The 57,671-nt window shown below is 71.7% G+C and carries 42 protein-coding genes and 3 rRNA genes (2 of these 45 cut by a window edge); 10 read left to right on the top strand and 35 right to left on the bottom strand.

Translation table 11 applies throughout. The features are described from left to right. Positions 1 to 277, bottom strand: partial view of an RNA polymerase recycling motor ATPase HelR gene (gene helR / locus BX285_RS11570; RefSeq protein ID WP_121175065.1) — the 5' end (the start) only. 1,883 nt of this gene lie to the left of the window's left edge; 277 of the gene's 2,160 nt are visible here — the first part of the coding sequence; it begins with the start codon at positions 275 to 277; the stop codon falls past the left edge of the window. Between the two features lie 413 nt (positions 278 to 690). Between helR and BX285_RS11565 the strand changes: the two genes are divergently transcribed. Beyond that, positions 691 to 927, top strand: a complete 237-nt coding sequence (locus BX285_RS11565; RefSeq protein ID WP_121175064.1) for a hypothetical protein — start codon at positions 691 to 693, stop codon at positions 925 to 927. Here the strand turns inward: BX285_RS11565 and BX285_RS39195 are convergent. The 6 genes from BX285_RS39195 to BX285_RS11535 all read right to left on the bottom strand — a co-directional run bounded on the left by BX285_RS39195 (position 873) and on the right by BX285_RS11535 (position 6,492). Next, on the bottom strand, positions 873 to 1,646 hold the full coding sequence (locus BX285_RS39195) for a DUF6099 family protein (RefSeq protein WP_121175063.1): 774 nt from the start codon (positions 1,644 to 1,646) through the stop codon (positions 873 to 875). The two genes, BX285_RS11565 and BX285_RS39195, sit on opposite strands and share 55 nt — an antisense overlap. A gap of 155 nt (positions 1,647 to 1,801) precedes the next feature. After that, on the bottom strand, positions 1,802 to 2,188 hold the full coding sequence (locus tag BX285_RS11555; protein ID WP_183107054.1) for a nucleotide pyrophosphohydrolase: 387 nt from the start codon (positions 2,186 to 2,188) through the stop codon (positions 1,802 to 1,804). Further along, positions 2,185 to 3,627, bottom strand: a complete 1,443-nt coding sequence (locus BX285_RS11550; RefSeq protein WP_121175062.1) for an AAA family ATPase — start codon at positions 3,625 to 3,627, stop codon at positions 2,185 to 2,187. Before BX285_RS11550 ends, BX285_RS11555 begins: the two co-directional genes overlap by 4 nt. 171 nt (positions 3,628 to 3,798) lie before the next feature. After that, entirely contained in the window at positions 3,799 to 4,662 is an 864-nt protein-coding gene (locus BX285_RS11545) for a putative RNA methyltransferase (RefSeq protein ID WP_097237885.1), read from the bottom strand. Positions 4,663 to 4,714: 52 nt separating this feature from the next. Beyond that, the gene (locus tag BX285_RS11540) at positions 4,715 to 5,587 is read right to left on the bottom strand and encodes a RimK family alpha-L-glutamate ligase (RefSeq protein WP_121175061.1); all 873 of its coding nucleotides are present in this window, start codon (positions 5,585 to 5,587) and stop codon (positions 4,715 to 4,717) included. Then, entirely contained in the window at positions 5,584 to 6,492 is a 909-nt protein-coding gene (locus BX285_RS11535; protein WP_097237883.1) for a RimK family alpha-L-glutamate ligase, read from the bottom strand. Before BX285_RS11535 ends, BX285_RS11540 begins: the two co-directional genes overlap by 4 nt. A 207-nt stretch (positions 6,493 to 6,699) precedes the next feature. Between BX285_RS11535 and BX285_RS11530 the strand changes: the two genes are divergently transcribed. Beyond that, a complete protein-coding gene (locus BX285_RS11530) occupies positions 6,700 to 7,566 on the top strand; it encodes a GNAT family N-acetyltransferase (protein WP_121175060.1) in 867 nt (288 codons plus the stop codon). An 82-nt stretch (positions 7,567 to 7,648) separates the two neighbouring features. Here the strand turns inward: BX285_RS11530 and BX285_RS11525 are convergent, their stop codons facing one another. Together BX285_RS11525 and BX285_RS11520 are read right to left on the bottom strand one after the other, a co-directional pair. Next, complete coding sequence (locus tag BX285_RS11525; protein WP_121175059.1) at positions 7,649 to 8,077, bottom strand: fic family toxin-antitoxin system, toxin component; 429 nt, start codon at positions 8,075 to 8,077, stop codon at positions 7,649 to 7,651. Next, on the bottom strand, positions 8,074 to 8,310 hold the full coding sequence (locus BX285_RS11520; protein ID WP_097237880.1) for a toxin-antitoxin system HicB family antitoxin: 237 nt from the start codon (positions 8,308 to 8,310) through the stop codon (positions 8,074 to 8,076). The genes BX285_RS11525 and BX285_RS11520 overlap by 4 nt, the downstream gene beginning before the upstream one ends. Positions 8,311 to 8,604: 294 nt before the next feature. Between BX285_RS11520 and BX285_RS11515 the strand changes: the two genes are divergently transcribed. Further along, positions 8,605 to 8,799 (top strand): hypothetical protein, encoded by a 195-nt coding sequence (locus BX285_RS11515; protein ID WP_143685798.1) that lies wholly within the window; start codon positions 8,605 to 8,607, stop codon positions 8,797 to 8,799. A 109-nt stretch (positions 8,800 to 8,908) separates the two neighbouring features. Here the strand turns inward: BX285_RS11515 and BX285_RS11510 are convergent, their stop codons facing one another. Both BX285_RS11510 and BX285_RS11505 read right to left on the bottom strand, forming a co-directional pair. Beyond that, on the bottom strand, positions 8,909 to 10,204 hold the full coding sequence (locus BX285_RS11510) for a class I SAM-dependent RNA methyltransferase (RefSeq protein WP_097240256.1): 1,296 nt from the start codon (positions 10,202 to 10,204) through the stop codon (positions 8,909 to 8,911). 440 nt (positions 10,205 to 10,644) lie between these two features. Continuing rightward, positions 10,645 to 12,720, bottom strand: coding sequence for an APC family permease (locus tag BX285_RS11505; RefSeq protein WP_121175058.1), 2,076 nt, complete (start codon positions 12,718 to 12,720; stop codon positions 10,645 to 10,647). Between the two features lie 247 nt (positions 12,721 to 12,967). Between BX285_RS11505 and BX285_RS11500 the strand changes: the two genes are divergently transcribed. Further along, the gene (locus BX285_RS11500) at positions 12,968 to 13,636 is read left to right on the top strand and encodes a TrkA family potassium uptake protein (protein WP_097237877.1); all 669 of its coding nucleotides are present in this window, start codon (positions 12,968 to 12,970) and stop codon (positions 13,634 to 13,636) included. Further along, positions 13,636 to 14,307: a TrkA family potassium uptake protein gene (locus BX285_RS11495; RefSeq protein WP_030060763.1), complete on the top strand. Its 672-nt coding sequence runs from the start codon at positions 13,636 to 13,638 to the stop codon at positions 14,305 to 14,307. Before BX285_RS11500 ends, BX285_RS11495 begins: the two co-directional genes overlap by 1 nt. Positions 14,308 to 14,465: 158 nt before the next feature. Here the strand turns inward: BX285_RS11495 and BX285_RS11490 are convergent, their stop codons facing one another. The 16 genes from BX285_RS11490 to eccD all read right to left on the bottom strand — a co-directional run bounded on the left by BX285_RS11490 (position 14,466) and on the right by eccD (position 36,012). Further along, positions 14,466 to 15,203 (bottom strand): DUF3159 domain-containing protein, encoded by a 738-nt coding sequence (locus BX285_RS11490; protein ID WP_121175057.1) that lies wholly within the window; start codon positions 15,201 to 15,203, stop codon positions 14,466 to 14,468. Beyond that, positions 15,200 to 15,607, bottom strand: a complete 408-nt coding sequence (locus tag BX285_RS11485; protein WP_097237875.1) for an OB-fold nucleic acid binding domain-containing protein — start codon at positions 15,605 to 15,607, stop codon at positions 15,200 to 15,202. Before BX285_RS11485 ends, BX285_RS11490 begins: the two co-directional genes overlap by 4 nt. 65 nt (positions 15,608 to 15,672) lie before the next feature. Next, a complete protein-coding gene (locus BX285_RS11480; protein WP_049657530.1) occupies positions 15,673 to 16,353 on the bottom strand; it encodes a response regulator in 681 nt (226 codons plus the stop codon). Between the two features lie 117 nt (positions 16,354 to 16,470). Then, positions 16,471 to 19,053 (bottom strand): sensor histidine kinase KdpD, encoded by a 2,583-nt coding sequence (locus BX285_RS11475; protein WP_097240255.1) that lies wholly within the window; start codon positions 19,051 to 19,053, stop codon positions 16,471 to 16,473. Positions 19,054 to 19,334: 281 nt separating this feature from the next. Then, a 5S ribosomal RNA gene (gene rrf / locus BX285_RS11470) occupies positions 19,335 to 19,451 on the bottom strand. Between the two features lie 72 nt (positions 19,452 to 19,523). Continuing rightward, positions 19,524 to 22,644 (bottom strand): 23S ribosomal RNA (locus tag BX285_RS11465). A gap of 275 nt (positions 22,645 to 22,919) precedes the next feature. Then, positions 22,920 to 24,443, bottom strand: a 16S ribosomal RNA gene (locus BX285_RS11460). Together the 16S, 23S and 5S rRNA genes form the textbook arrangement of a ribosomal RNA operon. A gap of 499 nt (positions 24,444 to 24,942) precedes the next feature. After that, positions 24,943 to 26,628 (bottom strand): ribonuclease J, encoded by a 1,686-nt coding sequence (locus BX285_RS11455; protein ID WP_097237874.1) that lies wholly within the window; start codon positions 26,626 to 26,628, stop codon positions 24,943 to 24,945. 170 nt (positions 26,629 to 26,798) lie between these two features. Then, the gene (gene dapA, locus BX285_RS11450) at positions 26,799 to 27,698 is read right to left on the bottom strand and encodes a 4-hydroxy-tetrahydrodipicolinate synthase (RefSeq protein WP_097237873.1); all 900 of its coding nucleotides are present in this window, start codon (positions 27,696 to 27,698) and stop codon (positions 26,799 to 26,801) included. A gap of 227 nt (positions 27,699 to 27,925) precedes the next feature. Continuing rightward, complete coding sequence (gene thyX / locus BX285_RS11445) at positions 27,926 to 28,657, bottom strand: FAD-dependent thymidylate synthase (RefSeq protein ID WP_121175056.1); 732 nt, start codon at positions 28,655 to 28,657, stop codon at positions 27,926 to 27,928. Continuing rightward, on the bottom strand, positions 28,654 to 29,112 hold the full coding sequence (locus BX285_RS11440; RefSeq protein ID WP_121175055.1) for a tetratricopeptide repeat protein: 459 nt from the start codon (positions 29,110 to 29,112) through the stop codon (positions 28,654 to 28,656). The genes thyX and BX285_RS11440 overlap by 4 nt, the downstream gene beginning before the upstream one ends. 7 nt (positions 29,113 to 29,119) lie before the next feature. Next, the gene (gene dapB, locus BX285_RS11435) at positions 29,120 to 29,887 is read right to left on the bottom strand and encodes a 4-hydroxy-tetrahydrodipicolinate reductase (RefSeq protein WP_097237870.1); all 768 of its coding nucleotides are present in this window, start codon (positions 29,885 to 29,887) and stop codon (positions 29,120 to 29,122) included. 28 nt (positions 29,888 to 29,915) lie between these two features. Beyond that, entirely contained in the window at positions 29,916 to 31,247 is a 1,332-nt protein-coding gene (locus tag BX285_RS11430) for a pitrilysin family protein (RefSeq protein ID WP_097237869.1), read from the bottom strand. 141 nt (positions 31,248 to 31,388) lie between these two features. Next, positions 31,389 to 33,596, bottom strand: coding sequence for a polyribonucleotide nucleotidyltransferase (locus BX285_RS11425; protein ID WP_097237868.1), 2,208 nt, complete (start codon positions 33,594 to 33,596; stop codon positions 31,389 to 31,391). 456 nt (positions 33,597 to 34,052) lie between these two features. Then, complete coding sequence (rpsO, locus tag BX285_RS11420; protein WP_030062424.1) at positions 34,053 to 34,343, bottom strand: 30S ribosomal protein S15; 291 nt, start codon at positions 34,341 to 34,343, stop codon at positions 34,053 to 34,055. A gap of 208 nt (positions 34,344 to 34,551) precedes the next feature. Continuing rightward, on the bottom strand, positions 34,552 to 36,012 hold the full coding sequence (eccD, locus tag BX285_RS11415) for a type VII secretion integral membrane protein EccD (RefSeq protein ID WP_121175054.1): 1,461 nt from the start codon (positions 36,010 to 36,012) through the stop codon (positions 34,552 to 34,554). Between the two features lie 312 nt (positions 36,013 to 36,324). Between eccD and eccCa the strand changes: the two genes are divergently transcribed. Then, positions 36,325 to 40,266, top strand: coding sequence for a type VII secretion protein EccCa (gene eccCa, locus BX285_RS11410; protein WP_097237866.1), 3,942 nt, complete (start codon positions 36,325 to 36,327; stop codon positions 40,264 to 40,266). A gap of 481 nt (positions 40,267 to 40,747) precedes the next feature. Continuing rightward, entirely contained in the window at positions 40,748 to 42,151 is a 1,404-nt protein-coding gene (locus BX285_RS11405) for an APC family permease (protein ID WP_121175053.1), read from the top strand. 82 nt (positions 42,152 to 42,233) lie between these two features. On the opposite strand, the gene BX285_RS11400 is transcribed toward BX285_RS11405, so the two are convergent. The 6 genes from BX285_RS11400 to BX285_RS11375 form a co-directional block, all read right to left on the bottom strand. After that, entirely contained in the window at positions 42,234 to 43,487 is a 1,254-nt protein-coding gene (locus BX285_RS11400) for a hypothetical protein (protein WP_147465142.1), read from the bottom strand. A 65-nt stretch (positions 43,488 to 43,552) separates the two neighbouring features. After that, positions 43,553 to 44,101: a SigE family RNA polymerase sigma factor gene (locus tag BX285_RS11395; RefSeq protein WP_121175051.1), complete on the bottom strand. Its 549-nt coding sequence runs from the start codon at positions 44,099 to 44,101 to the stop codon at positions 43,553 to 43,555. 100 nt (positions 44,102 to 44,201) lie between these two features. Further along, complete coding sequence (gene mycP, locus BX285_RS11390; RefSeq protein ID WP_257032791.1) at positions 44,202 to 45,434, bottom strand: type VII secretion-associated serine protease mycosin; 1,233 nt, start codon at positions 45,432 to 45,434, stop codon at positions 44,202 to 44,204. A 139-nt stretch (positions 45,435 to 45,573) separates the two neighbouring features. Next, positions 45,574 to 45,867: a WXG100 family type VII secretion target gene (locus BX285_RS11385; RefSeq protein ID WP_097237862.1), complete on the bottom strand. Its 294-nt coding sequence runs from the start codon at positions 45,865 to 45,867 to the stop codon at positions 45,574 to 45,576. Positions 45,868 to 46,026: 159 nt separating this feature from the next. Further along, positions 46,027 to 46,308 (bottom strand): WXG100 family type VII secretion target, encoded by a 282-nt coding sequence (locus tag BX285_RS11380; RefSeq protein ID WP_257032790.1) that lies wholly within the window; start codon positions 46,306 to 46,308, stop codon positions 46,027 to 46,029. A 271-nt stretch (positions 46,309 to 46,579) separates the two neighbouring features. Further along, on the bottom strand, positions 46,580 to 48,310 hold the full coding sequence (locus tag BX285_RS11375) for a type VII secretion protein EccB (RefSeq protein WP_121175050.1): 1,731 nt from the start codon (positions 48,308 to 48,310) through the stop codon (positions 46,580 to 46,582). Between the two features lie 187 nt (positions 48,311 to 48,497). Between BX285_RS11375 and eccE the strand changes: the two genes are divergently transcribed. The 3 genes from eccE (at position 48,498) to BX285_RS11360 (ending at position 53,019) form a co-directional block, all read left to right on the top strand. Next, the gene (gene eccE, locus BX285_RS11370) at positions 48,498 to 49,898 is read left to right on the top strand and encodes a type VII secretion protein EccE (RefSeq protein WP_183107053.1); all 1,401 of its coding nucleotides are present in this window, start codon (positions 48,498 to 48,500) and stop codon (positions 49,896 to 49,898) included. Beyond that, positions 49,898 to 50,665 (top strand): hypothetical protein, encoded by a 768-nt coding sequence (locus BX285_RS11365; protein ID WP_097237859.1) that lies wholly within the window; start codon positions 49,898 to 49,900, stop codon positions 50,663 to 50,665. Before eccE ends, BX285_RS11365 begins: the two co-directional genes overlap by 1 nt. A gap of 131 nt (positions 50,666 to 50,796) precedes the next feature. Further along, complete coding sequence (locus tag BX285_RS11360) at positions 50,797 to 53,019, top strand: MinD/ParA family protein (RefSeq protein WP_121175049.1); 2,223 nt, start codon at positions 50,797 to 50,799, stop codon at positions 53,017 to 53,019. 89 nt (positions 53,020 to 53,108) lie between these two features. Here the strand turns inward: BX285_RS11360 and BX285_RS11355 are convergent, their stop codons facing one another. Together BX285_RS11355 and BX285_RS37240 are read right to left on the bottom strand one after the other, a co-directional pair. Further along, positions 53,109 to 54,053, bottom strand: a complete 945-nt coding sequence (locus tag BX285_RS11355; RefSeq protein WP_097237857.1) for a bifunctional riboflavin kinase/FAD synthetase — start codon at positions 54,051 to 54,053, stop codon at positions 53,109 to 53,111. A 65-nt stretch (positions 54,054 to 54,118) separates the two neighbouring features. After that, positions 54,119 to 57,671, bottom strand: partial view of a serine protease gene (locus tag BX285_RS37240; protein ID WP_183107052.1) — the 3' portion only. The gene runs 143 nt beyond the window's last position; 3,553 of the gene's 3,696 nt are visible here — the last part of the coding sequence; its start codon lies beyond the right edge, outside the window — the gene reads right to left on this strand; the stop codon is at positions 54,119 to 54,121.

Here is a 57,671-nt window from a genome sequence, read left to right as displayed (position 1 = left end):
CGACGTGCCCGAGGCACAGGTCCAGACCGAAGCGACGCAGGGCGCGCAGGCGACCGGTCAGCTTGTGGACCTCGATGTCCCGGTCCATCGCCTCCCGGCCGGCACCGCCCGGTGCCCGGCGCAGGGCGTCGAGGCGGTCGGACAGCTCGGCGATCGTCTGCGCCAGGCTCGCCTCGACGGCCGCGAAGTGCCGCTCGTCGCGGCCGATCAGTGTCGGGTCGGCCTTGGCGGAGAGGCGGTCGGGAAGGTCGAACGCGCTGGTGGTGAGGGGGTTCATGGCATCAGCTCCGATCTGAGGCCTGTGATTGTGCGCCAGCGCAGGGGCCTTGCCGCAAGACCCCCCGTGCGCTATACGTTGAGAGTGGCAAGGGGTGGGTTCTCCCTCTTCCGCTTCCTCCTTCCGCCTTCGGCTTCCTCCTTCGGCTTCCTCCTTCGGCTTCTTCTATTCGCGCTCCTTTCGCGCCTAGCCCAGGCCGTGCCGCGGCGGCAACCCCGGCTCACCCGTGAGGCTTACGGCGCACCGGAGACGGACCGCATCGAGTGGTGCCCGGTGACGGCCGCCGGAGCGGTTCGTTGGGTGCTGCGGCGGGCTCTGGTGCCCCGGCCGGGCCGGACAGGTGCCGCCCCGCCGCGCGGCCGGGCCACCGTCGGCCGCTTCACACCGCACCACCGAGTCGAAGAGGTCCCGTCATGTCCGAACCATCTGCCACGCCGCAGCTCCCGAGCAGCCCGACGGGCTCGGCCGTCGGCACCTCGGCCGGACCCGTCACTCCCAAGAGCCTGCTGGAGCAGATGCAGGAGCTGCTCGCCTCGGTCACCGCGGACCTCGCCGAGCTGCGGTCCTCCGGCGCCCGGGACACCGGACCCGCCGCCTACCCGACCGCCACGGACACCTCCGAGGCCCCGGCCGCGCCGGGCACCAGGTAGCCAGGTGCCCGCTGCCGAACCGTCGGCCCGCCCCCGCCGGGCGGGCCGCCGTCGTCCGGCGGGCGATCCTCACCCGACAGTCCGGCTTCTCCCGTCGGACCGCCGTTGAGCGAACCACCGATCGCCTGACCGCCGTTCACCGGAGCCTCGTTCGCCGCCCCACCATCCGCCGCCCCACCATCCGGCGGTCCGAGCCGGACGACGAGTAACGGCGCACCGCAGCCCGCCCGTTCGGGCTCCGCCCCGCCCAGCGCCGCCGGTTCCGCGCCTTCGAGCCGACCCGCCGCCTCCCGCAGTCGCCCCGTCAGATCCTTGCACTCCGACACCGCGTCGACACCGTCGATGCACGTCCAGTAGAGGCTCTCGGTGTCCGCCCCGCAGGCCAGCACCACCAGCGTCTCGCCGACGTCCTGCAGCAGCCCGTCCAGCGCCCCCAGGGCCGGTTCCGCCTCCCCGAGGTCGGTGAGCCGCGCGGCCCGGCCGCCGCTCACCAGGGCGGCGCGGACGACGGAGCGGTCCAGGCAGAGCGCCGCGTGCGCCCCGGCCTCGGAGAGCTGCTGGCCCAGCCCGGTGAGCTCCTCGTCCTCCGACTCGGCCAGCCGGGCGCCGACCGCCTCCGTGAGCAGCGCGGCCTGCCGCGCCTCGGCCAGCACATCGGGTACGTGCCTGGCCTCGGCCAGGGCGTGCCTGGCCGTCTTGATCAGTCGCAGCGCCTCCATGGCCACCGCTCCTCTCGCTCGCCGTCACCGTCGACCCGGGCCGCCGGGGAAGCGGCCCTGTGGTCACGGCGAAAGCGTGCGAGGAAGAGCGCGAGCGTGCATCCGCCTTGTCAGAAGCTGTGGACAAGTCGGGGGTTGTGGATAACTTCTGTCCCTCACAAGGGTTGGTCGCCCACGTCCGAGTTGACGTCGCCCCCGTCCGGCACCGGAAAGCGGTGCTCGTTCCGCTCGATCTTCGCCGCAAGCGCTTCCAGTGGGTCCACCCCGACCGCGGTGCAGAACTGCAGCAGGTACGCCAGCACGTCCGCGACCTCGTCGCGCACCCGGTGCGCACGTTCGGGGTCGGACATCACCGCGGCCGCCTGCTCGGGCGTCAGCCACTGGAAGATCTCCAGCAGCTCCCCCGCCTCCACGCTCAACGCCGCCGCCAGGTTCTTCGACGTGTGGAAGGGCTCCCACCGTCGCGCCGCCGCGAAGTCCACCAACCGCTGCCGCAGGGCCTCCAGGGTCGGCTCCCCGGCCCCCGTCACTCGTTCGCTCACCCCTCCAGGTCTACCGCATCGCCGTCCACCGCCGACCCGGACCCCTCCGCCACCGGCTCCCCCACCGACCGCTCCCCCATCGGCCGCGCCGCCTCCGCAGCCCCGCCGCCCCCGCCGGCCCCCTCCCCGCGCCCGCCCTGGGCCGGCACCCGCGCCGCCTCCGGCCGCAGCACGGTGAAGCCCGAGCCGGGATCCCGCCGGCACTCGACCACCACCGCCCCGCCCGACCGCAGGTCCCCCGCGCCCAGCGCCTCCCGCGCCGCCGCCGGCTCCTGCAGCGTGGCCGCCACCCGCAGCTGGCCGCGCTCGGCCATGTCCCGCGCCAGCCGCAGCAGCGAGGCGGTCTGCTCGACGGAGAGCCCGGCTCCCAGGTCCTCGGCCAGCACGGTGAGCTGCCGGTGCGCCCACGGCACCTCGGCGGCCACGTCCAGGTCGAGCACCCCGGCCCCGGTCAGCAGCACCGCGGCGAACGCAAGGTGGCGCAGCATGCCGTCGGAGGCCTGGTCGGCACCGGTGCGCCCGAGGACGCCCTCGTCGAAGACGGCCAGGACGCGCCGTACTCCCTCGCTCTCCCGCTCGGCCACGGCGAGCCCGAGCAGCGGGTGCGGCGCGGCGGACTGGACGACGCGCAGCAGCTGCCCGTACCGCCGGGGGCACTCGTTGCTCAACCGGTCGATGACGGCGGAGATGTTGGCGGCGTTGCCGCGCAGCCGGGCCTGCGGGTCGGCCCGGGCCCAGTCGCGCATCAGGGCGGGGACGGGGTGCAGCGGGAAGACCTCGCGCAGCGCGGTGAGCAGGTCCTCGGCGGCGGCCAGGACCAGGCACTCGCCGGCCGAGGAGCCCGCGACCCGCAGCGGCAGCTGCGCGGTGATCATGGTGCCGCTGGGGAACGGCGCCCGGATGTCGCCCTGACGGGTGTCGTTGTGCCAGCAGACGTTGACCCGGTGGTTGCGGACGTCCTGCTCGCCGGTGTCGACGAGGGTGCGGCCGTCGAGGGTGAGCGTTTCCCGGGCGATCCGGACCGGGCCGTCGGTGCGGATCACGATGTCGAGCCGGATCCGGCCGTGCGGGGAGCGGACGGTGCAGCCGAGGATGATCGCGTCCCGCCCGTGCGGGACGCACCCGGCCAGCCCGCCCCGCACGGGTACGGCGAGCGGGCCGGTGCGGTCGGGCAGGCCGTCCAGCGAGTCGGTGATCTCCTCGCCGAGGGCGAGCCGGGACAGCACCGCCAGCGCGTCCAGGGCGTTGGACTTGCCCACCCCGGCGGGCCCGTACAGCACGGTGAGGGGCGCGAGGGGCAGGACCGCGCGCCGGTAGGACTTGAACGAGGTGAGCCGGAGCTCCTCGACGGTGGGACGCGGCACGGGCGGCCGCTCGGAGCCCGGGGCGTCCGGTCGCAGGTGGGCGGGCCCGGCAGGCCTGGTGGCGTCGCGGTTCACCCGACGGACGTTAGCCGCAGGCCGACGGGCGGAAACGTGCCTGCACGGCAGATTCATCCCAACGAGGCGCCCCACCCCGATCGCGCTGACCAGCCGCGCTGACCGGTCCTGCCGACCAGTCGCCGGCAGACCACCCGTCCCGAACGGCGGCGGGGCGGCGGCGGGGCGCACTCAGCGCCGGTACGCGGCCACCGTCACCGAGGCGGTCACCTCGACCGGCTCCGGCAGCGCCGCGAGCGCGGCACCGAGCCGTTCCGGGTCGGTGTGCCACGCGCTCGGCCCCATGCCGACGACGGTCCGCACGTCCTGCGGGCCGAGCCGCAGGGTGAACTCGACCTCCCGCCGCTCCCCGGGCGTCAGGTACGGCCCGAGCTTCTCGTCGATCCTCCGCTGCTTCTCCTCGTCCACCGACAACAGCCCCAGCGCGTCCACGAGTTCGCCCAGGTGCCGGGCGGTCGGCGAGACCAGCAGCAGCGTCCCGCCCGGGCGCAGCGCCCGGCGGATCTCGGGCCCGTTGCGCGGGGCGAAGACGTTGAGCATCAGCTCGGCGGAGGCGTCGCGCAGCGGCAGCGGACGCCAGGCGTCGCAGACGACGGCGCCGATCCGCGGGTGCGCCTTGGCGGCGCGGCGCAGCGCGTACTTGGAGATGTCGAGGGCGGCGCCGACGCTGCCGGGCAGGGCGTCGAGCACGTGGGCCAGGTAGTGGCCGGTGCCGGCACCGAGGTCGGCGACCAGACCGTCGTTCCCGGCTCCGAACTCCGCCTCGTACCCGCCCGCGAGCGCCGACGCGGCCGCCTCGGCAAGGGCGTCCGCGATGGGCCGGTAGTGCCCGGCCGCGAGGAAGTCCGCCCGGGCGGCGACCATCTCCGCGGTGTCCCCGGTCCCGGTGTGCGCGTCGCCGGCGAGGAGGCTGACGTACCCCTGTTTGGCGACGTCGAAGCTGTGCCCGGCGGGGCAGCGCAGACTGCGGTCGTGCCGGGTGAGGTCCTGCATGCAGAGCGGGCAGGCCAGGTAGCGCTCGATGTCCTGCAGCAACGTTCCGTCTTCTCTCGCCGTACGCCCCGGCCGGTCGGGGGCGCCAGCCAGCCTAACGACCCGGCCCGCCCGACCGCGCGAACGGCCCGACACCCTGCCCCGCGCCCTGCCCGACAACCCGCCCGACAACCCGCCCGACACGGTGCCCGACACCCCGCTCCGCCGCGACCCGCAGCGCGAGCGCGGCCAGCGCCTCGGGCGCGCCCGGCCGGCCGCGGACCCCGGGGAAGGCGTTGACGTCCACGATGACGGGCTCGGCCGGCCCGTCGAGCAGGTCGACCCCGTACACGTCGAGCCCGAAGACCTCGCCGACGCGCAGCGCGAGCTCGGCGCGCCCCGGCGGCGGCTCCCAGTCCTCCGCCTGCCCCGACGTCTCCGTTCCGGTGGCGAGTTCGGACCGCCGCCGGGCGGAGAACACCTGGCCGTCGATGACCCACAGCTTCTGGTCCCAGCCGGTCCCCGGGACGAACGGCTGGGTGACGACGGGCTCTTCGGGCCAGTGCTCGGCGAGTTCGCGCAGCCGGGCCGGGCCGTCGACCCGGGCGACCAGGTCGTGCCGCCGGCTGTGCCGGCTCTTGACCACGAACGGGTAGGCGGGGTCGGCGAGTTCGCCCAAGCGCCCGCCGTCCACCGTCTCCGCGAACGGCAGCCCGGCGGCCCGCGCGAGCTCGGCCATCCGCACCCGGTCCTGACAGAGCTCCGTGGCCGCCGCCGAGTTGACCACCGGCACGCCCTGACGCTCCAACTCCGCTGCCAGCACCAGTGCTTGGGGCGTACGCGCCTTGAGCAGGCAGGCGTCCGGGAGTTCGCCCGCCGGTCCCGCAGGCGGAACGGCCACCACCTCGTGGCCCCGCCGCACCAGCAGCGCAGCCGCAGCCGCCAGCACCGGGTGCCCCGGGTTCCCGGAGATCAGCCCGATCCTCACAGCAACTCCCCTTCGCCAAAACCGAGTCGGCCGTAGCGTTCCCCACCCGCGGGCACCAGCTCGGCGGTGGGCTCGCCGGGCACCGACACGGCCGTCCCGGTGCGCGCGAGTCGCAGCACCGCCCGGGCGACCCGGGCCACGGCGTCCGGCACCTGCCGGAAGCTCGGGAAGTCGTTGACGTCGACCACCACCGGCCCGTCCGGTCCGAGCAGCACGTCGACCCCGTACAGGTCCAGCCCGTACACCTCGCCGACCTGCGCCACGATCCGCGCGACGCTCCCCGGCAGCGGCACCTGCCGCTCCCGGACGCCCTGCCCGGGGTGCAGCGGGGAGGAACGTTCCGTCGCGAACAGCTCCCCGTCGACGCAGTACACCTTGAGGTCGGTGCCGGAGTTCGGCACGTACGGCTGCGCGATCAGCAGCCCCTCCCCGGCCAGCTCCGGCCCGACCTCCAGCAGGTGCTCCGGCCCGTGCACCAGCCGCACGGCGCGCCCGGAGCTGCCGTCGGCGGGCTTGACCACCAGCGGGTACTCGGCGGCCGGGATCTCCGCGAGCCGCTCCCAGCGCGCGGCGGCGTAGGTGACCGGGACGGGCAGACCGCGGGTGCGGCCGATCACCGCGGCGAGCGCCTTGTCCCGGACGCCCCGGATCGAGCGCACGTCGTTCACCGTGGTGAGCCCCACGGCGGCGGCCGCCTCCAGCAGGGTCAGCCCGGGCCCGCCGGAGACGGTCTTGAGCACCCAGGCGTCGTGGCTGCCGCCGCGGACCGCCTCGGAGATCGCCAGCAGCGAGTCCCCGGGGCGCAGCACGTCCACCCGGTGCCCCCAGGCAGTGAGTTGACGTGCCACGTCGAGCGGCATGCCGTCGTGCCGGTAGTGTTCCTCCACCAGAAAGCAGAGCCTCATGGGCCTGTCTTCCCCCTTGCCTCGCCGAGTGCAGACGTCCGCCGTCCCCCTCGGCAGAGCTGTAAAGGCATCAGCATGCACGCTGTGTGCGCACAAGATCGCTGCGAGCCGGTAAGCGTTCGGCAACAATCACCGCTCCCAGGGCGCCCGACGTCCCCGCCCGCGCCGCGCACAAACCGGTGGCGGCCCGCCCGCGCCCCTGCTTGGATGCACGCCGTGACTTCTGTTGATCATGCATCCGACCGCCCCCTGCTCGACGAGATCGAGCGCTACTACGACGCCGCACCGCGCAGCGCCGCCCACGCCGAGGACTTCGGCCCGCTGACCCTCTTCGTCCGCAAGAGCGCCACCGGCTGGCACTACTACGCCCGCCCGACACTCGGCCACGACGGCCCGGCCGCCACCGCCGAGGACGTCCACCGGGTGCTGGAGCGGCAGCGGGAGCTGGCTGCGCCGGAGGCCTTCGAGTGGGTCGCCGAGCAGAACCCCGAGCTGCGCGCGGCGGTCGAGGCGGCGGGCCTGACGGTGCACGAGCACCCGCTGCTGGTGCTGGGCCCGCAGGACGAGCCGGCCCCCGCGCCCACGCTGCCGGACCGGATGGCCGTGCGGGTGCTGGCCCCGGACGCGCCCGAGCTGGCGGAGGCGGTGGCCGTCCCGCACGTGGCCTTCGGCGCCCCGGGCACCGCCATCGGCGCGGCCGGTGCGGCCGAGCTGGCCCGGAGCGTGGCGACGCTGACGGCCGACGGCGGGGTGGCGCGGGTCGCTCAGCGGATCGTCGACGGCAACAGCGTGCTGGCCGCCGCCCTGGACGGCGACGCGGTGCAGTGCGCGGGCCAGTACATCCCGGTGGGCCCGGTCGGCGAGGTGGTCGGCGTGGGCACCCTGCCCACCGCCCGCCGACGCGGCCTGGGCCTCGCCGTCACGGCGGCCCTGGTCGAGCACGCCCGCGCCAACGGCGTACGGACGGTCTTCCTGTCCGCCGCCGACGAGGCCGTCGCCCGGATCTACCGCCGGGCCGGCTTCCGCCCGTTCGCGACGGCCCTGATCGCGGAGTCCGCCGCACCCCAGCCGTAACGGCAAACCTCGGCCCTGGCCGCAGCCACGACAGCACGACAGCACGACAGCACGACAAAACGAGCCCCGACGGGGACGACGGTCAGTCGTCGTCCTCGTCCTCGTCGTCCGCCCCGCTGACGCCCTCCCCCTCGGCCTCGTCCACCACCCACGCCGCCAGCCGCTCGGCGACGCCGGACACCCCGAGCCGCCCCTCGCGGATGGCCCGGGAGAGGCTGCGCACCTCGCGGGCGGTGGTGGCGACGGTGCAGCCGCTGGCGACGAGGTAGGCGTACGCGACGGCGGTCGCGAAGAGCTCGTTGGTCTTCTCCAGGGCCGGCACCCGGATCAGCTGGTGCATCAGGGCGGCGGCGCGGTCCTGCGGTTCGGGGTAGACGGCGATGTCGAATATCTCGGCATGGTGCCGGGTGACGGCCGCGAGCAGCGAGCCGTAGTCGGTGACCTGCGGATCACCGGGCGTGTACTGCTCGGCGGTCATGAGCAGCCACGAGAGGTCGACCTCCAGTTTCAACGGCGCACGTCCTGGAGGTCGCCCGGCTCCCCGAACTCGGCGAGGAACGCCGTCTCGTACTCCTTCATGAACTGCGCGGCCGCGTCGACGAAGGCCCGCCCGGACTCGCCGATGTCCTGCTGGACCAGGCGCTCGATGTACTGGTTCATGCTGATCCCCTGCTGCTCGGCCCGTTCCCGGGCGATCTCCGCGGTCGTGGCGTCCACGCGGACGTTCAGCTGCTTCTTGGCCATACCCGTCAAGCTAGCGCCGAAGTGCTAGCACAACAAGGGCGCACTCACACCGCCCGCACACCTGCCGCACGCCCCCACGCAACCTCCCCGTCACCGAAGCCCTCACCGATGCCGCACCGAAGCGCTCACCGACGCCGTCACCTGCCCCGCTCCGGGCCGCCCATCACCCATACCCGCCCACCGCCGCCCCACCCCCGCCAGGACGAGCGAGACTTGAAGAGTCCTTCACCATCCGGGACTCTGAACTCCCCTGAGCGTTCCACTGAGCGGCACCGACCGGTGCGGAGGCCGGCAATGACAGCCATGTTCGACCAGGAGCTGCACGAGCAGCTCGCCCAGGCCCGACGGGACCTCGCGGCGGCGCGGGCCGAAGGGGACGCCGACGGCGTCCAGGCGTACGAGGGCCGGATCGCCTCGCTCCTCCGGCTCGCCGCCCAGCACGGGATCGACCTGCCGCACAGCGCCGACGAGGAGGAACACAACGACTGACCGCTCCTCGAACACCACGGAGGCGGCACCCGAACGGGTGCCGCCTCCGTCATCAGCCGGCCGGCGCCTCGACGCGGCAGCAGATCAGCGCCTCGACCGACGCCGAGGATCACTCCCCGACCGGCTCCAGGATCGCCACGCACTCGAAGTGGTGCGTCATCGGGAACAGGTCGAAGGCCCGCAGCGAAACCGGCCGGTAGCCGCCCTCCCGGAAGAACTTCAGGTCCCGGGCGAGCGCCGCCGGGTCGCACGCCACGTACGCGATCCGGCGCGCCTCCAGGCCGACCAGGTGCGCGACGGTCTCGCGCCCGGCGCCCGCGCGCGGCGGGTCCAGGACGATCAGGTCGGTGGCGGTGATGCCGGTACGCGGCAGCAGCGTCTCGACCCGGTCGCACTCGATCCGGACGTTGTCCAGCGCGGCCAGGTTGTGCCGGGCGTCGACCACGGCCTGCTTGGCCGACTCGATGCCGAGCACCGCGCCGTCCTCGCCGACCCGGTCGGCCAGCGCACCCGCGAAGAGGCCGACACCGCAGTACAGGTCGAGCGCGTTCTCGCCCCACTGCGGGTCCAGACCGTCCAGCACGGCGTCGACCAGGGTGTCCGGCGCCTCCGGGTGGATCTGCCAGAAGCCGCCGTTGCTGACCCGCCAGGTGCGCCCGGCCGCCCGCTCGCGGACGAAGGAGCGTCCGTGCACCTTGTGGATGTTGTCCTGCTCGTCGATCCGGGCGATCGACACCGGCTTGTCCAGCTCGACCAGCGGCAGCTGGGCGCCGGGCCGCGGGGTGAGCACCACCTGGCGGTCCGAGGAGCCGCTCGCGGCGATCACCTCGACCGAGGCGACGCCCGGCCAGTCGCGGGCCTCGATGCCCAGCTCGGTGACGCCCTCGGCGGCGATCAGGCAGCGGTCGATCGGCTGCACCTCGTGCGAGCGGTGCTTGCGCAGGCCGACCTTCCCGGTCTCCGGGTCCACCGCGTACTGGACCCGGGTGCGCCAGGCCGGCACCTGCCCGGCCGGGAGCTTGCCGCCGACCGGCTCGACGCTGCCGTCCCAGCCTGCCTCGGCCGGGGTGAGCCCGGCCAGCTTCGCCAGCTGCTCGGTCAGCACCGCCGCCTTGAGCTTGCGCTGCCCGCCCGGGGTGACGTGCTGCCAGTCGCAGCCGCCGCACTTGCCCGGGCCGGCGAACGGGCACGGCGCCTCGATCCGCTCCTTGGCGGGCTCCAGCACCTCCACCGCGTCGGCCCGCAGGAACCGCGAGGTGGTGGTGCCCTCGGTCACCAGGGCGACGACCTTCTCGCCGGGCAGCGCGTGCCGCACGAACAGCACCCGCCCCTCGTACCGGGCCACGCAGTGCCCGCCGCCGTGCGCGACCGGGCCGACCTCGACCTCGTAGCGCTGCCCGGCCAGCGGTTCGCCGGACGGCGTCTCGGGCCGCGGCGCCCGCGCGCCGGCGGTGCGCAGCGCCTTGGGCGGCCGCACCGCCTGCTTGCGCGGCGCCTTCCGAGCCCCACCGGGCGCCCCGGAGGCCCCGGAGGCCCCGTCGGCACCCTTCCCAGCGCCCTTCCCGGCAGCGCCCTTCGCAGCACCCTTACCGGCAGCACCCTTGGCGCCGCCTCGGCCCGAGCCGCCCTGGCCCGCACCGCCCTGGCCAGGCGTGCGGCCCTCCGACGGCACCTGCTCCCCCGGCACGATCGGCGCGGTGCGCGCGGTGAGGCCGTCGCGGTCGGTGGCCTCCGGACGGGCCGGACGACCCCAGCGCGGCCGGGACACCTGCCCGGGCTGGGAGCCGCCCCGGCGGGCGCCCTTGCCGGAGGAGGAGCCCGAGGAGCGGGGCGGAGTGTTGCGGGTCACGAGGAGGAGTCCTTGCTGCGGTCGGAGGTGGCACCGGCACTCGTGCCGATGGCGACGGAATCCTTCGACTGTACGGCCTTCGGCGCCCGCGGCTCGCCACGCCGGACGGCGCCCGGCGCCGACCAGGCCTTCTGCGGCTTGCGCCGCTCGGAGGACTCCAGCTGCCAGGGCACCGAAGTGACCATCACACCGGGCTTGAACAGCAGCCGCCCCTTGAGCCGCAGCGCGCTCTGGTTGTGCAGCAGGTGCTCGTACCAGTGCCCGACCACGTACTCGGGGATGTAGACCGAGACCACGTCGCGGGGGCTGTCGCGGCGCAGGTTCTTCACGTAGTCCAGGACCGGCCCGGTGATCTCGCGGAACGGCGAGTCCAGCACCTTGAGCGGCACCTCGATGCCGCGCTCGTCCCACTCCTGCCGCAGCGCCACCGTGTCGGCCGGGTCGACGTTGACCGTGACCGCCTCCAGGGTGTGGGCGCGGGCCAGCCTGGCGTACGCGAGGGCGCGCAGCGCCGGCTTGTGCAGCTTGGAGACCAGCACGATGGCGTGCACCCGGGTGGGCAGCACCACGTCGTCCGGCTCCTCGGCGGCGATGAGCTCGTCGGAGACCCGGTCGTAGTGGCGGCGGATGCCCTTCATCATCACGAACAGCACGACCATCGCGGCGATCGCGATCCAGGCGTGGCTGATCTTGGTGACCAGGACGACGATCAGCACGGCCATGGTCATCACCAGGCCGAAGGTGTTGATCGCCCGGCTGCGCTGCATGTGGCGGCGCTTGGCCGGGTCGGTCTCGCTGCGCAGCAGTCGGGTCCAGTGCCGGATCATGCCGGACTGGCTCATGTTGAAGGACACGAAGACGCCGACGATGTAGAGCTGGATCAGCCGGTTGGGGTCGGCGTCGAAGGCGATGATGAACAGGATCGCGGCGATCGCCAGCAGGATGATGCCGTTGGAGAACGCCAGCCGGTCGCCGCGGGTGTGCAGCTGGCGCGGCAGGTAGCGGTCCTGGGCCAGGATCGAGCCGAGCACCGGGAAGCCGTTGAAGGCGGTGTTGGCGGCCAGCACCAGGATCAGGCCGGTCACGGCGGCGACGAAGTAGAAGCCGGGCGTGAAGTTGCTGAACACGGCCTCGCTGATCTGGGCCAGCGCGGTCTTCTGGTGGTAGCCGGCGGAGACGCCGCCGAGCTGTTCGGCCGGGTTCTCGGCCATCTGGACACCGGTCAGGCGGGCCAGCCAGATGATGCCCATGAACATCACGACGGCGATGCTCGCCATCATCAGCAGCGTGGTGGCGGCGTTCTTGCTCTTGGGCTTGCGGAAGGCCGGCACGCCGTTGGAGATCGCCTCCACGCCGGTGAGCGCGGCGCAGCCGGAGGAGAACGACTTGAGCAGCAGGAACACCAGGGCGATCCCGCCCAGCGAGGCGTTGCCGGGGGTGGCTTCGAGCGTGAATCCGGAGCTCTCGGCGGGCATGTCCTGGCCGAGCAGGAAGTGGCGGACGAACCCGTAGCCGACCATCCCGATCACGCCGATCATGAAGGCGTAGGTGGGGATGGCGAAGGCGGTCCCGGATTCGCGCACTCCGCGCAGGTTCATCCCCATCAGCAGGATGACCACGATCACCGACACGGTCAGTTCGTGGCCGCGTAGCGCGGGGACGGCGGACACCACGTTGGCGACGCCCGAGGTGGTCGACACGGCCACGGTGAGCACGTAGTCGACCATCAGCGCGCTGGCGACCACCAGACCGGCGGCCGGCCCGTGGTTGACGGTCGCGACCTCGTAGTCGCCGCCACCGCTGGGGTAGGCGTGCACGTTCTGTCGGTACGAGGCGACCACGGCGAGCATCACGACCGCGACGACGACGCCGATCTGCCAGGAGAAGTGGATCGCCGAAGCGCCCGCGACGGACAGGGTGAGCAGGATTTCCTCGGGGGCGTACGCGACCGAGGAGAGCGCGTCCGAGGCGAAGACGGGCAGCGCGATCCGCTTGGGGAGAAGCGTTTCGCCCAGCTTGTCGCTGCGCAGCGCGCGCCCGATCAGGATGCGTTTCGGAAGGTCTTTCGGCATAGGCACGTTAAGGAATCGTAGGGGCTCCCCGGACAAGGCTCCGCCGTTTGTCCCCCCCTTCGTCGCGACTGCGTTCTATGGACCGGCTAGCGTGTCGGATACGAGTCGGCGGGCAACACTCGGATTGCCAGGTGTTGCCGGGGCCGGCGCCCCACGAGAACGCTCGTCCCGGACAGCCGGGCGGGAAAGGGAGATGAACGGTGTTTGCGCAGGTCAGTACCCCAACGGAACGGGTGAGGTAGCACCGGTGCACATCGTCATCATGGGCTGCGGCCGCGTGGGCTCCGCCCTCGCCAGAGCGCTTGAGAAACAGGGCCACTCGGTGGCCGTGGTCGACCAGGACCCGACCGCGTTCCGCCGGCTGGGCGCCGGATTCAACGGGCGCCGGGTGACGGGCGTGGGCTTCGACCAGGACACCCTGCGCGAGGCGGGCATCGAGGAGGCCGGCGCGTTCGCCGCCGTCTCCAGCGGTGACAACTCCAACATCATCGCCGCGCGGGTGGCCCGGGAGAACTTCGGCGTCGAGAACGTCGCCGCCCGGATCTACGACCCCCGCCGCGCCGAGGTCTACCAGCGCCTGGGCATCCCGACCGTCGCCACGGTCCGCTGGACCGCCGACCAGATGCTGCGCCGGCTGCTGCCGAGCGGCGCCGAGCCGCTGTGGCAGGACCCGAGCGGTGCCGTCCAGCTGGCCGAGGTCGCGTACGACCCGCGCTGGGTCGGCCACAAGATCAGCGAGCTGGAGGAGGCCTCCGGCACCCGGGTGGCGTTCGTCACCCGGCTCGGCGAGGGCGTCCTGCCCGCGCCGCAGATGGTGGTGCAGGAGGGCGACCTGGTGCACGTGATGCTGCGCCGGGCCGACCTGACGGCCGTCGAGGCCGCGTTCGCGCAGGGGCCGAAGGAGGAGGGTCACTGATGCGGGTCGCCATTGCCGGGGCCGGTGCCGTGGGCCGCTCGATCGCGGGCGAGCTGCTGGAGAACGGCCACGAGGTCCTGCTGATAGACAAGAACCCCAACTCCATCTCGGTGGAGCGGGTCCCCATGGCGGAGTGGCTGCTGGCCGACGCCTGCGAGATCACCTCGCTGGACGAGGCAGCGCTGCAGCGCTGCCACGTGGTGATCGCCGCGACCGGCGACGACAAGGTCAACCTGGTCGTCTCGCTGCTCGCCAAGACCGAGTACGCCGTGCCGCGGGTGGTCGCCCGGGTGAACAACCCCAAGAACGAGTGGCTCTTCAACGAGTCCTGGGGCGTGGACGTGGCCGTGTCCACGCCGCGCCTGATGTCCGCCCTGGTCGAGGAGGCGGTCAGCGTCGGCGACCTGGTCCGCCTGATGCGCTTCAGCCAGGGCAACGCCAACCTGGTCGAGCTGACCCTGGCCTCCGACACCGAACTGGTCGGCACCCGGGTCGGCGACGTGGCTTGGCCGCAGGACACCGCGCTGGTGACGATCATCCGCGAGGGCCGGGTGCTGGTGCCGGGCAAGGACGACACCCTGGAGGGCGGCGACGAGCTGCTCTTCGTCGCCGCCCAGGAGCGCGAGGAGGAGCTGGAGGAGCTGCTGTCGGCCACCTCCGGCGCCCAGTAGGCCCCGGCGAGGCATGGCGAAGGGCCCGCACCCATCGGGGTGCGGGCCCTTCGCCGTACGCGCTCCGGTCATCCCGGCCGTACGCACTCCGGTCGTCCCGGCCGTACGTGCTCCGGTCGTCCCGGCCGTACGTGCTCCGGTCGTCCCGGCGGAGGCGGCTACTTGGCCGGCTCCTCCTCGTCCTCGTCCTCGTCCAGCTGCGCCTTGATCGGCGGCGGCGCCTTCAGCAGGATCTGCCAGGTGACGTACATCGCCAGCAGCAGCGGCGGGATCCCCAGGGCGATCTTCAGCCAGCCCAGCAGGTTGACGTTGTGGGTGAAGTACAGCGGGAAGAGGATCAGCGGCTTGAGGCCCATGATCACCACCCAGGCCCAGGTCGCCCGCGTGTAGGCGGCCAGCCGGCCCGGGTTCTCCTTGCGCCAGGTGAACATCTCGCCGGTGATCGGGCCGAGCATCACGCCGATCATCGGCCAGCGCACCAGGGCGGAGGTCGCCAGGGCGATGCAGTAGCCGACGTTCCAGAGCAGGCCGGGCAGGTAGAAGTCCTCGGCCTTGCCGCTCTTCATGGCGATCCAGGCGCCGAGGGCGACGCCGAAGACCCCGCTGAAGGCGTGCTGGATGGTCTCCCGCCGCGCCAGCCGGGCCACCACGAAGAGCCCGCTCAGACCGAGCGCGGCCCACGCGGAGGTGCTGACCTGGTGCGTCAGGTTGTAGGTGACGATGAAGACCAGGCCGGGCAGCGTCATGTCGATCATGCCGCGTACGCCGCCGAAGGCCTTCAGCACGGTGTCGGCGGCCTCCTTGGAGGCGGCCTTCCGGGCGGCCTCCTCGGCCGCCGGGTCGTGGGGCAGGTCGAGCTGGGCGGCGTCGCCGCCGGGCTGATTGCTCACGCTCATTCGCTCCCGTGTCCGACCGGACGCAGCTCGTAGCGGGGGTTGAACAGCACGCGGCGCCCGCGTGCGTGACTGATCCGGCCGCTGGCGACCAGCCGGCGACCGGGCTCTATGCCCGCGATCGAGCGGCGGCCGAGCCAGACCACGTCCAGCGCCTCGGTACCGTCGAACAGTTCGGCCTCCAGGGCCGGCACCCCCGCACGCGGGCGGAGCGTCACCGTGCGCAGCGTCCCCGCGACGGTGACCAGCTCGCGGTCCGCGCAGCCGGCGATCGGGGTGCACCCCGACTCCGCAGCGCTCTCCTGACGCAGGTCCTCGGCGTCCAACTCCTCGGCCGAGGAGGTCAGCCGACTGAGCATGCGGCGGAACCGCCCCTGCGGCTGGCCGCTGCTGTTGTCACCACTCATGCGGGAAGGGTACCGGTTTCCGGGCCCCCGGCGGCAGGCCGTTCGGCCGCCGGGGGCAACGGCGGTCAGCTCTCGAACCGGTATCCCATTCCCGGCTCGGTGATGAAGTGGCGCGGGTGCGAGGGGTCGCGTTCCAGCTTGCGCCGCAGCTGGGCGAGGTAGACCCGCAGGTAGTTGGTCTCGGTGCGGTAGGCGGGGCCCCACACCTCCTGCAGCAGCTGGGTCTGGCTGACCAGCCGCCCGGCGTTGCGGACCAGCACCTCCAGCAGGTGCCACTCGGTCGGGGTGAGCCGGACGTCGGCGCCGTCCCGGTTGACCTTCTTGGCCGCGAGGTCGACCGTGAAGCTCTCGGTGACCACCAGCGAGTCGGCCTCCCCGGCCACCGGCTCGGCCCGCCGCACGGCGGCCCGCATCCGGGCCAGCAGCTCGTCCATGCCGAACGGCTTGGTCACGTAGTCGTCCGCGCCGGCGTCCAGGGCCTCGACCTTCTCGTCCGAGGCGTGCCGGGCGGACAGCACGATGATCGGCACCCGGGTCCAGCCGCGCAGGCCGCGGATCACCTCGACCCCGTCCATGTCGGGCAGCCCCAGGTCGAGGACGACGACGTCCGGATGCCGGGCGGCGGCCAGTTCCAGGGCGCTCGCGCCGTCATGGGCCGCGTCCACCTCGTACTTGCGGGCCTTGAGGTTGATCACCAGCGCGCGGACGATCTGCGGTTCGTCGTCCACGACGAGGACCCGGGTCATTTACGGGCTCCGCCTTTCAGGCTGTCTGACTTACGGACTGGGCTTGGGACTGTGCTCAGGGGCTCCACTCGGGAGCCGTGGGACTGCCGTCCGGGTACGTACGACCCGCGGCTGGGCTCACGTGATCAGCTCCGAGAGCGGACCGTCGTCGCTCGGCTCGTCCGGTTCGGGCGGCCGGTCGACGGCCGGCAGGCTGACGACCATGGTGAGGCCGCCGCCCGGGGTGTCCTCGGCCGTGACCGTACCGTCCATCGCCTCGACGAAGCCGCGCGCCACCGCGAGTCCGAGGCCCACCCCGGCGCCGCGCGGCGCGTCGCCGTACCGCTGGAACGGCGCGAAGATCTTCTCCTTCGCCTCCTCGGGCACCCCCGGCCCGCGGTCGACGATCCGCAGCTCGATCCGGCCCGGCGCCCCCGGCTGTTCCAGCGCATCGGCCTTGACCAGCACCTTGACGCCGTCCGGGCTGTACTTGACGGCGTTCTCCACCAGGTTGGCCAGCGAACGCTCCAGCAGACCGCCGTCGGCCCGGATCATCGGCAGCGTCTCCGGGACGTCCAGCCGCACGGACTCCGGCGGCACCCCGCCGAGCGCGTAGGGCACCACCTCGTCCAGGTCGGTCTCCTGGATCAGCGGCGTGACGGTCCCGGTCTGCAGGCGGCTCATGTCGAGCAGGTTGTTGATCAGGTGGTCCAGCCGGTCGGCCCCGTCCTCGATCCCGGCCAGCAGCTCGGCCTCGTCCTCCGGGTCCCACTGGACGTCGGCCGAACGCAGCGAGCTCACCGAGGCCTTGATGCCCGCCAGCGGGGTGCGCAGGTCGTGCGAGACGGCGGCCAGCAGCGCGGTCCGGATCCGGTTGCCCTCGGCCTCCCTGCGGGCCGCGACGGCCTCCCGGGACAGTCGACGGCGCTCCAACACCACGGCGGCCTGGGCGGCGAAGGCCCCGAGCAGGCGCCGGTCCGCCCCCGGCAACACCCGGCCGCGCAGCACCAGCGCCAGGCTGTCGCCGACCGGGACGTCCACGTCGGCCTCCTCCGGCCGTTCCGGCGGCCGCGGCCCGGCGGTCGCCACCGGCACCCAGGGGCCGAGCGGATCGGGCCGCTCCAGCAGCGCGGCGCTCTCCTGCCCGAAGGTCTCCCGGACCTGCTCCATCAGCGCGGTCAGCACCCCGTCCCCGTCGGGGGCTCCCCGCAGCACCGTGCCGGCCAGCGCGCTGAGCGTCTGCGCCTCGGTCTGGCTGCGGGCCGCCTGGTGGGTGCGCCGGGCCGCCAGGTCCACCACGGACGCCACCGATATCCCGACGATGGTGAATATCGCCACCGCCATGATGTTCTGCGGCTCGTTGATGGTGAAGGTGTGCAGCGGCGGCGTGAAGTAGTAGTTCAGCACCGAGGAGCCGACCAGCGCCGACCCGATCGCCGGCAGCAGCCCGCCGACCAGCGCCGCACTCACCGTCAGCGACAGGAACAGCAGCATGTCGGTGGAGAGCCCCAGGCCGCCGATCGCGGTCAGCAGGATCGCCAGCAGCGGCGGGCCTGCCAGCCCGACGAGCCAGCCGGCGACCGTCCGCTTCCGGCCCAGGTCGGTGGTCCGCCGGACGGGTATCCGGCCGCGCCCGTGCCCGGCGTGCTCGTGCGTGACCATGTGGACGTCGATGTCCCCGGCCTCCCGGGTCACCGTGGTGCCGACGCCCGGCCCGTACAGGTACTGCCAGGCGGGCCGACGACTGGTGCCCAGCACGATCTGGGTCGCGTTCACCCCACGGGCGAAGTCCAGCAGCCCGGCCGCCGGATCGTCGCCCAGGACCGCGTGGAAGGAACCGCCGAGGCTCTCCACCAGCGCCCGCTGCTCGATCAGCCGCTGCGGCGAGCCGGTGCCCGCGAGCCCGTCCGAACGGGAGATGTGCACGGCGAGCAGCTCACCGCCGGAGACGCGGGCCGCGATCCGGGCCGCCCGGCGGATCAGCGTCGCCCCTTCGGGCCCCCCGGTCAGGCCCACCACGATCCGCTCACGGGCCTGCCAGGTGCCCTCGATGCCCTGCTCGGCCCGGTACTTCTGCAGGTACTCGTCCACCTGGTCCGCGGTCCACAGCAGCGCCAGCTCGCGCAGCGCGGTCAGGTTGCCCGGGCGGAAGTAGTTGGCGAGGGCGGCGTCGATCTTCTCCGGCGCGTACACGTTCCCGTGCGCCAGGCGCCGCCGCAGCGCCTGCGGGGACATGTCCACCAGCTCGATCTGGTCGGCCCGCCGGACCACCTCGTCCGGGACGGTCTCCCGCTGGCGCACCCCGGTGATCCCCGCGACGGCGTCGCCCAGCGACGCCAGGTGCTGCACGTTGACGGTGGAGATCACGTCGATCCCGGCCGCCAGCAGCTCCTCGACGTCCTGCCAGCGCTTGGCGTTGCGGCAGCCCGGGACGTTGGTGTGCGCCAGTTCGTCCACCAGCGCCACCTGCGGGCGGCGGGCCAGCACGGCGTCCAGGTCCATCTCGGAGAACCTGGCGCCCCGGTGCACCACCTGTTGGCGCAGCACGACCTCCAGCCCGGCGACCATGTCCGCGGTACGCCGGCGCCCGTGGTCCTCCACGAACGCCACCACGACGTCCGTGCCACGCTCCTGCCGCCGGTGCGCCTCGGCGAGCATGGCGTACGTCTTGCCGACCCCGGGGGCCGCCCCGAGGTAGATGCGCAGCCTGCCTCGTCCCATGAGCACCATTCTTGATCCGGCCATGTCCGGGAGCCACCCCCGGACACCTGTTCCCCTGCCCTTCGAGACTACGGCGTGAGCAGTGATTTTCCGCTGATCAGTGCACTGATCAGGCGGTTTTAGCGGCATATTGACGACGGACCAGCCACTCGGCGGGGGTCGTTCGGCAGGGGCAGGGACACTGCCAGCGCGGCGCCCGAATTGCGGAAAGGGGTCCGGAAGCGTCCGGAAATGCGAAGAACCCCCATCCGGGATCCGGATGGGGGTTCTTCAGAAGAATTGTTCGGCGGCGTCCTACTCTCCCACAGGGTCCCCCCTGCAGTACCATCGGCGCTGTGAGGCTTAGCTTCCGGGTTCGGAATGTAACCGGGCGTTTCCCTCACGCTATGACCACCGAAACACTATGAAACTATCCGACCCGCCGGCAGGGCGGTCGTTGTTTCAGAACAACACAGTGGACGCGAGCAACTGAGGACAAGCCCTCGGCCTATTAGTACCGGTCAACTCCACCCCTCACAGGGCTTCCATATCCGGCCTATCAACCCAGTCGTCTACTGGGAGCCTTACCCTCTCAAGGAGGTGGGAGTGCTCATCTCGAAGCAGGCTTCCCGCTTAGATGCTTTCAGCGGTTATCCCTCCCGAACGTAGCCAACCAGCCATGCCCTTGGCAGGACAACTGGCACACCAGAGGTTCGTCCGTCCCGGTCCTCTCGTACTAGGGACAGCCCTTCTCAACACTCCTACGCGCACAGCGGATAGGGACCGAACTGTCTCACGACGTTCTAAACCCAGCTCGCGTACCGCTTTAATGGGCGAACAGCCCAACCCTTGGGACCTACTCCAGCCCCAGGATGCGACGAGCCGACATCGAGGTGCCAAACCATCCCGTCGATATGGACTCTTGGGGAAGATCAGCCTGTTATCCCCGGGGTACCTTTTATCCGTTGAGCGACGGCGCTTCCACAAGCCACCGCCGGATCACTAGTCCCTACTTTCGTACCTGCTCGACCCGTCAGTCTCACAGTCAAGCTCCCTTGTGCACTTACACTCAACACCTGATTGCCAACCAGGCTGAGGGAACCTTTGGGCGCCTCCGTTACCCTTTAGGAGGCAACCGCCCCAGTTAAACTACCCACCAGACACTGTCCCTGATCCGGATCACGGACCCAGGTTAGACATCCAGCACGACCAGAGTGGTATTTCAACGACGACTCCACAACAACTGGCGTTGCCGCTTCAAAGTCTCCCACCTATCCTACACAAGCCGAACCGAACACCAATATCAAGCTATAGTAAAGGTCCCGGGGTCTTTCCGTCCTGCTGCGCGAAACGAGCATCTTTACTCGTAATGCAATTTCACCGGGCCTATGGTTGAGACAGTCGAGAAGTCGTTACGCCATTCGTGCAGGTCGGAACTTACCCGACAAGGAATTTCGCTACCTTAGGATGGTTATAGTTACCACCGCCGTTTACTGGCGCTTAAGTTCTCAGCTTCGCCCCACCGAAATGGAGCTAACCGGTCCCCTTAACGTTCCAGCACCGGGCAGGCGTCAGTCCGTATACATCGCCTTACGGCTTCGCACGGACCTGTGTTTTTAGTAAACAGTCGCTTCTCGCTGGTCTCTGCGGCCACCCCCAGCTCAAGGCGCAAGGCCCGTCACCAGGAATGGCCCCCCTTCTCCCGAAGTTACGGGGGCATTTTGCCGAGTTCCTTAACCATAGTTCACCCGAACGCCTCGGTATTCTCTACCTGACCACCTGAGTCGGTTTGGGGTACGGGCCGCCATGAAACTCGCTAGAGGCTTTTCTCGACAGCATAGGATCATCCACTTCACCACAATCGGCTCGGCATCAGGTCTCAGCCTTAATGTGAGGCGGATTTGCCTACCTCACGGCCTACACCCTTACCCCGGGACAACCACCGCCCGGGCTGGACTACCTTCCTGCGTCACCCCATCGCTCACCTACTACAGACTTGGATCGGCGGCTCCACCACGTCCCATTGTCCGAAGACTCCGGGCCGGCTTCACGGCCTTAGCATCACCTGGTTCAGCGTTGGCGCTTCAAAGCGGGTACGGGAATATCAACCCGTTGTCCATCGACTACGCCTGTCGGCCTCGCCTTAGGTCCCGACTTACCCTGGGCAGATCAGCTTGACCCAGGAACCCTTGGTCAATCGGCGCAAGAGTTTCCCACTCTTGTATCGCTACTCATGCCTGCATTCTCACTCGTATACCGTCCACGACTGGTTTCCACCGCCGCTTCACCCGGCACACGACGCTCCCCTACCCATCACAGCAGGCGTTGGCCCTTAATGCTGCAATGACACGACTTCGGTGATGTGCTTGAGCCCCGCTACATTGTCGGCGCGGAATCACTTGACCAGTGAGCTATTACGCACTCTTTCAAGGGTGGCTGCTTCTAAGCCAACCTCCTGGTTGTCTCTGCGACTCCACATCCTTTCCCACTTAGCACACGCTTAGGGACCTTAGTCGGTGTTCTGGGCTGTTTCCCTCTCGACCATGGAGCTTATCCCCCACAGTCTCACTGCCACGCTCTCACTTACCGGCATTCGGAGTTTGGCTAAGGTCAGTAACCCGGTAAGGCCCATCGCCTATCCAGTGCTCTACCTCCGGCAAGAAACACGTGACGCTGCACCTAAATGCATTTCGGGGAGAACCAGCTATCACGGAGTTTGATTGGCCTTTCACCCCTAACCACAGGTCATCCCCCAGGTTTTCAACCCTGGTGGGTTCGGTCCTCCACACGGTCTTACCCGCGCTTCAACCTGCCCATGGCTAGATCACTCCGCTTCGGGTCTTGGGCATGCAACTCAAACGCCCTATTCGGACTCGCTTTCGCTACGGCTACCCCACACGGGTTAACCTCGCTACACACCGCAAACTCGCAGGCTCATTCTTCAAAAGGCACGCAGTCACGGCCCACCAGCAAGCTGATGAACGACGCTCCCACGGCTTGTAGGCACACGGTTTCAGGTACTATTTCACTCCGCTCCCGCGGTACTTTTCACCATTCCCTCACGGTACTATCCGCTATCGGTCACCAGGGAATATTTAGGCTTAGCGGGTGGTCCCGCCAGATTCACACGGGATTTCTCGGGCCCCGTGCTACTTGGGAGATGAGCAAGCAAGCCGTACAGATTTCGTCTACGGGGGTCTTACCCTCTACGCCGGACCTTTCGCATGTCCTTCGACTACCCATACGGTTTCTGACTCGCCCAGCCGCCGGCAGACGACTGAAGCTCATTCCCACAACCCCGCAATGGCAACCCCTGCCGGGTCTCACACCAAAACGGTTTAGCCTCATCCAGTTTCGCTCGCCACTACTCCCGGAATCACGGTTGTTTTCTCTTCCTGCGGGTACTGAGATGTTTCACTTCCCCGCGTTCCCTCCACACTGCCTATGTGTTCAGCAGCGGGTGACAGCCCATGACGACTGCCGGGTTTCCCCATTCGGAAACCCCCGGATCAAAGCCTGGTTGACGGCTCCCCGGGGACTATCGTGGCCTCCCACGTCCTTCATCGGTTCCTGGTGCCAAGGCATCCACCGTGCGCCCTTAAAAACTTGGCCACAGATGCTCGCGTCCACTGTGCAGTTCTCAAACAACGACCAGTCACACACCCTCAATGATCCGAAGACCACCTCAAGTGAGGCCGGCAACCACTGAGACAACGGTTACCCGTTCCCTCAGGACCCAACAACGTGCCCGACACACCCAGACCATGAATCTCTTCCACGCCGAAGCAGTACTAGGAAACATCGTCTGAACTGTGCCGAATAGTCAACGTTCCACCCATGAGCGAGCACTCCGGGACATTCGCCCGAAGCTGCTATGTGCTCCTTAGAAAGGAGGTGATCCAGCCGCACCTTCCGGTACGGCTACCTTGTTACGACTTCGTCCCAATCGCTGGTCCCACCTTCGACGGCTCCTCCCCTTACGGGTTAGGCCACCGGCTTCGGGTGTTACCGACTTTCGTGACGTGACGGGCGGTGTGTACAAGGCCCGGGAACGTATTCACCGCAGCATGCTGATCTGCGATTACTAGCAACTCCAACTTCATGGGGTCGAGTTGCAGACCCCAATCCGAACTGAGGCCGGCTTTTTGGGATTCGCTCCGCCTCACGGCATCGCAGCCCTTTGTACCGACCATTGTAGCACGTGTGCAGCCCAAGACATAAGGGGCATGATGATTTGACGTCGTCCCCACCTTCCTCCGAGTTGACCCCGGCAGTCTCCTGTGAGTCCCCATCACCCCGAAAGGCATGCTGGCAACACAGAACAAGGGTTGCGCTCGTTGCGGGACTTAACCCAACATCTCACGACACGAGCTGACGACAACCATGCACCACCTGTATACCGACCACAAGGGGGCGACTATCTCTAGCCGTTTCCGATATATGTCAAGCCTTGGTAAGGTTCTTCGCGTTGCGTCGAATTAAGCCACATGCTCCGCTGCTTGTGCGGGCCCCCGTCAATTCCTTTGAGTTTTAGCCTTGCGGCCGTACTCCCCAGGCGGGGAACTTAATGCGTTAGCTGCGGCACCGACGACGTGGAATGTCGCCAACACCTAGTTCCCAACGTTTACGGCGTGGACTACCAGGGTATCTAATCCTGTTCGCTCCCCACGCTTTCGCTCCTCAGCGTCAGTAATGGCCCAGAGATCCGCCTTCGCCACCGGTGTTCCTCCTGATATCTGCGCATTTCACCGCTACACCAGGAATTCCGATCTCCCCTACCACACTCTAGCCTGCCCGTATCGAATGCAGACCCGGGGTTAAGCCCCGGGCTTTCACATCCGACGCGACAGGCCGCCTACGAGCTCTTTACGCCCAATAATTCCGGACAACGCTCGCACCCTACGTATTACCGCGGCTGCTGGCACGTAGTTAGCCGGTGCTTCTTCTGCAGGTACCGTCACTTGCGCTTCTTCCCTGCTGAAAGAGGTTTACAACCCGAAGGCCGTCATCCCTCACGCGGCGTCGCTGCATCAGGCTTGCGCCCATTGTGCAATATTCCCCACTGCTGCCTCCCGTAGGAGTCTGGGCCGTGTCTCAGTCCCAGTGTGGCCGGTCGCCCTCTCAGGCCGGCTACCCGTCGTCGCCTTGGTAGGCCATTACCCCACCAACAAGCTGATAGGCCGCGGGCTCATCCTGCACCGCCGGAGCTTTCCACCAACCCCCATGCGGAGGAAGGTCATATCCGGTATTAGACCCCGTTTCCAGGGCTTGTCCCAGAGTGCAGGGCAGATTGCCCACGTGTTACTCACCCGTTCGCCACTGATCCACCCCGAAGGGCTTCACCGTTCGACTTGCATGTGTTAAGCACGCCGCCAGCGTTCGTCCTGAGCCAGGATCAAACTCTCCGTGAATGTCTACCCGTAATCGGGCGGCACTCGCGTTGAGCGGCACGGCAACCACCGGAATAGGGTGATCCCGCGCACTGCGTCCTCGCTAGTGTTATTTCAAAAGGAATCTCCAACCCCGATCAAACGATCAAGGCCGGGGATGTCAACATATCTGGCGTTGACTTTTGGCACGCTGTTGAGTTCTCAAGGAACGGACGCTTCCTTCGGACCGCCTTCCAGCGGACCCTCCGGGCTTCGTTCATTCGTGTTTCCAGCTTATCAGACGTTTTCCGCCCCGTTTTCCGGAGTTTCATTCATCCGACCGGCTTTCGCCTTTCGGCGCTCCCGAACTCTACCAGAGCTTTTCGGGCCGTTTTCCCCGGTCGTTCTCGAATTCGAATTCGAGCCCGTTACCGAGGGGCCGTCCCGCGGGGCAACCCGGAGAACACTACGCACCGGGTCGCCCCACGTCAAACCGGCCTCAGCCGGGGACGGACGAGCGACTGACGCTCGCCGACGAGCGTCAGACCTCGACGACGACCGGAAGGATCATCGGCCGACGGCGGTAGTTGTCCGCCACCCACTTGCCGATGGTCCGGCGGACGAGCTGCTGCACCTGGCGGGGCTCCAGGACGCCGTCGCTCGCCGAGCGGTCCAGGGCCTCCTGGAGCTTGGCGACGACGGGCACGAAGGCGTTGTCGTCGATGCCGGAGCCGCGGGCCTGGATGGTCGGGCCGCCGATGATCTTGCCGTTGGTCGAGTCGACCGCGACGAAGACCGAGATGAAGCCCTCCTCGCCCAGGATCCTGCGGTCCTTGAGCGAGGCTTCGGTGATGTCGCCGACCGAGGAGCCGTCGACGTAGACGTAACCGGCCTGCACCTTGCCGACGATCCGGGCGACGCCCTTCTCCAGGTCGACGCAGACGCCGTCCTCGGCGATGACCACCCGGTTGCGCGGGATGCCCGTGGCGATGCCCAGGTCGGCGGCCGCCCGCAGGTGGCGCCACTCGCCGTGCACCGGCATGAGGTTGCGCGGCTTGCAGATGTTGAAGAAGTAGAGCAGCTCGCCGGCCGAGGCGTGGCCGGAGACGTGCACCTTGGCGTTGCCCTTGTGCACGACCTTGGCGCCCCAGCGGGTCAGGCCGTTGATCACGCGGTAGACGGCGTTCTCGTTGCCCGGGATGAGCGAGGACGCGAGGACCACCGTGTCGCCCTCGACGATGCGGATCTGGTGGTCGCGGTTGGCCATCCGGGACAGCGCGGCCATCGGCTCGCCCTGCGAGCCGGTGCAGATGAGCACGACCTCCTTGTCCGGGAGGTCGTCCAGCTGCTTGACGTCCACGACCATGTTGCCGGGCACCTTGAGGTAGCCGAGGTCGCGGGCGATGCCCATGTTGCGGACCATCGAGCGGCCCACGAAGGCGACCTTGCGCTTGTACTCGTGGGCCGCGTCCAGCACCTGCTGGATGCGGTGCACGTGGCTCGCGAAGGAGGCGACGATGATGCGCTTGTCCGCGTTGGCGAAGACGTTGCGCAGCGCCGCCGAGATGTCCCGCTCGTGCGGGATGAAGCCGGGGACCTCGGCGTTGGTGGAGTCCACCAGCAGGAGGTCCATGCCCTCCTCCGCCAGCTTGGCGAAGGTCGGCAGGTCGGTGAGGCGGCCGTCGAGCGGCAGCTGGTCCATCTTGAAGTCGCCGGTGGCCACGACCATGCCGGCGGGGGTGCGGATCGCCACGGCGAGGGCGTCCGGGATGGAGTGGTTGACCGCGATGAACTCGCAGTCGAAGGGGCCGATGCGCTCGCGCTCGCCCTCCTTCACCTCCAGGACGTACGGGCGGATCCGGTGCTCGGCGAGCTTGGCCTCGATCAGGGCCAGGGTCAGCTTGGAGCCGATCAGCGGGATGTCCGGGTTCTCCCGCAGGAGGAAGGGGACGGCGCCGATGTGGTCCTCGTGCCCGTGGGTGAGGACGATGCCGTCGACCTTGTCGAGGCGGTCCCGGATGTAGGTGAAGTCCGGGAGGATCAGGTCCACGCCGGGCTGCTCGTCCTCGGGGAAGAGGACGCCGCAGTCGACGATCAGGATGCGGTCCCCGTATTCGAGAACCGTCATGTTGCGGCCGATCTCGCCGAGGCCGCCGAGCGGAGTGATGCGGAGGGCGCCCTCCTTCAGGGCCGGAGGCGCGCCGAGTTCGGGGTGCGGGTGGCTCAAAAGACTCTCCTCACGACGCACGCCATATGCCCGGGGTCCTCCCCCTGGAGACATATGGCGTGCGTACTCAGTGTCGTTTTCCTACTGGGTCTGTGCTCTCGCGCCTTCAGTCCGGTCCAGCGGCGGACCCTGGGGGTCCGGCGAGCCGGGGCGCGCACGTCTGTGTCTGCCTACAGGTGTACCCCGCCGGCGGCGAGATCCTGCTTCAATTGCGCGATCTCCTCGGGCGTCGCCCCGACCAGTGGCAGCCGGAGCGGGCCGGCCGGGAGGCCCTGCAGCTCCAGCGCGGCCTTGGTCAGGATGGCGCCCTGGGTGCGGAACATACCGCTGAACAGTGGCAGCAGGCTCTGGTGGATCGCGGTGGCCTTGGCCACATCGCCCGCCAGGTAGGCCTCGATCATCGCCTTCAGCTCGCCGGCCGCGAGGTGCCCGACGACGCTGACCACGCCGACCGCTCCGACGGACAGCAGCGGCAGGTTGAGGATGTCGTCGCCGGAGTACCAGGCGAGGTCGGCGCGGGCGATCGCCCAGGCCGCGGAGCCGAGGTCCCCCTTGGCGTCCTTGTTGGCGACGATCCGCGGGTGCTCGCCGAGGCGGACCAGCGTCTCGTGGCTCAGCGCCACCCCGCTGCGGCCCGGGATGTCGTACAGCATGACCGGCAGCTCGGTCGAGTCGGCGAGGGCGACGGTGTGCCGGTACAGGCCCTCCTGCGGGGGCTTGCTGTAGTACGGCGTGACGGCCAGCAGGCCGTGCGCCCCGGCGGCCTGCGCCTGCCGGGCCAGCTCGATGCTGTGCCGGGTGTCGTTGGTGCCGACGCCCGCCACCACGTGGGCGCGGTCCCCGACCGCCTCCACCACGGCGCTGACCAGTCGGGCCTTCTCGGCATCGCTGGTGGTCGGGGACTCACCGGTGGTGCCGTTGACGACGATGCCGTCGTTCCCGGAGTCGACGAGGTGCGTGGCGAGGCGCTGGGCGCCTTCGGGGTCGAGTCCGCCGTCGGCGGTGAACGGGGTGACCATGGCGGTCAGGACCCGGCCGAACGGCGTTTGGGGGGTGGAGGTCGGAGCCATGTGTCCAAAGCTACTCGTAGGCGGTGGGGCGGTATCCACACCGGTCCAGGGTTCGGACAGGGGCAGCCGCGCGGAGCGGTGGAAACAGGCGGTGGGGTGGGATCCCGGTGCTGCCCGCTCGGGGGTTCAGGCAGCACCGGGATCCGTGTTCACGAATGTAGGGAGCGGCTAGAAAAGCCGCAATCCAGACATGCCAGACACTCTGCCCATATGCCTGTCGTCCCAGGTCAGGGGGCGACCCGGCCGTGCTTCTCGAAGGCCGCATGGGTGAGCGGCATGAGCTCGGCCCACTGCTGCTCCATCTGCTCGGCGACCATCTCGATCTCGCGCTGCGGGAACGACGGCACCGCCGAGTTCTCCCGCTTGGTCCGCAGCGACAGGAAGTGCATCAGCGAACGCGAGTTGCAGGTCGCGTACATCGAGGAGAACAGGCCGACCGGCAGCACCGCGCGGGCCACCTCGCGGGCCACCCCGGCCTCCAGCATCTCCCGGTAGCGGGCGTAGGACTCGCGGTACGCGGCCTCCATCGCCTCGGTGGTGGTCTTGTGCTGCTCGGGCGTGCCCTCGTGGAACTCGTACTTGCCCGGGCGGCCCTGCTGGACCAGCTTGCGGTCCTCGGCCGGGACGTAGAAGACCGGCTGCAGCTCGCGGTAGCGGCCGGACTCCTCGTTGTACGACCAGCCGCTGCGGTGCCGGTGGAACTCCCGGAACACGAAGATCGGCGCGCTGATGAAGAAGGTCATCGAGTTGTGCTCGAAGGGCGTGCCGTGGCGGTCGCGCATCAGGAAGTTGATCAGGCCCTTGGACTTCTCCGGGTCCTGCTGCAGCGCCTCCAGCGACTGCTCCCCCGCGGTCGAGACGCGGGCCGCCCAGACGACGTCCGAGTCGGCGGCGGCGCTGCGGACCAGCTCCACCGTCACGTCACTGCGGAAGCTGGGGGCCGTCGGTTCGTCGCTCACGCGTTACTCCTTGCAGGTTCGGTGCTGTGCAGCTTGATGGCGTGCTGCATGGTCTTGCGGGCGCGCGGGGTGTCGCCGGCGTCGGCGTAGGCCACGGCGAGGCGGAACCAGACCCGCCAGTCGCCCGGCGCGGCCTCCGCCTCGGTCCGGCGGCGGGCGAACACCGCGTCGGCCGAGTCCCGGTCGATCCGCCCGCCGGTGGTGCGCTTCAGCTCGTCCACCGGCAGGCCGCCCTCGGCCTCCAGCTCCCGGGCGAGCCGTTCGCTGGCCCGGCCGAAACGGACGGTCTGGCGCAGGAACCAGAGCCCGATCACCGGGATGACGAAGGCGCAGAGGCCGATGCCGATGCCGAGCGGCTTGCCGGTGGCGATCAGCTGGACGCCCTCCCCCACGCAGAGCAGGGCGACCAGCAGCAGCACGCCGGACAGGACGAAGAAACCGGTACGGGAGGTCATGAAGGGCTCACAGGTCCAGGAAGTGTTCGAGGCCGAAGGTCAGCCCCGGGGTCTCGACGACCTTGCGCACGCCCAGCAGGATGCCCGGCATGAAGCTGCTGTGGTGCAGCGAGTCGTGCCGGATGGTGAGCGTCTCGCCGGTGTCGCCGAACATCACCTGCTGGTGGGCGAGCAGGCCGCGCAGCCGGACGGCGTGCACCGGCACCCCGTCCACGTCGGCGCCGCGCGCGCCGGGCAGGCTGTGGGTGGTCGGGTCCTGCTGCTTCGGGCGGCCGGCCTCGGCGCGGGCCGCGGCGATCAGCTGGGCGGTGCGGGTGGCGGTGCCGCTGGGGGCGTCGGCCTTGCGGTCGTGGTGCAGTTCGACCACCTCGACCGACTCGAAGTACTTCGCCGCGACCTGGGAGAACTTCATGCCGAGGATCGCGCCGATGGAGAAGTTCGGCGCGATCAGGACGCCGACGGGCAGCGGCGGGTGTCCGGTGGCCTCGGCCGGGACGAGCCAGCCTTCCAGCTCGGACAACCGCAGGTCGTCCCAGCCGGTGGTGCCGGTGACCACGTGGATGCCGTTGTGGACGCAGTAGTCGAGGTTGCCCATCACCGAGTCCGGGTGGGTCAGCTCGACGGCGACCTGGGCCCCGGCCTCGGTCAGCTCCTCCAGCCTGGAGCCGCGGCCGAGGGTGGCCACCAGCTCCATGTCCGGCGCGGCCTCGACGGCCTTGACGGCCTCGGAGCCGATCCGTCCCTGGGCGCCGATCACGGCGACACGCAGCGTCATAGCGAAGTTCCTCTCACACCAGCCGGTTTCAGACCAGCAGATCGGCGAGCTTGGCGGCCCGCTTGTCGTTGACCGGGCCGATCAGCGCCAGCGACGGCCGGTACGCGCCCAGCACATCACGGGCGACCTCGTGGACGTCGTCCAGGGTCACGGCCGCGATCCGCTCCAGCATCTCGTCCACCGACAGGTGGTGGCCGTAGCTGAGCTCGGCCTTGCCGATCCGGTTCATCAGCGAGCCGGTGTCCTCCATGCCGAGCACCGTCGAGCCGGAGATCTGCCCGATCGCCCGCTGCAGCTCCTCCTCGGTGATGCCCTCGGCGACCACCTTGGCCAGCTCGGCGCGGCAGATCCGCAGCACCTCCTCGACCCGCTTGGGCTGGCAGCCGGCGTAGATGCCGAACAGGCCGCTGTCCGCGTAGGAGGAGGAGTACGAGTAGACCGAGTACGCCAGGCCGCGCTTCTCCCGGATCTCCTGGAACAGCCGCGAGCTCATCCCGCCGCCGAGGGCCGCGTTGAGCACGCCCAGCGCCCAGCGGCGCTCGTCGTGCCGCGGCACCCCGGGCACGCCCAGCACCAGGTGGGCCTGCTCGGTGGACCGGTTGAGCACCTCGACCCGGCCGGCCGTGCGCAGCGCCTTGACGCCGCGGCGGGCCTCGGCGGGAGCCGCGGTGGAGCGGGCCAGCACCGGCGCGAAGGCCTGCTCGACCTGCTTGACGACCTTGCGGTGGTCGAGGTTGCCGGCCGCGGCGACGACCAGGTTCTCGGGGCGGTAGCGGCGGTGGTAGAAGCCGGCGATCTGGTCCCGGGTGAGCGTCCTGATGGTCTCCTGGGTGCCGAGGATCGGGCGGCCGAGCGGGCCGCTGCCGTAGATCACCTTGGCGAACAGGTCGTGCACCACGTCGCCCGGGTCGTCCTCGGCCATCGCCATCTCTTCGAGGATGACGCCGCGCTCGGCCTCCACGTCCTCGGTGCGGATCAGCGAGCCCGTGAGCATGTCGCAGACCACGTCGATGGCCAGCGGCAGGTCGGTGTCCAGGACCCGGGCGTAGTAGCAGGTGTTCTCCTTCGCGGTGAAGGCGTTCATCTCGCCGCCGACCGCGTCCAGGGCCGCCGAGATGTCCAGCGCGCTGCGCCGCTCGGTGCCCTTGAAGAGCAGGTGCTCCAGGTAGTGGGTGGCGCCGTTGAGCTGCGGGGTCTCGTCCCGCGAGCCGACGCCGACCCAGATGCCGAAGGTCGCGGAGCGAACCGTCGGCAGGGTCTCGGTGACGACCCGCAGGCCGCCGGGGAGGACGGTGCGGCGCACCGTGCCGGCGCCGTCGACGCCCTTGAGCAGGGTCCGGGTGCTGCCGGGACGCTGCATTACCGCCGGGGCCTGCGCCACGGGGGGTACCTCCAGAGAAAACGCACGTGGCGAAGGCACGTACGGACGAAAGCATGGACAACTGGGTGCGGCCCGCACGCCGTGAGGCGTACGGGCCGCAGGGAGTCAGCTAGCGGCGCTTCACTCGGAAGCGGCCTCGCCGGCCTCTTCGCCCTCGATGACCGGGATCAGGGAGAGCTTGCCGCGCGGGTCGATCTCGGCGATCTCGACCTGCACCTTGGCGCCGACGCCGAGGACGTCCTCGACGTTCTCCACGCGCTTGCCGCCGGCCAGCTTGCGGATCTGCGAGATGTGCAGCAGGCCGTCCTTGCCCGGCATCAGCGACACGAACGCGCCGAAGGTCGTGGTCTTGACCACGGTGCCCAGGTAGCGCTCGCCGACCTCCGGCATGGTCGGGTTGGCGATCTGGTTGATCGTGGTGCGGGCGGCCTCGGCGGCCGGGCCGTCGGCGGCACCGATGTAGATGGTGCCGTCGTCCTCGATCGTGATCTCGGCGCCGGTGTCCTCCTGGATCTGGTTGATCATCTTGCCCTTGGGGCCGATGACCTCACCGATCTTGTCCACCGGGATCTTGATGGTGATGATGCGCGGCGCGTTCGGGGACATCTCGTCCGGGGAGTCGATGGCCTCGTTCATCACGTCGAGGATGTGCAGGCGGGCGTCCTTGGCCTGCTTCAGCGCGGCGGCGAGCACCGACGCCGGGATGCCGGTCAGCTTGGTGTCCAGCTGGAGGGCGGTGATGAAGTTGCGGGTACCGGCGACCTTGAAGTCCATGTCGCCGTACGCGTCCTCGGCGCCGAGGATGTCGGTGAGGGTCACGTAGTGGGTCTCACCGTCGATCTCCTGGGAGATCAGGCCCATCGCGATGCCGGCGACGGCGGCCTTCAGCGGCACACCGGCGTTCAGCAGCGACATGGTCGAGGCGCAGACCGAGCCCATCGAGGTGGAGCCGTTGGAGCCGAGCGCCTCGGAGACCTGGCGGATGGCGTACGGGAACTCCTCGCGCGAGGGCAGCACGGGCAGGATGGCCCGCTCGGCCAGCGCGCCGTGGCCGATCTCGCGGCGCTTGGGCGAGCCCACGCGGCCGGTCTCGCCGACGGAGTACGGCGGGAAGTTGTAGTTGTGCATGTAGCGACGACGCGTCTCCGGGGAGAGCGTGTCCAGCTGCTGCTCCATGCGCAGCATGTTCAGCGTGGTGACACCCAGGATCTGGGTCTCGCCGCGCTCGAACAGGGCCGAGCCGTGCACCCGCGGGATGGCCTCGACCTCGGCGGCCAGGGTGCGGATGTCGGTGACACCGCGGCCGTCGATGCGGACCTTGTCCTTGATGACGCGCTCGCGGACGATCTTCTTGGTCAGCGCGTTGTAGGCGGCGCTGATCTCCTTCTCGCGACCCTCGAACTCGGGGAGCAGCTTCTCGGCGGCCAGCGCCTTGACGCGGTCCAGCTCGTTGTTGCGCTCCTGCTTGCCCGGGATGGTGAGGGCCTGGGCGAGCTCGTCCTTGACGGCGGCGGTCAGCGCGGCGAGGACGTCGTCCTGGTAGTCCAGGAAGACCGGGAACTCACCGGTGGGCTTGGCGGCCTGGGCGGCCAGCTGAGCCTGCGCGGCGCACAGGACCTTGATGAACGGCTTGGCGGCCTCCAGGCCGGAGGCGACGACCTCCTCGGTCGGCGCGTCGGCGCCGCCCTCGACCAGCTTGATGGTCTTGTCGGTGGCCTCGGCCTCGACCATCATGATCGCGACGTCGCCGTCCGGCAGGGCGCGACCGGCGACGACCATGTCGAAGACGGCCGACTCCAGCTCGGTGTGGGTCGGGAAGGCCACCCACTGGCCGTTGATCAGCGCGACGCGCACGCCGCCGATCGGGCCGGAGAACGGCAGGCCCGCCAGCTGGGTGGAGGCGGAGGCGGCGTTGATCGCGACCACGTCGTACAGGTGGTCGGGGTTGAGCGCCATCACGGTGACGACGACCTGGACCTCGTTGCGCAGGCCCTTGACGAAGGACGGGCGCAGCGGGCGGTCGATCAGGCGGCAGGTGAGGATCGCGTCCTCGGAGGGCCGGCCCTCGCGACGGAAGAACGAGCCGGGGATGCGGCCCGCGGCGTACATCCGCTCCTCGACGTCCACGGTCAGCGGGAAGAAGTCGAAGTGCTCCTTCGGCTGCTTGGACGCGCTGGTGGCCGACAGCACCATGGTGTCGTCGTCCAGGTAGGCGACGGCGGAGCCGCCGGCCTGACGGGCCAGGCGGCCGGTCTCGAAGCGGATGGTACGGGTGCCGAAGGAACCGTTGTCGATCACGGCCTCGGCGTAGAACACGTTCTCTTCCACCTGGAAGATCTCCTCTTTCGTACGTCTCCGGGAGAGCGTCCCCGCGTCCTGCCTGCGGGCGGCCCTGGGCCCCCGTCTGGGAGGGCGGCAGTCGGGCCGGTCTTCGATCGAAGCCTCCGGAGTGCCCCGCTCGGTCTGCGGGGGTTCCGGCGGCCACTACCGAGGACCGGCGCCTCACAGCTGCCGGGCCGGGAAGGGCGGTCCGCGTCTGGACGCTCTCTCGGATGCGGGCGGCTTCCGTTTGAAGCCTTCGTCCCGCGGGGGGTTGGGGTCCTTCTGCCTGGGTGGCGCGCTGGTGCGCCATCACCCGGCATGCCCACAACCCTACGGTGCAATCCTCGGCCACCTGGGGAGGTGCGCGCGAGTTGTTATGTCAGGGTGCCGCGGCTCGGGAGGTCCGCGGCATACGCGCGAGGGGCGGCTCCCCGGTGTGGGGAGCCGCCCCGAGCGGCGGTCTTAGCGGGCGCCACCGGCGGCACCGCGGCGGATGCCCAGGCGGTCGACGAGCGTACGGAAGCGCTCGATGTCCTTCTTGGCCAGGTACTGCAGCAGACGGCGGCGCTGGCCGACCAGGATCAGCAGGCCACGGCGCGAGTGGTGGTCGTGCTTGTGGGTCTTCAGGTGCTCGGTCAGGTCCGAGATGCGGCGGGACAGCATGGCGACCTGGACCTCGGGGGAGCCGGTGTCGCCCTCCTTGGTGCCGAACTCGGCCATGATCTGCTTCTTGACGTCAGAGGCGAGAGCCACTGCAACTCCTTACAAGGTCTACCGAGCGGTCCTGGTCGACAACACAGGACTCTGTGAGAACTCGATGTCGTGACGGAGCGCGGCTGACGCCCTTCCGGATTTGTCGCTGGGCGACCCACCAGGGCGGACACACGGCTGCGCTCGAAGGCCAGCGTACCAGTGCCGCCCACCCGGCCGGGCGGCCGGGCGGGCAGCCCTGGGCGGCCGGTCAGCCGGTGGCGCCGCGGACCAGTCGGTAGATGTCCAGGACGGCGAGCGCCAGCGGGACGAGCGAGATCAGGGTGAGGCTGTCGACCAGGTCCAGGATGCGCCCCCAGAACGGGGAGACGCCGAGCCGGGGCACCACCAGGGCGATCGCGACGAGCAGCGCGGCGCCGAAGGCGATGGAGACGGCCAGCCAGATCGTGCGCAGGTCGAGCTGGGTGGTGGAGCCGGCCACCCGCAGGAAGAACTGCGGGGTGTGCAGGGACAGTCCGACGATCAGCAGGCAGAGGCCGAGCAGGCCCGCCACGGTGAGGCTGAGCACCTGCGCGGTGTAGCGGAACAGCCGGGCGCGCAGCATGGTGGCCAGGCCCAGGGCGAGCGCGAGCAGTTCGGGGAAGGTCTCGTCGGTGAAGCCGAGGACCGCGCAGGCGCCGACCACGACCGCGGCGCAGCCGCCGACCAGGCCGACCAGCACCTCGTGGCCGCGCCGGGCCTGGTGGGCGATCTTCTCGTACTGGACGGCCTCGGCGCGCTCGGCCTCCTCGTCGTAGTCGCGGCTGCGGGTGCGGGTCTGGCCGGGGGCGCTGAAGCCGACCGGCAGCCGGGCGAAGCGGGCGGAGAGGCTGGGCAGGAAGCCGAGGACGGCGACGGCGGCGACACCGGTGACGGCGGCGATGTGCCCGGCGGGGGTGTCGGGCATCAGGACGGCGGCGAAGGTGGCGAAGGTGCCGGCGGTGGCGACCAGGGCGGCGGCGACGAACGCCGCGTCCTTCTCGGGCAGCAGGCCGGCCAGCAGCACGGCGACCACCAGGACGCAGACGCAGCCGGCCAGGAACTGGAGCCGGCCGGGGCCCTCCCACGGGTGGGCGGCGGCGATGATGCCGCTGCCGCCGATCATGGCGTGCGGCAGCGCGCCGAGGCCGAGGGCGAGGGCGGCGTGGGCGTCCTGGTAGACCCGGGCGCGCACGCCGGCCAGCGCGGTGAGCACGACGGCGGTGACTCCGGCCAGGACGCCGGGCAGGCCGTGCATGTCGTGGCGCAGGTCGGAGAACCAGAGCGCGAAGCCGAGCAGGATGAGCAGCACCCCGGCGCCGATCAGGCCGAAGCCGCGCATCAGCTCGGCGGTCCAGAACCGGCGGTCGGCCTCGACGGCGCTGGCGATGGCGTCGGCGACGTCGTCGTAGACCGCGGGCGGCAGGGACTCGGCGAAGGGGCGCAGCGCGAGCAGGTCGCCGTCGCGGACCTGCTGGGCGGCCAGGGTCAGGCCGCTGTCGAGGACGGTCCCGTCACGGCGGACCAGGTGGAAGCCGGTGGGCGCGCCCTCGGGCTGGCTCTGGTTGGCCAGGCGCAGCACCTCGGGGTAGACGTCCGCGAGCGGGACGTCCTCGGGCAGGGCGACGTCGATCCGGCGGTCCGGGGCGACGACCGTCACCCGGCAGTAGCCGGTAGCGGCGGCATTGTTCATGCTTCCGCCTCGTTCCTTCGACGCACGTGGCGCTCCCCTTGTTGACGGTGCCGAGGCACGGCGGCGCTCGGTGTGGCTGTGGAACCGGCCCGACCGGGCCGCGAGTTGGCGCGGCGTTACCTTACCCGCTCGGTCGGTGACCGGGTCCTGGCGGGCGGGCCCGGGCCGACCGTTAGGATCGGCGCCTGCGCAAAGGTACGGGGGCTGCGCTGTGTGGGGCGTCCTCAGCCGCCGGATTCCCGTACGGACCGTACGCAGTCACGTGAGGGCTGATGCCGAAGTGATCGATCGACGCCACGGGGTGGATGACACATGGGTGTGATCACGGTCAAGCGACCGGCCAGGGCGTATCCGCCGACCGTGCCGGACGAACCGGTGGAGCTGGTGAGTCCGCCCGAACTGCCCCGGCAGGGCGGCGAGGACTGGCTGATGAGCATCCTGCCGATGCTCGGCATGGGCGGTTCGGCAGTGTTCTTCTTCTCGCCCGGCGCGGCCGCCCCGATGAAGATCATGGGCGGTCTGATGGTCGCCTCGACGGTCGGCATGGTGCTGGCCCAGATCGTGCGGGCCCGCAAGGGCGGCTCCACCGCGATGGCGGACGAGCGGCGCGACTACCTCAAGTACCTGCAGCAGACCCGCCGCCAGGTGCGCCGCACGGCGGAGCGCCAGCGCGGGGCGCTGCTGTTCCTGAACCCGGCGCCGGACCAGCTCTGGTCGATCGTCGAGGACGGCCGGCGGCTGTGGGAGCGGCGCCCCGGGGACGGCGACTTCGCGCAGATCCGGGTGGGCCTGGGGCCGGTGCAGCTGTCCACCCCGCTGGTGGCGCCGCAGACCGCGCCGATGGACGAGCTGGAGCCGCTGTCGGCGGCCGCGATGCACTCCTTCCTGAAGGCGCACGGCACCCTGCAGGACCTGCCGCTGGCGGTGTCGCTGCGGGCCTTCTACCACATCACGGTGTGCGGGGATCCGGACTCGGTGTACGGCAACGTGCGCGCGATGATCGCCCAGTTGACCACCCTGCACTCGCCGGACGACCTGATGGTGGCGGTCGCCGCGGCCCCCGGTGCGGCCGAGGAGTGGGACTGGGCCAAGTGGCTCCCGCACAACCAGCACCGCAAGGAGGCCGACGGCGCGGGCTCGCGCCGGCTGTTCGCCACCGACCTGGGCGACCTGGAGTACCTGCTGCAGGACGAGCTGTCCGGGCGCCAGCGGTTCATCCGGGACTCGGCGCCCTCGGCGGACCAGCCCCACCTGGTGGTGATCATGGACGGCGCCGGGGTGCCGCACGACTCGATGCTGGCCAGCCCGGAGGGGGTCCAGGGCGTGACCGTCATCGAGGTGGTCCCGGGCGAGGTGGACGAGCCCAGCGGCCACCTGATGGTGACGGTCAACTCCGAGGAGCTGGTGCTGCGTTCGGCCTCCGGCGCGACGTACAGCGGCAAGCCGGACCTGCTCTCGACCTGGCAGTCCGAGGCGCTGGCGCGCCAGCTGGCGCCGTACCGGGTCTCGGCCGGCGGGGACGACGAGCCGCTGCTGTCCAACCTCGACTTCACCGACATGATGAACTCGGGCGACCCGGGCTCCTTCGACGTGAGCCGCAGCTGGCGCCAGCGCGCCCAGCACGAGCGGATGCGGGTGCCGATCGGTGTCGGCGCCAACGGCGAGCACGTCTACCTGGACATCAAGGAGGCCGCGCTGGAGGGCATGGGCCCGCACGGCCTGTGCGTCGGCGCGACCGGCTCCGGCAAGTCGGAGCTGCTGCGCACCCTGGTGCTGGCCCTGGCGATGACGCACTCCTCGGAGATCCTCAACTTCGTCCTCGCCGACTTCAAGGGCGGTGCGACCTTCTCCGGCATGGCGGACATGCCGCACACCTCCGCGGTGATCACCAACCTGGAGGGCGAGCTCACCCTGGTCGACCGCATGCGCGACGCTATCGAGGGCGAGCTGCACCGCCGCCAGGAGCTGCTGCGCTCGGCGGGCAACTACGCCAACATCCACGAGTACGAGCGGGCCCGGGCGGCCGGCGCGGCGCTGGACCCGCTGCCCTCGCTGGTGCTGATCATCGACGAGTTCTCCGAACTCCTCACCGCCAAGCCCGACTTCATCGAGATGTTCATCCAGATCGGCCGGATCGGCCGGTCGCTGGGCGTGCACCTGCTGCTGGCCTCGCAGCGCCTGGAGGAGGGCAAGCTGCGCGGCCTGGACACCTACCTCTCGTACCGGATCGGTCTGCGCACCTTCTCGGCGGCCGAGTCGCGGGCGGCGATCGGCGTGCCGGACGCCTACCACCTGCCGCCGGTGCCGGGGGTCGGCTACCTCAAGTTCGGCGAGGACGTGATGGACCGGTTCAAGGCCGCCTACGTCTCGGGGCCGTACCGGGCGCCGGGGCAGCAGCGGTCGACCGGCGGGCAGCGGGTCGCCGCTCACCCGGTGGAGTTCACCGCGGCCTACGTGGAGCCGCCGGACCCGGTGGTGGAGGAGGCGCCGCCGGTCCCGGAGCAGGACGACGCGCTGGTGGACACCGTGCTGGACGTGTTCGTACAGCGGATGGTCGGCCAGGGCCCGGCCGCGCACCAGGTGTGGCTGCCCCCGCTGGAGGAGGCGCCGAGCATGGACCACCTGCTGCCGCCGCTGCAGGTCGCGCCGGACCGCGGGCTCACCGCGACCGGCTATCCGGTGGGGCGGCTGCGGGCGCCGATCGGCATCGTGGACAAGCCGCGCGAGCAGAAGACGGACATCCTGGAGGTCGACTACGCGGGGGCGGCCGGCCACGGCCTGATCGTGGGCGGCCCGCGCTCGGGCAAGTCGACCGTGGTGCGCACCACGGTGGCCTCCTTCGCCCTCACCCACACCCCGCTGGAGGTGCAGTTCTACCTGCTGGACTTCGGCGCGGGCAGCTTCCAGTCGCTGGCCGGGCTGCCGCACGTCGGCGGGGTGGCCGGGCGCCTGGACGTGGACAAGGTGCGCCGGATGGTCTCCGAGGTGCACGGGGTGATGAACCGGCGCGAGGAGCTGTTCCGGGTCGCCGGGATCGACACCATCGCCACCTACCGGGCCCGCCGGGCGGCCGGCCAGCTGCCGGACGAGGCCTTCGGCGACGTCTTCCTGGTGATCGACGGCTGGAACACCTTCAAGCAGGAGTTCGAGGGCCTGGAGCCGGTCATCGGCGACATCGCGCAGCGCGGTCTCGGCTACGGCGTCCACCTGGTCGTCACCGCGGCCCGGTACGCGGAGGTGCGCCCGGCCCTGAAGGACCTGCTGCAGAACCGCACCGAGCTGAAGCTCGGCGACGCGATGGAGTCCGAGGTGGACCGCCGGGTGGCGGTCAACGTCCCGGCGCTGGCCGGGCGCGGCATCACGCCGGACCGGCTGCACTTCCTGTCCGGCCTGCCGCGCCTGGACGGCTCCTCCTCGGTGGACGACCTGCAGGCCGGCGTGGCCGGCCTGGTCGCCGCCGTCGACGGGGCCTGGAGCGGCCCGCGCGCCCCGCAGGTGCGGATGCTGCCGGCCGTCCTGGACGGGCACTCGCTGCCGAAGGGCTTCGAGCACCCGGAGCGCGGTGTGGCCTTCGGCGTGGACGAGGCGGAGCTGTCGCCGGTCTTCGTCAACTTCGAGACCGACCCGCTGTTCATCGTCTTCGGCGACACCGAGTCGGGGAAGTCGGCCGTGCTGCGGATGCTGGTCAAGCAGATCACCGAGCGGTACACCCCGGACCAGGCGGGCATCGTGGTCGGCGACTACCGGCGCGCGCTGCTGGGCGCGGTGCCGTCGGAGTACCTGGTCGAGTACGCGGCCGCCCAGCCGGCCATGTCGGCCGTGGTGGACATGCTGCGCGGGGCCTGCTCCCGCCGTCTGCCGGGCCCGGACGTGACGGCCGAGCAGCTGCGCAACCGCAACTGGTACACCGGCAAGGACATGTTCGTGATCGTGGACGACTACGAGCTGGTCGCGACGAGCTCGGGCAACCCGCTGGCGCCGCTGGCCGAGTTCCTGCCGTTCGCCCGGGACATCGGCCTGCGGGTGATCGTGGCGCGCAGTGCGGGTGGCGCCGGGCGGTCGCTGTACGAGCCGGTGCTGCAGCGGATGCGCGAGCTGGGCGGCCAGGGCGTGATCCTGTCGGGCAACCGGGACGAGGGCGCGCTGCTGGGGACGGTCCGGCCGCAGGCGCTGCCGCCGGGCCGCGGGGTGTACGTGTCGCGCCGTGCGACCGGCGGGCAGATGGTCCAGACGGGCTGGCTGCCGGTGGCGTAGCCGCGAATCGGCCCTCGCCGGCCGTCACGGATGGTGATCGAAGGGGTCGGACTTCCGCAGTCCGGCCCCTTCGGCGTCCCAGGTGCTGAAACGTTACCTAGATCTTTCGCCGGGGGTGCTGCGGTTCCCGCACCTCGCCCGGGAGTTGCCGTGCCGTTCCGGGGCGCCTGGGCGTGTCATCCTCCGCCCGCGCTGCAGCCTTTGAATCTCGTCATTCAACTCCTTGTTCACCTTCGATTCATTCGCGTTGGCACCGAGGTAACAAGTCGGACAAACCGCGCGCTGACTGATTGTGATCATCAGATCGCATGTTTATGCCCTTCTCCGCAACGGATTCCGAAGCAGTTCCGGCGTTGACGCAGTCAATACGCCCAAGGTTCCATTGCGGCCCGGGAGCGACCGGACAAAGGACCCGAGCAACCAGCCAGCGGAGGCGATACCGCTCCCCACCCAGGACCGCACAGAGCCGATCGGAACGAACATGAGCGACACGCTTCGCCCGCCACAGACCGTAGCCGCCACGGCGGCCGGGGCCGCCTCGCCCCAGCAGCTCAAGCGCTCGATCGGCGTCGTGGGCGGCACACTGCTCACGCTGTCCTGCGTCACCCCCGCCTCGACGCTCTTCGTGATCGTGCCGGAGCTGTTCTCCAGCATCGGCAGCGCCACCGCCCTGGCCATCGCCATCGGCACGGTGCTCTGCGTCGCCGTCGCGTTCTGTTACTCCGAGCTCGGCACCCTCATCCCCAGCGCCGGCGGCGAGTACGCGATGGTCGGCACCCTGGCCGGACGCCTGATGGGCTGGCTGGTCTTCGTGCTCTCGCTGATCGTGGTGATGATCGTCCCCTCGGTCATCGCCCTCGGCACCGCCGACTACCTCGCCCCCGTCCTGCACATGGACAAGGCCATGACCGGCGCCGCCGTGATGCTGGCCGCCACCCTGGCCGGCCTGCTCGACCTGCGCGCCAACGCCTGGATCACCGGCATCTTCCTGGTGCTGGAGGTCATCGCGGCGGGCGTGGTCTCGGTGCTCGGCTTCTCCCACGCCAACAGCCACGCCCCCAGCCTGCTGCACGGCGTGGTCGCCGGGGAGGGCGGCACCAGCAGCACCGTGAGCATCGGCGCCATCGTCGGCGCGCTCGGCATCGCCCTCTTCATCACCCAGGGCTTCTCCACCGCCGTCTACCTCTCCGAGGAGCTGGAGAACCCCCGCCGCAACGTCTCGCGCACCGTGCTGTGGACGCTCGGCATCTCCTCCGCGGTCATCCTGGTCCCGGTCGTCGCCATCACCGTGGGCGCCCCCGACCTGCAGACCCTGACCTCCGGCGACATCTCCGGCATGGTCACCGCCTGGAGCAACTCCGCCGTCGGCACCTTCATCAGCCTCTGCGTCGCACTCGCCATCATCAACGCCGGCATCGTCATGGTCATCCAGAACTCCCGGGTGCTGTTCGCCTCCGCCCGTGACAAGGCCTGGCCCGAGCCGGTCAACAAGGCCTTCTCCACCCTCGGCCGCTTCGGCTCCCCGTGGATCGCCACCCTGGCGGTCGGCCTGCCCGGCGCCGCGCTCTGCTTCGTCAAGGGCGAGCTGCTGAGCAACATCACCGGCGTCGCCGTCACCGGGATGTACCTGCTGGTCGCGGTCGCCGCGCTGCTCTCCCGCCGCGGCCACCACAAGCACGCCGCCGCCTGGCGGATGCCGCTGTGGCCGGCCGTCCCGGTCGTCCTGATCGCGGTCCTGCTCTACGTGATGACCAAGCTGGACACCGAGCCCCTGCTGTGGACCGGCGGCATCACCGCCGCCGCCACCCTCTACTGGCTGTTCTACCTGCGCCCCCGGCAGGAGACCCGCTGGGTGATCAGCCTCCCCGACGACCAGCAGGCCTGACTCCCACCCCCCTTCCCCCACCTCCCCCACAGAGCGGTGCCCCGGGCCTCCCCCAGCCCGGGGCACCGCCGCGTTCACGGCGCTACTTCTTCGCCTTCCACGCCGGGCTGGTGGCGATCGCCTTCAGCTGCTCCGCGGTGAGCAGCTGCCTTCCGGTCGGGCCCTGGGCGGCCACGACCTCCATGCCGTCCGGGTGCAGCACGGTCACCCGCAGCGGCTGCTTGTCCTTGCTGTCCGGGCCACCGAGGACGAGCACCTTGTTCCCGTCGGGCAGGACGACCGCGTCCTTGAACGCCTGCTGCGCGGGGTTGTCCACGGACTTCGCCCAGTTCTCCACCCGCAGCACCAGCGAGCCGGCTTCCTGCCCCTGGCCCAGCCGGAAGGTGGCCGTCAGCGTACTGCCGCTGCGGTCGGTCACGGTGACCCCCGGGGGCAGCAGCCCAGCCAGGACGGCCTCCCGGTCCGGCAGCGACAGGCCGGGGTCGATCGCATCGGTGTCGATCCCGTCGAACTTGACCGCCGCGACCGTCCGGTCCCAGGACTTGTCGGTGACGATCGCCTTCAGCTGGTCGAGGGTGAGCGGCGGGTTGGGGCGGCTGTCGCGGGCGCCCTTCTCCGCGGGCGCGTTCCACTCGCTCAGGTTGATGTCCCGGCCGTCCGGACCGGACAGCGAGGCGATCCACGCCTTGGTGTCGGCCCGGCCGTCCGAGTACTCGTGGCCCTGCTGGAGCATGAGCTGGGAGCCGTCCGGCAGGGTGGTGACGCTGCAGGAGTCGACCCGGGCGAGCTTGAAGTCCTTAGGGCAGCTGCGCGGCTGCCCCTGGTTGGGGCGGTGCTTCTGGATGCCGATCTGGACCAGCGACTTGCCCTGACCGTCGTCGAAGACCACGTCCGCGCCGACGAAGGTGCCGCCCGTCCGGTCGTCGTCGGTGCCGCGCCCCTTGCCGTCGGTGGTCTCACCCTTGGGCAGCAGGGCCTGGAAGGTCGCCAGCACCTCGTCGCCGGTGATCACGGTCGGGGCCGAGGACTTCACCGTCGTCGGAGTGGCCGCGGGGCCGGCGCCGGCCGTGGTCGTCGGGGCGGAGGCAGCGCTCACCGTCCCCGCGCCCTTCGCCCCCGACGCCCCGGTCAGGTACACGGCGCCGGTGCCCACCAGCGCCAGCGCGGCCGCGCCGCCCACCACGGCGGCGGTCGACCGGCGGCGCCAGCGGCGGCGGCCGCGCCGGTAGCCGCCCGCGACCAGGTCGGCCTGCTCGGCCTGTCCGGCGCGGAACCCTTCACCCGTACGGGTGAGGGCATAAAGAAGATCGTCCTCGAACTCTTTCGGTTCGGACATGGTGTTCACCGTCTCCTTGCGTCACGGGTTGCGAGAAGTGCTGTTCGTCCGGACGGCCGCCGGCCTCAGCGGGCGGCCAGCTCGGCCAGCGAGTCGCCGAGCAGGGTGCGCAGCCGGGCCAACGCCCGGGTCGTACGGGTGCGGACGGCGCCGGAGGAGACCCGCATGACCTCGGCGGTCTCCTCGACGCTGCGGTCCTCCCAGTAGCGCAGCACCAGGACCGCACGGTCCTTGGGCGGCATCCGGCCGAGCGCGTCCAGGAGGGTCAGCCGCAGACTGCTGTCGGCCTCGTGCCCCTCCGGCTCCGGCAGCGCGTCGGTGGGGCGCTCGCCACTGGAGCGGCGGCGCTGCTGGGCCAGGAAGGTGCGCACCATGACGGTGTGGGTGTAGGCCGCCGGATTCTCGATCCGGTCCCGGCCCCGGCCGCCGGTGAAGGCGCTGCGCCGCCAGACCACGTACATCCGGCTCAGGGCCTCCTGCACGAGGTCCTCGGCGTAGTGGGTGTCACCGCTGGTGAGCAGGCAGGCCGAGCGGTAGAGGTGCCCGGTGCGGCCGGAGACGAGTTCCAGGAACTCGGCGTCCTTGGCCTCCCGGCCGGCCCCGATCCACCCCATGCGCGCTGCCCCCCGTGCTCCGCCCTCCCTGACACCTGATCGATGCGGTGGGCGGGCGAGGGTGTTACAGCCGTTGCGGAGGAACTTTCCGACCGGTGGCTCAGCCGGCGGACTTGCGCCGCTGGTCGCGCAGCACCACGCCGCCGCCGATCAGCAGGGCGACCAGCAGCACGCCGACGCCGAGGACGTACGTCGCGGTACGGCCGTCGCGGTCCGCCTGGGTCTCGCCGAGGCCGACCGGCTGCGGCACGATCGGCGCGGAGGCGAGCTGCACCGGGGCGTCCGGGGTGGCGGTGAACGGCGCGACCTCGGGGGCCTTGGTGACGGCCTTGACCGGGTCCACCACGCCCCAGCCGACGAACGGGTCCGGGTCGCGCTGGGTGCGCTGGGCGGTCTGCTCGATCCAGGCCCGCACCTGGGCCGGCTTCCAGTCGGGGTGCGCGCCGACCAGCAGCGCGGCGAGCCCGGAGACGTACGGGGCGGCGAAGCTGGTGCCGTTGTCCACGCACTGACCGCCCTTGGGGACGGTGGACAGCATGTCGACACCGGGAGCGGCGACCTTCACGAAGGAGCCGTACTGGGAGAACGGCGCGCGCTCGTTGTTCCGGTCGGAGGCGCCGACGGCCAGCACGGTCGGGAAGGCGCCCGGGTAGGTGTCGCCCTCCTTGCCGTCGTTCCCGGTGGAGGCGACCACCACGACCTTGTTCGCCTCCGCGAACTCGACGGCGGCCTTCAACTCCGCGTAGCCGCCGAACTGGGCGTTGGCGGCGCCGCGCACGTCCTGGGAGATGTTGATGACCTGGACCTTGGCGGCGACGGCGTCCGTGATCGCCTGGACCAGGGTGGAGACGTCGCCGTTGCCGTCGCTGTCGTTCTGCCGGATCGAGCGGATCCGGGCGTCGGGGGCGAGCCCGACGAAGCCGGTCCTGTCGCTCCTGCGGGCCGCGATGATGCCGGCCACCTTGGTCCCGTGGCCCACCGGGTCCTCGGTGGACTTGCCCTGGATCTTCTCCTTGGTCTCCCGGTTCACCAGCAGGTTGGGGCCCGCGTCGACCTTTCCGGACAGCTGCGGGTTGGTCTCGTCCACACCCGTGTCGATGACCGCGACGGTCACGCCCGCGCCGGTGGTCCGCCCGCCCTGCCACAGCTCGTCCAGCAGCAGGCGCTGCAGCGACCACGGGACGGTCTGCACGTCGGGCGCGTTCTGCGGGCAGTCGCCCGCGGCGGCCAGCGCGGGCCCGCCGTCGGCGTACGCCGGGGCGGCGAGCGGGCCGCCCAGCACCACCAGCGCGGCCAGTGCCGCGGCCGCCTTCCGGTACCCGCGTCCGGACACCCTGCCACCCCTCATGTCGTCCACCCGTGCCGAGGGCCTGTCCTCGCACTCCACCTGCGGGAGTGCGAGGACAGGCCCTGGGGGCGGTGCCCGGAAGCCCGGGTGCCCGCCCCTGTCGTCCCCGCTCGGGAACGCGCGGTCAGTGCTGCCAGAGCTTGGCGTTGTTGTCCTCGGTCGTCTTGTAGCTCTGCGCGGCGTTGTCCAGCGAGGTCGCGATCTGCGAGCAGACCTGCTGCAGGTCCTTGGCGCGGTCGTCCCAGATCTTCTGGTGGGCCTGGTAGCCCTCCTGGGCGACACCCTGCCAGCTGCTGGCGATGCGCGTGACGTTGCCCTTGAGGTCGTTCAGCAGCTGGTCGATGCGGCCCGCCGAGGCGCGCACCTCCTCGGCCGCGTGGTGAACGGTCTCGAAGTTGACGAGAATGTGGTCGGACACGTTGTCTCCCTTGACGAGGGTGCGGAGCGTCCCGCAGTCAGTGGCGGACGCCCCGCCGAGCGGTGGGTCGGAACAGACCGGTGATCGGCCCGGTGACGACGGCGACCGGCCCCGGAACGGTGAACGGCCCGGGAACGGCGATCAGCCCTGGAGCGGTGATCAGCTCTGGGTGGAGAACATCGCCTTCTGCTCTTCTTCGGTGCTCGCGTAGTGCTTGGTGGTCTGCTCGATCGCGTGCTTGATCGCGTTCAGCGACTCCTTGAGCTTCGCGATGTCGTCGTTGACCCTGTTCTGCAGGGTCGTGTAGGCCGTCGCCGCCTGGCCCTGCCAGCCGGCCGTGATGCCCTGGACCGTGCCGATGAGCTTGGTCCGCTCAGCCTCGATCTTGCCGATGGCCTCTTCGATCTGCTTGGCGAAAGCCTGCATCTCCTGAGCAGTCATCGTGAACTGACCAGCCATGCTCCACCGTCCCCCATGAGACAACAAATTGCGTGTGCGGAGGGCCCTGCGGGCCCCGGCCGCCGCATCACCCCTGTGATGCCCAGCAGCACTGTAGTCGGCACACGCAACTCGCCCAACACCGAGCACTGAGTAGTTACCAGACCATGACACTGCGGCCAATTCCGTTGCCGGGCTTGGCCGGTCAGGCGCCGTACGGCCGACCCGTCGAACGCCGTACGGCCGGTCGGTCGGGCGTTCTGCTGCCGATCGGTCAGGCGTTCTGCGGCTGGGCGGCGCTCTTCGCGGTCAGCGGCGGGCCGGCCGGGACCAGGTCCGACCACTCGTGCGGCACCGGCAGCGGCTGGAGCCCCTGGTAACCCAACCGGGCCTGGTTGCCACCCTGTTCGTCCGGCTGCTGGCCCGGCTGCTGCCCCTGCTGCGGGTCCGGCGCCGCCGGGTTCGGAGCTGCCGGGTTCGGAGCTGCCGGGTTCGGTGCGCCCGGCTGCGGGGCCGGCGCCTTCGTGGCGCCGGCCTGGCCGGGCTGCGCCCCCGGCGAGGGGGTGCCGCCGCGGCCGCCGTCGCCGTTGGCCGGGACGGCGTAGCGCAGCCCGGTCTCGGTGATCAGGAAGTCGGTGCCGGAGCCGGCGGTGGTGTTGTTCAGCGCCCGGTAGAACAGGCCGTGACCGGGAGTCACGTACGCGGCGCCGGCGCCGTTGTTGTACCCCGCGGGATACGTGGGCCCGGCCCAGACACTGCGCTTGGGCGTCTTGCCGTCCTCGGCGACGCCGTCGAAGGTGCTGCACACGACCAGCCGGGCGTCCTGCCGGTCCTGCCAGTTGTTCACCGGCACACCGGACTTCACCGGCCAGTCGGCCGCGGTGTCCGGCAGCCGGACGTCGCTTCCGTACCGGGACTGGTCGGACGGGGTCATCTCGTCGCTGCGCGGCTTCTTGTCCTGGTCGTACTTGTAGAGCATCTGGTAGGCCGGGTTCTGCCGGATCAACTCCGCCTGGAACGCGGTGATCAGGTAGAGCTTGTCCTTGCCGACCACGTAGTTGCGGTCCTGGTAGTGCACCAGCCGGCCGATCCGCTGGTCGGCGGCGTTCTCCAGCTTCACCTGGGAGTTGGGGGCCTGGCTGTCCGCCATCTCCTTGACCTGCGGGAAGGTGATCGGGGTGCCGTTGACCAGGGTGTCCAGCCAGTCCCGCTTGACCCGCTGCGGCACCGCGTTGGGCCCGAAGACCGCGGTGACCAGGGACTTGCGCTCCTTGTCGTCCGACTGCGGTGAGCCGATCTCGTGCTTGCGGCCCTGCGCGTCGACCAGGTACACCTTCGCCCCCGAGGCGGCCGGCTGCCCAGGCACCGTCGCGGCGGAGACCTGCTGCTCGTCCGCCTGCTGCACCAGCATCAGCTGGTCCGGGCCGAGCATCCGGTCCTTGGCCGCCAGCGCCGCCGCGTCCTGGCCCGCCGCCACGAACACCGCCTGGTTGACGGTCTCCTGCTTCTCGTCCGAGCCCGGCCGGTCGCAGACCGCCCACTTCATCGGCTGGCCCGCGTTGTCCTTGCTCGGCAACTTGTCCGGCGCGTACGGGATGCCGATGGTCGGGCCGTGGTTGGGGTACCGGTCGAGCACCCCGTCGTCCACCACCACGACCTTGGCGTCGGCGGCCAGCACCAGCCGCGCCGAGGACATGTTGAGCACCTGGTGCAGCCGCTTGGTCTTGCCGTCCGGGTCGAACAGCACCACGTACCGGGTGGTCGACTGCTTGCCCTGGATGATGTTCTTGCCGTCGTCCCACTTCACCGGCGCGCTCGGCTTGAACACCCCCCAGACCCCGAACCCGGCCACGATCACCGCTCCGGCCAGGACACTCGGCAGCACCGCCTTCACCGGACGCGGCGCGTCCTCGTCGCTGCCGCCGCCGGCGGGCAGCAGGAAGGCGCCCACCGTCCGCTTGCGGGCGAAGGTGTACGCGTTCAGCTCGTCCCGGCGCGATGCCATCCTCGTCGTCCCCCTTGTCAGACGTGTGTCGGACCTCGTCCGACCGACCTGCCCCGTGGTCCACCCGCCGGGCACGAACCCGCGCGAACCCTCTACGATGCGGCAGCAGACGGTGAGTACGGTACGGGTACGGTCCGCGAACCAGCCAGCCGGGCCGCGACAACGGATCAGAGAGGGCCACCGGGGGATGCCAAGCCAGACCGCTCCAGGACGCCGCCGCAGCGCGGGCGGCGGGAGGGCGCGCCGGTCCGGCCGGGCGCAGCAGGGCGGCCCGGCCGCCGGGACCGCCCGGCCCGGGCCGAGCACCGGGGGCGGCGGTGCCGTCCAGGTCCGCGTCAACCCCCGACCCGGGCTGCTCGGCGGCCGGTTGAAGCTCCAGCAGCTGGTCCTGGTCGAGGTCGCGGCCGCGCTGGTCGCGGTCGGCTGGACGATCAGCCGCCCGGTCGCGGCCGGCTTCGGCGCGGTCGCGCTGGTGCTGCTCGTCCTCGCGGCCGTACCGGTGCGCGGACGCACCATCCCGGAGCTGCTGCGGGTGCGCTCCGCCCTCAAGTCCCGCCGCAAGCAGGCCAGGACGCTGCTGCCACCGGTCGGCACCGACCCGGCGCTGGCCCCCGCCCTGGAGCTCGAACCCGGGCTGCGCACCTGCACCCACGCCACCGAGGCCGAGTTCGGCGGCCGCCCGGTCCGCCGGGAGACCGGCATGGTCGGCGACGGCACCTTCCTCAGCTCGGTGCTGCTCGTCCAGGCCAAGGACCAGCCGCTGCGCCCGGTGCGCACCGCCCTGCCGCTGCCGCTGGACGTGATCTGCTCGGCGCTCACGGTGGACGACATCACCCTGGAGTCGGTGCAGCTCGTCCAGCACACCCAGCCCGCCCCGGCCCCGCACCTGCCCGAGCAGTCGCTGGCCGCCCGCGCCTACCGCGAACTGCCGGACGGCACCTCCACCCCCGGGCTGCGGCTGACCTGGGTCGCCCTCAAGCTCGACCCGGAGCGCGCGGCGACCGCCGTGCGGGCCCGCGGCGGCGGCGAGGAGGGCGCCCGCAAGGCGCTGCAGCGGGTGACCGACCAACTGGCCGGGCGGCTCAACAGCGCCGGCTTCAACGCGACCGTGCTGGACGAGCGCGAACTGATCGCCGCCCTGGCCATCTCCGCCTGCGCCAACCCGATCGCGGTGGCCGGCCGCCAGGGCACCGGCAGCGGCGGCGGCACCACCCGCCGCACCCAGGAGGGCGGCCGGTTCTGGCGGATCGACGACCGCTGGCACACCACCTACTGGATCTCCCGCTGGCCGCAGCTGAGCCGCCCCGACGGCGCCCCCGGCCGGATCGCCGCACCGGACCTGGTCAACCTGATCACCGGCTCCCCCGCGCTCGCCAGCACCTTCAGCCTGACCGCCGGGCACGGCACCGGCGGCTCGGTCACCGTCAGCGGACACCTGCGGGTGACCGGGCGCAGCGAGAGCGAGGTCGGCCAGGTCGGCCGCCAGGTGGAAGCCAGGGCACAGAGCGCCGGCCTCGGCCTCGTCCGGCTCGACCTGGAGCAGGCCCCCGGCATGCTCGCCACCCTGCCACTGGGAGGAGCGTCCTGATGGCGTACCAGACCTATCCGGCCCTCGGTCCGCAGCCCGGCGCCGAGCAGCGGCGGGCCCGACCGCGGATCCTGCCCGGCTTCGGCCTGCGCGGGCCGCGTCGGGAGAAGCACGTGCTCGAAGCGGCCGACCTCGCCGCGCTGGCCTTCCCGGTCGGAGACGACGGCGTGGTCATCGGCGTCGACCCGCAGGGGCTGCCCGCGGTACTCGGCCTGTTCCGCCCCAGCGCGTACGACATCGTGCTGGTCGGCGGCATGTGGACGGCCCAGATCATCGCGCTGCGGGCGGCCGCGATCGGCGCCCGGGTCGCCGTGGAGACCGCCCGCGGGCAGCTGTGGGGCCCGATGGCGCAGGCCGCCGGCGGCGGCCAGCCCTGCGTGACGGTCCACCAGGTCGGCCGACTGGGCCCGCAGGGCGCCTCGGTGGCCTCGCCGGTGCTGGTGGTGCGCGACCTCGGCGCCCGCCCGCCGCGCAGCCGGCTCTCCGCCGCACCCTGGCAGACCACCCTGACGCTGCTGCCGTACCTGGGCCCGAACGCCGCCCGGGTGCTGAACGCGGCCGACCTGGTCGGCGTGCAGCGGATCTCCCCGCAGGAGGCGGAGCTGACCGGCCGGGTACTGTCGCTGCCGCCCGAGGACGTGGCCACGCTGCCCACCCTCGGCGACGACCTCACGCTGTGGGCGACCCGGATGCGGCGCCAGTACGTACGGGCCGTGGCCGGGCAGGCCGAACAGCAGGTGCTCGGCGGGCCGCGCCGGATGGACTGAGCGGCGGCTCGCCGCACCCGGCGGGCCACCGCGGAACCGAAGCCGCCTTCAACGGGGGTTGCCGTACGGCCTAGTCTGTGATGCGGCAACGGCACCGCTGAACAAGCGGCGGCGAACACGAGGGAGCCAGAGTGAGCAGCGATCGGGACGGCGTCTACGTCGGCGACAACGCGGCGGAGGACGACGACGACTGGTCGGACGCGCCTGACTACACTCCCCCGTCCTGGTACGTGCAGACGGAGGCTCCGGCCGCTCCGACGGCTTCGGGAACTCCGGCCGCTCCGGGGGCTCCGTCGGCGGCTCCGGCCGCTCCGGCGCCGGTGCCCGCGCAGGCTCCGGCCGTGGCGGACGCCCCGGTGGCCGCCGCGGCTCCGGTGCAGGACCACGCCCAGGCGCAGGACCACGCTCCGGTCCAGCCGCCGGCGCCGGCCCCGGACCAGGCTGCTGCGGCGACTGCCGCCCCGGTTCCGGCCCCCGCGCCCGCCGCACCGGTGCCGCCGGTGGCACCGGTCCAGGCCGAGGCGCAGCACGTCCCGTTCCCGGTGGCCGCCCCGGCCGCCTCCCCGACTCCGCCCCCCGCCGCCGAGCAGCCGCCGGCCGCCGCACCGGCGTGGCCCTCCCCGGAGGCCCTGGCGCAGCAGGGCGCGCCCCAGCCCTATCCGGCCCCGGCGCCCACCGCGGCCACGCCGCCGGCCCCGCCCGTCGCGGCGCAGCCCACCCCGCCGCAGGCCTACCCGCAGCCGCCCGCCCAAGCCCTCCCGCCGCAGCACCCGCAGAGCCCGCAGAGCCCGCAGGACCAGCACGCCGCCTGGGATCCGCAGGCCGCGTGGGCCGCCCAGCAGGCCGCCCAGGCCCAGCCGACCGCCCCTGCACAGCCGCAGCCGCAGCCCGCGCCGGCCCCGCAGGCCGGCCCGGTGGACCCGCGCCAGGGTGGCTGGCCGCAGCCCGCCGCCTACCAGCAGCCGGCCCAGCCCCTGCCCGGGCAGCCCCAGCCCGCCCCGGCCCAGCAGGCCCAGCAGCCGGCCCCCGGGCAGCCGTGGCAGCAGCACCCGCAGGCCGCGCAGCCCGCCGCGTTCCAGCAGGCCGCCGCCCCGCAGCAGACCGCGCACGGCGCACCGCTCGGCTACACCGCCGCCGTCGAGCTGTCCTCGGACCGGCTGCTGCGCAGCCAGCCCAAGCAGCAGCGCCAGCAGCCGCGGTTCCAGTTCGGCGGCAAGGCCGCGGCCGCCGAGAAGTCCCGCCGGCTGGAGATCATCCGCACCCCGGTGCTGAGCTGCTACCGGATCGCCGTGATCAGCCTCAAGGGCGGGGTCGGCAAGACCACGACCACCACCGCGCTCGGCGCGACCCTGGCCAGCGAGCGCCAGGACAAGGTGATCGCGATCGATGCCAACCCGGACGCCGGCACCCTGGGCCGCCGGGTCAAGCGCCAGACCGGCGCGACCATCCGCGACCTGGTGACGGCCATCCCGCACCTGCGCAGCTACATGGACATCCGTCAGTTCACCTCGCAGGACCTGAACTCGGGCCTGGAGATCCTGGCGAACGACGTCGACCCGGCGGTCTCCACGACCTTCAACGACTCGGACTACCGCCAGGTCATCGACGTGCTGGGCCGCCAGTACCCGATCATCCTGACCGACTCCGGCACCGGCCTGCTGTACAGCGCGATGCGCGGGGTGCTGGACCTCGCCGACCAGCTGATCATCGTCTCCACCCCCAGCGTGGACGGTGCCTCCAGCGCCTCGACCACCCTGGACTGGCTCTCCGCGCACGGCTACGCGGACCTGGTGCAGCGCAGCATCACGGTGGTCTCCGGGGTGCGCGAGACCAGCAAGATGATCAAGGTCGAGGACATCGTCGCGCACTTCCAGACCCGCTGCCGCGGCGTGGTCGTGGTGCCCTTCGACGAGAGCCTGGCGGCCGGCGCCGAGGTCAACCTCGACATGATGCGGCCCAAGGTCCGCGAGGCGTACTTCGAGCTGGCCACCCTGGTCGGCGAGGACATCATCCGGGCCCAGCAGGCCGCCGCCCAGCAGGCCACCTGGCAGCAGCCGCAGCACGCCCCGCAGCCGCAGCCCTACCAGGGCCAGGCCGCGCACGCCCCGCAACCCGCCCCCGGCGCCCCCTGGGCGCCGCAGCCCGGCCAGACCCCGCCGCCCCCGCCCGGGTACGGCTACCCGCAGCCGCAGCCCTGGCCCCAGCAGGGCGCCCCCGCCCCGCAGCCCGGCCCCGGCTACGGCTACCCGGCCCTCCAGGGCCAGCCGCCGATGCCCGCCCCGCCCGCCGAGCCGGAGGGCTACCAGCCCCCGCCGCCGGGCTACGGCTACCCGCCGCAGCCGCCCCAGCAGTGACGCCAAGGCCGTGACACCAAGCCGGTGACACCACGGGAAGGGCCCGCCGACACCAGGTCGGCGGGCCCTTCCGTCATCGTCTCCGCAGGTCAGAGGCCGTCGGTGAGCTCGCGGGCGCGCTTGACGTCGTCGGCCATCCGGTCCAGCAGCGCGTCGATGGAGTCGAACTTCTCCATCCCGCGCAGGTAGGCCAGGAAGTCCACCGCGACGTGCAGCCCGTACAGGTCCAGGCCGACCCGGTCGATGGCGTACGCCTCGACCGTGCGGGCAGTGCCGTCGAAGGTCGGGTTGGTGCCGACCGAGATCGCCGCGGGCATCCGCTCGCCGTCCGCGGTCAGCCAGCCCGCGTACACGCCGTCGGCCGGGATCGCGCTGTGCGGCACGGTCTCGACGTTGGCGGTCGGGAAGCCCAGCTCGCGGCCGCGCTGCGCGCCGCGCACCACCTCGCCCTCGACCCTGTGCGGGCGGCCCAGCACCTCGTTGGCGCCGGCCATGTCCCCGGACTCCACCAGCCGGCGGGTCAGGCTGGAGGAGAACGGCTCGCCGTCCCCGGCCGTACCGGAAACCTGCAGATCGATCACCTCGACCTCGAAGTCGTCCGCCCGGCCCAGCTCGGCGAGCAGCGCGACGTCCCCCGCGGCCCGGTGCCCGAAGCGGAAGTTGGGGCCCTCGATGACGACCCGAGCGTGCAGCGCCTCCACCAGGACCTGCCGGACGAAGAACTCCGGGGACTCCTTCGAGAACTCGGTGGTGAACGGCAGCACCAGCACCGCGTCCACGCCGAGCTCCGCGATCAGCTCGGCGCGCCGCGGGTGCGGCGCGAGCAGCGGCGGGTGGCTGCCCGGCCGGATGACCTCGCGGGGGTGCGGGTCGAAGGTCACCACGACCGCGGGGATGCCGAGTTCGCGGGCGCGCTCGACCGCCCGCCCGATGATCAGCTGATGCCCGCGGTGCACCCCGTCGAACGAGCCGATGGTGACGACGCTGCGTCCCCAGTCACCGGGGATCTCCTCCAGGCCACGCCAGCGCTGCACCCGACCGCTCCTTGTTCCGTACGGTGCGTACGTTCTGTACGCTCAAACGCTCAAAACCCGAACCCCTATAGCGTGCCATGCGCCTGCCCCGGCTCAGGCACCGGAATACGGGTTGAGCGCACCGGGGGCCGTACCGCCCGCCCGGGCGCGGTCCGTTCCGCCTCGGCGGCGGCGTACTGCGGATCCCGGCCGGCCGCCGTCAGGGCCCGCATCCGGGCCAGCCGGGGGCCGTCCGGGGCGGTCGGGGCGGCGTCGCGCGGCCACCGGGTGAGCAGCCGGGCGAAGGCCGCGGAACGCCCGGCACAGCGCACCAACACCTCGTCGGCGTCCGGCAGCCCCGGGACGGCCCGGGCCAGCACGGCCCGCGCCCGGGCCGGCTTCTCGGCCGCGCAGTGCTCGGCGAGCCGCTCCACCACGGCAGTCAGCACCGCCGGGTCGGTCTCGGCGGCGAGCAGGGTGTCCAGCAGCTCGCAGCGCAGCGCGTCCGCCGCGGGGTCGGCCACCGGGACGGACAGCACCTCGGCGAACGGCCGCCGCACCGCCGCCGTACGGACCGCCAGCGCGCCGCCGAGCAGCAACCGCAGCTCCAGCCGGTCGGCCGGGCCGACGGCCGTGGCGCGCGCCAGCCGGCGGCCGAGGTAGTCGACGGCGACCGGGCCGGCCAACCCCGGGTGCGCCCGCAGCAGCCGGGCGGCCAGCTCGGCGCCCCGCCGCACGGCCGCCGGGGCGGCCGCGTCGGCGAGCACCCGCAGCGTCTCGGCGGGCGCCGACCCCGCCGCCGCACCGGGCAGAACCCCGGGCGCCTCGCCGGGCACCGCCAGCCGGTCGGCGAGCGCGGCCAGGACGGCCTCCGGGTCGCTCTCCAGCGCCGGAGCGAGCGCCGAGGGCGTGAGGAAGGCGTCACCGCCCACCCGCAACAGGGCGAGCGCCGCCGGAAGGTGCTCGGCCCGGGTCGCCGGATCGCGGACCAGCAGGGCCAGCGCCGCGCCGTGCAGGCCGGGCTCGTCCTCGCGGGCGAGCAGGGTCAGCGCGGCGAACCGCAGCAGCTCGGCCCCGGCTCCGGCCGCGTACGGGGCGGTGCGCAGCCCGTGCACGGCGGCCGCGACGTGCCGTTCGGGCCGCCGGTCGTGGCTCCAGCGGTCCACCGCCCGGCAGAGCGCGGAGGGCTCCTCGGCAGCGAGCACGGTGAGCAGCGCGTCCGCCCGCGGGTGCGCGGCGTCGGCCAGCGCGTCGGCCAACTCGTCCAGGGCGAGCCGCCGGTGGGCGTACAGCAGGTCGTGGGCGAGGTCGGCAACGGTTCGTCCGGGAGGGCCGGGCAGACCGGGCAGGCCCGGCAGGCCGCGGGGCTCGTCGAACCAGGCGCAGAGCAGCGGGAACACCGCGACCGGGTCGGCCCGCAGCCGCTCGGCCACCGCACCGAGGTAGCCTCGCTCGGGCCCGTCGACGGCCACCAGGCGGCGCAGCAACGCGAGTTCGGCCTCGACGGGCAGGCCGAGGCCGGTCCAGAACGCCGGACCGAAGCGACCGAGCCCGGCGGCCGGGAGCGCCGCCACCCCACCCGCCGCGGCGGCCCGTTCGGCGATCCGGCCGGCCAACTGCTCCAGCAGCGCCCGGTGTTCGGCAGGGTCGGGGCTGGCGGCCAGACCGGCGGTGAGCAACCGGGCCGCCCACCAGGCGGGTTCGCTGCCCGGCGGGCGCAGGTCCACGGCGCGCCAGATCCGGTGCAGCCACGGGTCCAGCGCGGGCGCACCCCAGGTCTCGGCGACCCGGCGCAGCGCGGCGGCGACCGGGCCGATCCGGTGCCGGGGGACGGCGTAGCCGGTCCGCTCTCCCGCTGCCCGGCGGCTCTGGGACGCCGCCGGCCCTCCGGGCTCCTCCGGCCCCTCGGCCGGCACCGGGGGCGTGTCCTCGGCCTCCCCGAGCAGCAGCCGCAGCGCCGCGTCCAGATCCAGGTGCAGGCCCTGCAGCCAGTCGGCGAACTCCCCGTGCGCGAAGCGGAATCCGGGCCCGGCGGGCACGAACAGGCCCTCGGCGAGCACCGCCGTCGCCCAGCCGCCGTCGGGCGGGAACAGCTCCTCGAAGGCCGTCCGGTCCAGCCCACCCGGTTCGCTGCCGAGCATCCGCCGGGCCGCCTCGTGCACCCGCCCGGCCACCGCCGCCGCCAACCGGCGCACCCGCCCGTGGCGCGGCCCGCCGGGCCGGGTGGCACCCCGCCGGTGGGCGCCGCCGCGCCGGGGCCGCCCGTCCTCGGCCAGCCGCTGGGCCACCCGCAGGCAGCGCAGGTCCAGGAAGGCACCGAACAGCTCGCCCCGCCGCGCCGCACCGTCCCGCAACCCTTCGGCCCACAGCTCCCCGGCCAGCCGTACGGCCAGTGGATGCCGGGCGTCCTCGGCGGCCGGGCGGCCCGGCGGCAGCCCGTAGCGGCGGCGCACCCGCTCGGCCGCCTCGGCGGGCAGCGGCCCGAGCCGCTGCCCGGCCAGACTCGGCCCGCCGAGGGCGGCACCGTCCATCCGCACGGTGGGGGCGCTGCTCAGGTCGCCGTCCGGGTTCGGCTCCTGGGCGCGGTGCGCGCCCGGTGCCCCGCTCCCCCAGGTCTCGGCCGCCAGTCGCTCCCAGAGCTCCTCCCCGCAGGCGGTCAGCAGCCGCGCCCCGCAGCCGGTCAGCCACTGCCCGGCACCGCGCAGCCGGCGCGCGTCCAGCGGCACCGGGGCCTCCTCCGGACCGTCCAGGAGCACCAGCAGCGGCCGCCCGGCCGCCGCACACAGGGCCGCCACCGCCTCGGGCGGGGGCGCCGGGGCGCCGAGTTCGGCCGCCGCGGCGGCCAGCGCCCGCTGCACCGCGTCGGCGAGCGAGCGGTCCTCGGCGTGCAGGTCGGCGCCGCGCAACCAGAGGGTGGGCAGCGGTTCCGCGGCGCCGGAGCGGCGGACGGCCAGCGCGGCCAGTTCGGTGGAGCGCCCGCTGCCGGCGGCGCCGACCAGCGCGGTGAGGGTCGCGGCCGGCTCGTCCCCGAGCAGGCCGTCCGGCCGGTCCACCCGGTCCGCGGCCAGCCCGGCGACCCGTCCCGGCCCGGCGCCGGCGGCGGCCAGCTGGGCTGCGGTCAGCCGCAGCACCCCGGCCAGGTTGAGCGCCGACCCGTACGCGGGCACGGCCGCGGCGTTGCGCGCCAGCAGCCCGGCCAGCGCCCCGGCGACCTCCGCCCCGCTGCCGGCCGCCACCGCGGGCAGCGCCCCGCCGTGCTGCGGGCCGCGGAGGGCGGGCGCGGCCAGCGCGATCACCGCCCCGCTGCGGGCGTCCAGCACCGGCGAGCCGGCCGGCACCGTGACCCCGCCGACCACCGGCACGTCCAGCAGCAGCACCCCGCCGAGCAGGTGCCCGCCGTACGCGGCGCCGGTGAGCCCGAGCAGCCCGCAGCGCAGCGTGACCGCCCGCCCGTCCTCGCCCTCCAGCCCGGGCAGCAGCACCTCGTGCCCGGCCCCGACGGCGGCCAGCGGCAGCGGCGGCACCGGCAGCCCGCCGACCGCGTCGGTGCGCAGCAGTGCGAGCCCCTGTTCGGGCAGCGGCAGGACGGCGTCCGGGCCGAGTACCCGGGTCTGCCCGCCGGGGGTGTGCAGGACGACC

The sequence above is a fragment of the Streptomyces sp. 1114.5 genome (genome assembly GCF_003635085.1).
GTDB lineage: Bacteria > Actinomycetota > Actinomycetes > Streptomycetales > Streptomycetaceae > Kitasatospora.
Note: the sequence above shows the minus strand (reverse complement) of the source record. Positions and strands in the feature narration are given on the sequence as shown.

Excerpts from the sequence above, each read along its gene's own strand:
- BX285_RS11565 (WP_121175064.1), top strand. The coding sequence starts at position 691 with ATGTCCGAACCATCTGCCACGCCGCAGCTCCCGAGCAGCCCGACGGGC.
- BX285_RS39195 (WP_121175063.1), bottom strand. The coding sequence starts at position 1,646 with ATGGAGGCGCTGCGACTGATCAAGACGGCCAGGCACGCCCTGGCCGAG.
- BX285_RS11535 (WP_097237883.1), bottom strand. The coding sequence starts at position 6,492 with ATGAGGCTCTGCTTTCTGGTGGAGGAACACTACCGGCACGACGGCATG.
- BX285_RS11530 (WP_121175060.1), top strand. The coding sequence starts at position 6,700 with ATGCACGCCGTGACTTCTGTTGATCATGCATCCGACCGCCCCCTGCTC.
- BX285_RS11520 (WP_097237880.1), bottom strand. The coding sequence starts at position 8,310 with ATGGCCAAGAAGCAGCTGAACGTCCGCGTGGACGCCACGACCGCGGAG.
- BX285_RS11515 (WP_143685798.1), top strand. The coding sequence starts at position 8,605 with ATGACAGCCATGTTCGACCAGGAGCTGCACGAGCAGCTCGCCCAGGCC.
- BX285_RS11505 (WP_121175058.1), bottom strand. The coding sequence starts at position 12,720 with ATGCCGAAAGACCTTCCGAAACGCATCCTGATCGGGCGCGCGCTGCGC.
- BX285_RS11495 (WP_030060763.1), top strand. The coding sequence starts at position 13,636 with ATGCGGGTCGCCATTGCCGGGGCCGGTGCCGTGGGCCGCTCGATCGCG.
- BX285_RS11490 (WP_121175057.1), bottom strand. The coding sequence starts at position 15,203 with ATGAGCGTGAGCAATCAGCCCGGCGGCGACGCCGCCCAGCTCGACCTG.
- BX285_RS11485 (WP_097237875.1), bottom strand. The coding sequence starts at position 15,607 with ATGAGTGGTGACAACAGCAGCGGCCAGCCGCAGGGGCGGTTCCGCCGC.
- BX285_RS11480 (WP_049657530.1), bottom strand. The coding sequence starts at position 16,353 with ATGACCCGGGTCCTCGTCGTGGACGACGAACCGCAGATCGTCCGCGCG.
- BX285_RS11475 (WP_097240255.1), bottom strand. The coding sequence starts at position 19,053 with ATGGGACGAGGCAGGCTGCGCATCTACCTCGGGGCGGCCCCCGGGGTC.
- dapA (WP_097237873.1), bottom strand. The coding sequence starts at position 27,698 with ATGGCTCCGACCTCCACCCCCCAAACGCCGTTCGGCCGGGTCCTGACC.
- BX285_RS11440 (WP_121175055.1), bottom strand. The coding sequence starts at position 29,112 with ATGACCTCCCGTACCGGTTTCTTCGTCCTGTCCGGCGTGCTGCTGCTG.
- dapB (WP_097237870.1), bottom strand. The coding sequence starts at position 29,887 with ATGACGCTGCGTGTCGCCGTGATCGGCGCCCAGGGACGGATCGGCTCC.
- BX285_RS11430 (WP_097237869.1), bottom strand. The coding sequence starts at position 31,247 with ATGCAGCGTCCCGGCAGCACCCGGACCCTGCTCAAGGGCGTCGACGGC.
- eccD (WP_121175054.1), bottom strand. The coding sequence starts at position 36,012 with ATGAACAATGCCGCCGCTACCGGCTACTGCCGGGTGACGGTCGTCGCC.
- eccCa (WP_097237866.1), top strand. The coding sequence starts at position 36,325 with ATGGGTGTGATCACGGTCAAGCGACCGGCCAGGGCGTATCCGCCGACC.
- BX285_RS11405 (WP_121175053.1), top strand. The coding sequence starts at position 40,748 with ATGAGCGACACGCTTCGCCCGCCACAGACCGTAGCCGCCACGGCGGCC.
- BX285_RS11400 (WP_147465142.1), bottom strand. The coding sequence starts at position 43,487 with ATGTCCGAACCGAAAGAGTTCGAGGACGATCTTCTTTATGCCCTCACC.
- BX285_RS11395 (WP_121175051.1), bottom strand. The coding sequence starts at position 44,101 with ATGGGGTGGATCGGGGCCGGCCGGGAGGCCAAGGACGCCGAGTTCCTG.
- BX285_RS11380 (WP_257032790.1), bottom strand. The coding sequence starts at position 46,308 with ATGACTGCTCAGGAGATGCAGGCTTTCGCCAAGCAGATCGAAGAGGCC.
- BX285_RS11375 (WP_121175050.1), bottom strand. The coding sequence starts at position 48,310 with ATGGCATCGCGCCGGGACGAGCTGAACGCGTACACCTTCGCCCGCAAG.
- eccE (WP_183107053.1), top strand. The coding sequence starts at position 48,498 with ATGCCAAGCCAGACCGCTCCAGGACGCCGCCGCAGCGCGGGCGGCGGG.
- BX285_RS11365 (WP_097237859.1), top strand. The coding sequence starts at position 49,898 with ATGGCGTACCAGACCTATCCGGCCCTCGGTCCGCAGCCCGGCGCCGAG.